Source organism: Streptomyces sp. ISL-100 (assembly GCF_018614615.1).
Lineage (GTDB): Bacteria > Actinomycetota > Actinomycetes > Streptomycetales > Streptomycetaceae > Streptomyces.
Genome location: NZ_JAGGOK010000036.1, coordinates 1 through 57,671, shown reverse-complemented (window position 1 = coordinate 57,671; position 57,671 = coordinate 1). Strand labels below are relative to the sequence as shown.

The window sequence follows — 57,671 nt, the reverse complement described above, 5'->3', positions numbered from 1 at the left end:
TTCGACTCGGCCAGGGCGGAGCGCCGGGCGGCCTCGGCGCGCCACTGCTCGTACTCCCTGGCCCAGCGGGCCCGGGCGGCGGCCTTCGCGGTGAGGAATCCGGCGTAGCCGTTGCCGTAGCGGCGTACTGTCCGCAGATCTTGGTCGACCTCCAGCACGGTGGTCGTCACACGGTCGAGGAACACCCGGTCGTGGGTGACCGCGACGACCGTGCCGCGGTGCGCGCGCAGGTGCTCCTCCAGCCAGCCGACGGCCTCGTCGTCGAGGTCGTTGGTGGGTTCGTCGAGCAGCAGGACCTCCGGCGCGGCGGCCAGCGTCGCGGCGAGCGCGAGCCGGGAGCGCTGCCCGCCGGAGAGCGTGCCGAGGGGGCGGTCGCGCTCGACGTTGGGTGCGCTCGCCGAGCCTGCGCAGGGTGATGTCGACGCGGCGGTCGGCGTCGTGGCCGCCGCGCGCCTCGAACTCGGCCACGAGGGCGGCGTACACCGAAAGCCCCGCCGGACCCGCGTCGCCGAGGGCCGCTTCGGCCTGCCGCATGCGCCGCTCCAGCGCCCGCAGTTCCGCGAGGGCGAGATCGACCGCGTCACCGACCAGGGCGGTGGGCGGCAGGTCCAGGGTCTGCGCGAGGTGGCCGATGCCGCCGGGGGCGGTGACGGTGACGGCGCCGTTGTCCGGGCGCCGGGTGCCGGCGAGGAGGCCCAGGAGGGTGGATTTGCCAGACCCGTTGTCGCCGACGACGCCGGCTTTCTCGCCGGGCCGGACGGTGAGGGAGACGCGGTCGAAGACGACGTGGTCGTCGTACCGCACGGTGACGTCGGACAGGGCGAGTTGGGTACCGGATCGGAGCAAGAGCAGCCTTCTTCTGTCGATTACGAGACGAGACGTTGCGTCTTGCGGTGAGGGTAGTCGCTGCCTCTCCGCATACGCAAGACGTTTCGTCTCGCCATCCCGCCGGCCCAGGCCCGTGGGCGTACGGGCCGGACCCGGCCAATGATCGAGGGGTGGTCGAGGCGACCAACCAGGCCGGTCAGAAGGAAGGACGCGCCCCATGTCAGACGCGCCACCCCCACCGCCCGGCGACCTCCCCCCGCCCGGTTGGGCCGCCTCCCAGCCGCCGCCCGGGAAGAAGCGCCGGGTCTGGCCCTGGGTCCTCCTCGGCCTGCTGCTCCTCTTCGCCGGCGGCTGCATCGCCGTCATCGCCACCATCGCCACGATGGTCGACGACGACGACGCGGACCGGACCGTGACGGTGAAGTACGGCGTGACCGGTGACGCCAAGGACGTCACCATCGCCTACACGACCTGGAGGGACGGGAAGGCCTCGTCCAACACCGTGTCCGACGCCCCGCTCCCGTGGCGCAAGGAAGTCGACACCACCGGCTTCGCGAAGGGCGGCTCCCTCACCGTCACCACCGGGGCCTCCGGCGGCACCGCCACCTGCTCCGTCACGGTGGACAGCGGCGAGCCGCAGACCGCTACCGCCTCCGGCAGGTTCGCCACCGCTACGTGTGACGACTTCTGAGAGACGGTGGGCGGGCCACGGCGAGTGGGTCAGCCGCCTACTGGGGCGGAATTCAGTAGTCCGGAAACCGGCCGGGCAGGGGTACGGCAGGTGCGGCAGGGGTACCTTTTCGGCCATGAACCCTCCCGCCGCGCTCGACACCGACCAGGCCCACGCCCGGCTGGCCGACCTGACCGTCATCGACGTACGCGCACCGGGCGAGTACGCCTCCGGGCACCTCCCCGGCGCCCACAACGTCCCCCTCGACCGGTTGCACCACGCGCTGCCCGCGATCGAGGAAGCCGCGGGGCAGGGCGAGATTCTGGTGGTCTGCGCGTCCGGCACGCGCTCCGAGAACGCGTGCCGGACGCTGGCCGGCCTCGGCGTCACCGCTGCCACCCTCACCGGCGGAACCAGCGGCTGGGCGGCGCGCGGTCACGAACTGCACTGCCCGGAGGGAGCCGCTCGCAGTGCGTGGGCCATGGAGCGGCAGGTCCGGCTCGCCGCCGGCGCCCTGGTCATGACGGGCCTCGCCCTCGGCCTGCTGCACCCGGCCTGGCAGCTGCTCTCCGCCGGGGTCGCGGGAGGCCTGGTCTTCTCCGCGCTCACCAACACCTGCGGCATGGCCGTGGTCCTGGGCAAGCTTCCGTACAACCGGCCCCGCACCGCCGCCCCGGACCTCGACGCGACGCTCGCCGCCCTCAGGCAGCGCCGGGGGTGACGCTTCGGGCCGGGCGCCCACGGCGTGATGCCCGCGTACGGGTCGCGCCCGGCGCGGATCTCCTCCACCAGCCCGGCCAGATGCCTCTGGGCCGCCATGAACAGTCCCGGTCCGAAGGTCACCCCCGTACGCCACATTGACCGGAGCGCCGATGTCGTGCACCAGCGCGCGCAATCCGCGAGCAGCTCCTCGTCCGTACGGTCAGAGGCGGCGTCCCAGGCGTTGGGCAGTACGGCCGGCTTGCCCGGGACGTGCAGCGCGCGGAGCTCGACGGCCCGGCGGGCGGCGCTCATGAACGCACCTGCGGGGTGTGGGTTCCGGGGGTCGAACGGGCGGTGACGGTCAGCCGGTTGAAAGTGTTGATCACGGCGATGAACCAGGTCAGGGCGGTCTCGGCATGATTGTCAGACCCTCGTGGAACGATTGTCCAAGTCGGCTGTAAACAGGGCGGTTTGCGGGTGGTGGGGGCGACATGGTCTCGTACGACGAGCGCGGCGCACACGACGTGTGCGACGCGTGTGGTGTCCCGCGCGGCAGGTGGCGGGCAGTTCTGGGGATGACGCTGTGCGGTCCGTGCGAGCGGACCGGAGGCAGCAGCCCCGGCCGTGAACCGGTGCTGCTCGCCGAGGTGCTGGCCACGACGGCCGTCGAGCTGACCCTGGCGGCCCGCCGTTCGGCCTCCGTACCCGACCCGCGGACGGCCGCGACCACGGCATGCAAACGGTGCGGCGCCCCGGCCACGTGGCACCGCACCGTACGCGGCCGCTGGATCCTGATCGAGCCGGGCGACCGGCCGCTCGGCGCCGTCCCCGCGGGCAAGCGCTGGCGCATCGCGGGCGACGGCACGGCGGTCAACCTGGGATCGTCGTCCCCGTCCGACACCTGCCGCATCAGCCACTTCGACCTCTGCCCGGCGCGGGCGCGGTGTCCGGCACCGGCTGGGAGCGGAGCGTACGGCTGAACGCAAAGGACCAGCTCCGCCGGGGGAAGTACGGAGCTGGTCGTCTTTGGGGTGGGCGTACGGTGTCAGGCCGTCACCTTCGCGTACGCGGCGAACAGCAGCGGCAGGCCGGGGCCCTCCAGCACTGTCGGCCGTCCCGGTCCGTCGAGCACGATGAAGCGCAGCAGCCTGCCGCGCGACTTCTTGTCGACCCTCATGGTCCGAAGGAGCGCGGGCCACTGCCCGTCGCGATAGGTCAGCGGCAGCCCGACCGATTCCAGGACCGAGCGGTGCCGGTCGGCGGTGGCGTCGTCCAGCCGCCCGCTCAGCCGGCCCAGTTCGGCGGCGAACACCATGCCGACGGACACCGCGGCTCCGTGCCTCCAGGTGTAGCGCTCGTTCTTCTCGATGGCATGGGCGAGCGTGTGGCCGTAGTTGAGGATCTCCCGGGAGCCGGTTTCCTTCAGATCGGTGGAAACGACCTCCGCCTTGACCCGGATCGAGCGCTCGATCAGCTCCGCGGTGTGCGGACCGGCCGCAGAGCGCGCCCCGGCCGGACAGGCTTCGATGCGGTCCAGGATCACCGGATCCGCGATGAAGCCCGCCTTGATGATCTCGGCCAGGCCGCTCACGTAGTCGTCGGCGGGCAGCGAGTCCAGCGCGCTGAGGTCGCACAGCACGCCGGCGGGCGGGTGGAAGGCGCCGACGAGGTTCTTGCCCTCCTCGGTGTTGATGCCCGTCTTGCCGCCCACCGCCGCGTCGACCATCGCCAGCACGGTCGTCGGCACCGCGATCCACCGCACCCCGCGCAACCACGTGGCAGCGACGAATCCGGCGACGTCCGTCGTGGCGCCGCCGCCGACCCCGACGATGACATCGCTGCGGGTGAAGCCGCTCTGCCCCAGCACCTTCCAGCAGTACGCCGCGACCTCGGCGCTCTTGGCCGCCTCGGCGTCGGGCACCTGGATGGCGATGGCCTCGTAACCCTGTGCGGCCAGATCCTCCCGGATCTGCTCAGCGGTCCGGGCGAGCGCCCCCGGGTGGATTACCGCCACCCGGGCGGCCGACGGCCCGGTCAGTCCCGCTATTTCACCGAGCAGCTGGCGCCCGATCAGCACCTCATAGGGATCGGTGCCGGGCGAACCGCCGACCTGGATGCGTGCGGTCACAAGACCGGCGACTGCCATGGGACTTCCTTCTCCGGCCTTCTCGGGCTTCTCGGGTCTTCTCGGTGTGGGTGGTGGCGTGCCGCGGGTCAGGCCTGCTGCTTGCGCGGCAGCCGCAGCGCCGCCAGCGAGCTGACCAGGGCCCCGGCCGTGACGAGCAGTGCGGTCACGAAGATGGCGTGCGCCGAGGAGTCGGCTCCCTGGCCGTCGGCCGAGCCGAGATACACGCTGCCGTACGCCGCGACGCCGAGGACCTGCGCGATCTGGGCCGCGGTGGTCATCACGCCACTCGCGTCCGCCGCGTCGGCCGGCTTGACCTGGGCCAGCGCCACGGTGAGCAGCGGGCTGGTGATGTAGCCCATGCCGATGCCGACGGCCAGCTGAAGGGCCGGCAGTGCGAGGCCGCCGTGTCCGCCCGAACGCATGTCGAATCCGATGGCGAGGTACCCGGCCGCGGAGACCACGCACGCGGTGGCGATCATGGGCCGGTGCAGCCGCTCGGGCACCTTCTGCCAGGTGAGGCTGCCGGTCGCGACGCCGATGGCGAGCGGAGCGAACGTCAGACCGGTGCGGGTCGCGGACTCGCCGAGTCCCGACTGCATGTGCTGCGAGAAGGCGAAGAGGAATCCGGCGTACCCGGCCATCGCGAAGAAGTTCGCGGACGCTCCCGAGACCAGACCGGGCGTCTTCAGCACCCGGCCCGGCACCAGCGGCGCTCCGCCGCGGCGCGCGACCGCACGCTCGACGAGGGTGAACACCACGAGCATGGGGACCGAGGCGGCCAGGGAGATCTTCATCCACAGCGGCCAGTCCTGCTCATGACCCATCACGAGCGGCACGACCAGCAGCAGCAGCGCCGCGGTCAGCGTGAGCAGACCGGGGATGTCCAGGCCCTTGGGCTTCGCGGGCCTGCCCTCCGGCAGCAGCCGCAGCCCGGCGATCACCAGCACCACACCCACCGGCACATTGATCAGGAACACCGGACGCCAGCCGGTGCCGAAGAGGTCCGCGCTGACCAGGAGGCCGCCGACGACCTGACCGATCACGACGCCGAGTCCGATGACAGCGGCGTACAGGCTCAGTGCCCGGGCCCGCGCCGCTCCTTCGAACCTCAGCTGAATCAGGCTGTAGATCTGCGGCATCATCATCGCCGCGCCGACGCCCTGCACCACGCGTGCGCCGATCAGTGTCGCCGAGCCGGGTGCCAGGCCGCAGGCGAGTGAGGCCGCGGTGAAGGTGATGAGCCCGAACAGGAACATGGCCCGGAAGCCGTTGCGCGCGCCGAGACGGGCGCCGGTCACCAGCAGCGTCGCGTACGCGATCGTGTAGCCGGAGACGATGAGCTGCAGCGCCGAGCCCGTGGTGCCGAGGTCGGTGCGGATGGTCGGCGTCGCGACATTGACGATGGTCGAGTCGAGCAGGGCCATGAAGACCGCGCCCAGCATGACGACGAGCATGAGGTTGTTCTTGCGATTGCGTACGGCCGGGTCCTCGGCCGGCGCCTCGGTCTCCCGGGGTGGGGCCGTAACAGCCCGGCTCTGTGTGGTCTCACTCATGACGGCGATGATCCTGGTAGTCAGATTCCGCTGCCAGATATCCAGTTGTCCCGGTACTGGGGGTATCTGGCTGCGCTGTGCGGCCGTCCCGCACACTGGGGTGGTGACGCCCGACGATCCCCACTCCGCGTACGGCCCCACCAGCGGTTCCGCAGCCGGCGAGGCCGTGCGGCGCTCCGAACTGGGCGCGTTTCTCAGGCTCCGCCGGGAGCGCATCACCCCGGAGGAGGCGGGGATCTCGCCCGGCACCAGGCGGCGTACGCCGGGGCTGCGCCGCGAGGAGGTGGCCCAGCTCTCCGGCATCGGAGTCGCCTGGTACACGTGGCTGGAACAGGGCCGGCGCATCAACCCCAGCGTCCAGGTGCTCGACGCGATCGCCCGGACGCTGCGGCTCGACCGGACCGAGCGGGATCATCTCTACCGGCTCGCGGACATCCCCAGCGTGCCCCTCGACGCTTCAGCGGGTCAGCCGCAGCCGCCGGAGCAGCAGACCATCCTCGATGCCCTGACCCCGCTTCCGGCGAGCATCGTGACGGCCCGCTACGACGTGCTCGCCTTCAACGACGCGTACGCGGCGCTCGATCCCGGGCTGGCACTGCTGCCGCCGGCGGACCGTAATGTGCTGTGGCATCTGTTCACCGCCGAGGAGCATCTTCAGCCGCTCGTCGAGTGGGAGCGCGAGATCTCCTTCATGGTCGCCCAGTTGCGGGCGGAGTCGGGCCGCCGCCTGGGGGACCCGCACTGGACCGGGTTCATCCGGCAGCTCACCGAGGCGAGTGGGCGCTTCGCCGAGATATGGGCCCGGCACGAGGTCGCCTCGTCCGTCACCCGGCGCAAGTCGTTCTGGACCGTCGACGGTGACGAGATCAGCGTGATCGCGACCGGTTTCGCGCTGGCCTCCGCCCCCGACACCAAGATGTGGATCTACACACCGGACGACCCGGAGACGGAGCGGCTGCTCGGCCGGCTCGTCGGCCGCCTTCGGGAGCTGGGCCCCGCCGAACTGCTGCGGCAGGGCGCCCGCACCGGCCACGGCCTGCGGTCCGCTCACTGACCCGTGGCTGCTCCGCCGCTGCGGCTGGGCTCGGACGTCTCGCGGCGGCCGGGGAATCCGGCCCCGGTGAGCATCAGCAGCGGGGCCGACTTGACGGCCGTCTCCTCGAACTCGGCCTCCGGATCCGACAGCGCGACGATCGCCCCGCCGACCCCGTAGCGGACGCGGCCCGGGGTGAGCACCGCCGTACGGATGGCGACGCTCAGGTCCGCGGCGCCGGACAGTGAGAAGTACCCGATGGCACCGGAGTAGACCCCGCGAGGTCCGGCCTCCAGACGGTCGATGATCTGCATGGTGCGGATCTTCGGGGCGCCTGTCATCGAGCCCGCGGGGAACGCGGCCCGCACACAGTCCACAGCGCCGCTGTCCGGGCGCAGCCTGGCCCGTACCGTACTCACCAGCTGATGCACGGTCGCGTACGTTTCGACGTCGAAGAGGTTGGTGACCTCCACCGATCCCAGCTCGGCATGCCGGCCGAGGTCGTTGCGCACCAGGTCGACGATCATCAGGTTCTCCGCCCGGTCCTTCTCGTCCGAGCGCAGGTCCGCGACGGTTGCCGCGTCCTGCTCCGCGCTCGCGCCGCGCGGCCGGGTGCCCTTGATCGGCTTGGAGGAGGCGGTGCCGTCCGCGGCGATGCGCAGGAAGCGCTCGGGCGAGGTGCTGAGTACGGACTGCTGCCCGAAGCGCAGCAGCGCGGCATACGGAGCCGGGCTGAAGCGGCGCAGTGCGCGGTACGCCTGCCAGGGGTCCAGGTCCACTTCGGCCTCGGCGAGGTTGGTGAGGCAGACCTCGTACGTCTCACCCGCCGTGATCTCCTGCCGGCAGGTGTCGATCAGCCGCAGGTACGCGTCGCGGTCGTGCCGCAGCCGGATCTCGGCGAGTGCGGCGGGCGCGTCCGGCACCCCGGCGGGCTCGCCCGCGATCGACTCCAGCGTCCGGGCGGCGGTACGCAGCCAGGCACGGGCCGCCGTCTCGTCACCGTCCTCGGCCAGCGCCAGCAGATACGTGGTGCCCGTGGCGTGGTCCAGGACCACCGCGCGATCGGCGAACACCATGGTGGCGTCGGCGTCCTGGGCCTGATGGGCCGCGTCGCCGCCGCACTGCGCCTTCAGTTCGTAGCCGAGGTAGCCGACCCAGCCGAGGGTGAAGTCGAAGGGGACGAGGGGGAGTTCGGTGCGCATTCCTTCGAGGTCGCGGCCGAGCCAGTCGAGGAAGCCGCCCGTGATGATCTCGGAGCCGGTGGCCGAGTGCACGGTGACGGTGTGGCTCCACACATCGGCCTTGGCCACCCGCGCGAGCGGGCCCGCCGCGTCACCCATGACGGAGAACCGGCCGGAGTCGGCGTCGGTCCTGCTGCTGTCCAGCCAGAAGGCGTTCTCACTCGCGCCGAACAGCCGGTGGAAGGCGGCCTCGTCGGCCCAGCCGGTCGGCGTGCGTTCCACCACGACGCGCAGCCGGCGCACCTCGTCGCTCGCGGGCAACTCCGGGTGGGCGCCGGGCGTCTTCGCAGGGGCGGCAGGTATCGGCGTACGAGAGGGTACTGAGCCTCGGTCCGCGTGCCACTGGCGGCTCAAGTCCATGAAGTTGGCGAGGAGTTCATGTCCGTACTGCGTGAGTATCGACTCGGGGTGGAACTGGAGTCCCCACATCGGCCGGTGCCGGTGCCTCAGCCCCATCAGGACACCGTCCGGCGTCCAGGCGGTGCCCTCCAGCTCGTCGGGCAGGTCCGTCACCGTCAGCGAGTGGTAGCGCACCACTTCGAAGGGCGAGGGGATGCCGCGGAACAGACCGGTTCCGTCGTGGAGTACGGGCGAGGTCCGGCCGTGCCGCGGCTCCGGAGCCCGGGCGATCGTGCCGCCGTGCAGCAGCGCCACCCCCTGATGCCCGAGACAGACGCCGAGCAGAGGGATGCCGCCGTTCTTGACGATGTCCCCGCAGATGCCGAAGTCGGCCGCGCGGGCCGGGGTTCCGGGCCCGGGAGACAGCACCACATTGTCGAATTCCGCGAGCCGGGCCGGATCCCATGCGGGGTCGTCGTTACGGATGACCACGGTCTCGGCCCCGCTCACCTCGGCGAGGTAGTGGTACAGGTTGAATGTGAAAGAGTCGTAGTTGTCTATCAGAAGAGTTCGCACGGGTTCTTTCGCAGTTCAGTGGACGGTGATCTCGAAGAGAATGTGCTCGACGGTCTCCTCGCCCTCACGGACCGGGCGGCTGCGCAGCACCCGCAGGTCGCGTCCGCACTCCTCGGCGATCGCGTGCAGCGACGCGAGGTCACCGCGGTCGCTGAAGTGCAGCAGGATCGCGCCCCCGTCGGCCACGTACGAGGGGGCGTCGGCGAGAAAGCGGCGGTGGGCCCGGTAGCCGGGGTCCACGTAGGCGCGTTCGTGCACCGTCTTGTAGTGGTAGGCGGGCGGAGCCAGTACGAAGTTCGAGTGCCAGTAGACGGTGTCGAACCGCTCACCGCCGCTCTCCCCTGCCGCGAGCTCGTCGAACAGGTCGCTGTGCACCGCCCGCAGACGGTCGCTCACCCCGTGCCGCGCCGCGTTCATCGCGGTGTTCCGTACGGCCGCTTCGCTGATGTCGAGGGCGGTCACACGGTCGCAGCCCGTGAGCGCGGCGGTCACCGCGATGATGCCGGTGCCGCACCCGATCTCCAGGAACGAGCCGCGGCGGGGCACCGTGGGCGTTTCGGTGAGGCCGAGCAGTTCCATGGCCACCCCGGTCGACGCCGAGAACGTCGGTGCGAACACCTCGTCCAGCAGATCCCACTCGCGGCCCGCCATGGTGAAGGTCCGTGGCCGGTCCTTGCGCGTGAGTGCTGCCCGGCTCCGCTCGAGCGACCGTTTGTAGTCGTTGATTCCGGTGAGTCCGGTCATCTGGCCCCCGTTTCACGCTGATGGGCGCCGTTCATCACGACGCCCTCCTGAAATCGTTGTCCGAGCCGGTCGGCACTCGGAAGGTGGCCGGACAACAACACACCGCCCGCAAGTGATGGCGAGGCCACACTCACCCCGTAAACACGCAGGTCAGCAACTTGACCCATCTTATGAAGAAACATACGTTCCCACGAAGGTGGGCGAGCCGGCCGAGAGCACGGGGGAAGCATCATGGCGAAGGACGAGGCGTTGACCGACGCCCCGGCGGTGGCAGTTCTGGAGCTGCTCGCACAGGAGTCACCGCCGGGTCACTTCCAGGAGTTGTTGCAGCGTGGCCGGCGGCAGAAACTGCCCCCGGAGCAGCTCGCCGAGCTGGAGCGGGCGACCCAGTTGGCGATGGGCATCCACGCCTCGGCCAACCAGCGCCGCCAGCGGGAGGCGGTCATGGCCGCCCTGGTCGACACGGTCCACGACATGACCGCGCCGTACGACCCCGACACCCTGCTGAAGGTCATCACCAGCCGGGCCCGCAGGCTGCTCGGCTTCGACATGGCGTACATCAGTCTGCGCAAGTCCGAGGGCGGCTCGTACATCCACAGCTCGGACGGTGACACGACCGCGCTCAACGTCGGGCTCGTGGTGCAGGAGAGCCATGGCCTGGGCGAGATGGCGCAGGACAAGGGCGCGCCGTTCTGGACCTCGGACTACCTCAACGACGACCGGATACCGCACCGGGAGGAGGTCGACGAGGTCGTACGCGCCGAGGGTCTGCACGCCATCATGGCGGTGCCCATCTTCCAGGGCAGCGCGCCCACCGGGGCGCTGTACGGCGCGGACCGTGTCGTACGCCACTTCACGCCCGACGAGATCAGCGTGATGCGTTCCCTGGCGGATTTCGCGTCGGTCGCCCTGGAGAAGGCCAGGCTCCTGGACCGTACGCAGACAGAGATCGCCGAACTGGAGTCGGAGGGGTTCAAGGCGCGGGGCAGCATCGCGCGCATGGCGTATCTCAACGAAGTCCAGTCCCGGCTGATCGCCCAGGTGCTCGACGGCGGGGATCTCCAGGACATCGTGCGGACGGCGGCCGACGCGCTGGGCGCGACGCTCGCGGTGGGCGACCCGCAGGGGCAGATCCTGGCGTCCACCGGCTCCGACGCCCAGGGGGAGGGGTTCGCGGAGGCCGAGGACTTCAAGGAGGCGCTGACGGGCCGGGCCGCGCTGGAGGCGCGTGCCGCCGGCTCTCCGAGCGCCCTCTCCGAGAACCTGTGGGCGACGCCTGTCGCGGCCGGGGCCGAGGATCTCGGAGTCGTACTGCTCAAGGCCGCGCAGCCGCCGGCCCCCGAGGCCGAGCGGTTCTTCGGCTTCGTCGGGCAGATCGTCGCGCTGCTGCTGGTGATCCAGCGCAGTACGGCCGTGGCCGCGGGTCCGGTGCGTGACGAGCTCTTCGACGACCTGCTCGCCGCACCGCTGCGGGCACCACGCCAACTCACCCACCGGGCATGGCAGTCGGGCATCGATCCGGACGGCTCGTACGTCGTCGTGCTGGCCCGTCCCGAGGGCGGGGAGCACGGCAAGGCGGTGGTCTGGGCCTCCTCCTACGCCTACCGGCACTCCGGGCTCAAGACGGTCCAGGGCGGGTGCATCGTGCTGTTGCTGCCGGGCTCGGACGCCTCGGCCGCCGCCCGGGCCGTCTCCGACGAACTGTCGCCGTTGCTGGGGCGGCCCGTCACGGTCGGCGCGTCGGGTCCCGCCGACGGGCTCGCCGCCGTCGCCAAGGTGTACCAGGAGTCGCTGCGCTGCCTCGACGCCCTGATCGCCCTGGACGGTGTCGGCAGCGCCGCGTCGATGAGCGATCTCGGCTTCCTCGGGCTGCTGCTCTCCAACGACCACGACGTCGACGGATTCGTCTCCTCGGCCATCGGTCCGGTGCTCGACCACGACGCCCGGCGCACCACCGCCCTCGTCCCGACCATCGAGGCCTACTTCACCTCCGGCAACAGCCCGACCCGCGCGGCCGAGGACCTGCACGTCCACCCCAACACGGTCGCGCGCCGGCTCGACCGGATCACCGACCTGCTCGGCCCCGGCTGGCAGAAGCCCGCACGGGCGCTCGAAGTGCAGCTCGCACTGCGGCTGTTGCGCGCCCGGGACGTCCTGCGGCGACAGCGCGAGTCGGACCCTCAGGCCGGGATCCCGGGAACGTAGCGCTCGCCGCCGCGGCGGCTCGCCGTCAGCACCTCCACGGCGTGTGCCGCGGACGCCAGCGTGGTGTGGCAGTGCCAGCCCCGCAGGGACCGCCCCACGAAGTCCCGCAGCCCGGCGCGGTCGCCGAAGCCCGACAGGTCCCGCCCCACCCGGTCGGAGAGCTTCGTCAGACGCAGCAGCGCCGACGCGGGCGCCCCGGCCATGTTCGTGACCCACATCCGGGTGGGGGGACGCCGGGGGTTTTCCCACTCCCCGAGGAGTACGAGCCCACGCCCCGGGCCCTCCTCGGTGCTCGGCAGCCCCACGCGCACCTTCACGGCCGGCACCTGCCGTACGCCGGAGGGCGCCGCCGGGTCGAGCCATCCGGTGGGCCTGCGCAGCCCCTTGACGGCGTCGAGGATCCGCTGGGCCGGGTGCGCGCCCTGACCGTATCCGGGCATGGCCGCTTCGCGGACCGTGAGCCGAGCGGTGCCGTGCAGGCGTACGAGCACGGGCACACCGGCGTCGCTGAAGCGCCGGATCGTGGCCTCCGGGTCCCTGGTGGGCGTGTCGAGTACGACGGGACGGCGGGAAGCGTCGTAGAGACGGGCGAAGTCCAGGGCCGCCGAGGCGGCGCACTCCTCCTGCGTCTCGCCCTGTGCCTCTTCCAGCAGCAGCCGCCAGTTCACCGGTGCACTGGCCTGCTCGGAGGCGGACCACACGCCGAACGCCTGCTGCCCGTCGAAGGTCTGGTCCCGGTGTACGTCGAAGCCGCGGCCCACGCCCACCGAGTGCCGGCCGGACTTCGGTATCGACATCTGCCGCACCACCCAGGCCAGCGGGCCGATGGCCTGGTCGAGCCAGTCGGCCAGTGCCTCGCGCACCGGCATCCAGTCCCAGGTGGAGCTGCAGATGAAGTGGTGCAGGCTCTGTTCCAGTGTCGGGTCGCCGAGGCAGACCGCGACGTTCCGGATGGACCTGCGGCCCTGCGCGGCCAGCAGACCGCGCAGATACTGCTCGCCCTTGCGTCGCTGGTCCCGGCGGGGGAGTGAGGCGAACAGGGCCGTGCTCAGATCCCGGAGCACGAGTTCGCGCTCGGATCTCACCGCCAATGCCCCGAGCCGCTCAGGCCCCGGGCGGTGGTCCCGCGCCCCACGTACCTCTCGCGTATCCCCTACGTCCCAGCTGTCTCGTACAGCCATGATCCTGTCAGCCTGAACGCTCACAGAAACCCCCTCCATGCACTGCCCAGGCAACTCTCTTGAGCGCCTTCAAAAGCCTGGCCGCGCGCGGGGTCGGGGACGAGGTGCAGGCGCCACTCACTTGCGCGGGACTGTGGTTGTCCCGTCACAAGAGGGCTGTTCGGGGGCCGGTGGCGGGGCCCCGACACCGGGTGCGGCTCCGCCACGGCGGTGGCGGGACCACACCCGGACGGACCGCTAGCCGGTGATCGGGCGCGGGTCGAAGGCCACCCGCTGGCGGGCGATCTTGCCGTCCACGACATGGCTCCAGGTGGCCACCTGGACGGGCCCGGCGACGCTGGTGTGCATCTCGAACCAGGTGAGCACGTCGGGTCCGTCGCTGAAGACCTTCTTGACGACGATGTCGGTGTTGATCTCCGAGGCCACTTCGATCTTCGCGCGGAACTCGTCGGCGCTGGTCGCGCTGCCGTACGGGCCGATGAAGTCCACGGTCTCGGCGAGCACCGAGCGCAGGGTGTCGAAGTCCTTGGCCTTCCACGCCGCGTAGTACGTCGAGGTCACGTCCGTGGGCTCGGGTGTGACTGGCTTGACTGTCATGTCGGTGCTCCCTTGCGGATCGGCGGGTGCAGCGAGGCACGCGCGTTGAGGTCCGCCACGTCGTCACCGGTGGCGTTCCGGTACGTGGTGGCGATCTTGGTGTAAACGCCCTGGGTGAGCGCGGCACTTGAGCCGGTCGCGCTCCTGGGCTTCGACCGGTCCATCTGCCGGTTCGCGAGGACGACCGCGCTGGTGGCCGCCCGGCGCTTGTCCTCGTACGAACCGAGGGCGGCGACCGGGTCCTCGTGCGTCGCGAGTTCGTACGCGAGGACCCGCGCGTCGACGATGGCCTGCGAGGCGCCGTTCGCACCGACCGGGTACATCGGGTGAGCGGCGTCGCCCAGGAGCGTCAGCCGGCCGTCGCCCCAGCTCGGCAGCGGGTCGCGGTCGACCATCGGGTACTCCAGGATGTCCCGGGCGCCGGTCAGCATCCCGGGCACGTCGAGCCAGTCGATCTCCCAGTCGGCGAAGTGGGGCAGTACGTCCTCGATCCGGCCGGCCCGGTTCCAGCCCGCGGCGCCGCCGAGCGGCTGGGGCTCGGCGACCGAGACCATGCAGACCCAGTTGGTCAGCGACCGTCCTCGGCCGGCCGCCTTGGGGCTGATCGGGTAGGCGATCACCCGGGCGCCCCGGCCGGCATCGGCGTGGATCATCGTGCGGCCGGTCAGGAACGCGTCGGTCTCGGTGACCCCGCGCCACATCATGGTTCCGGACCAGTGCAACGGTCCCTCGTCCGGGTGAAGCCCCGCGCGTACCGCCGAGTGCAGGCCGTCCGCACCGACGAGCAGATCCCCGGCGATGTCCACCGCCTCACCGGTCTCCCGGACGGTGGCGCGCACCCGTACCCCGTCGGCGGTGTGGCGTACACCCTCGAAGGCCGTCCCGGTGCGGACCGCGTCCGGGCCGAGCCGCTCGCGTACCGCGCCAAGGAGCATCATCTGGAGCTCACCGCGGTGGAGCGAGTACTGCGGCCAGCGGTAGCCGCGGGCGATGCCGCGCTCCTCGTGATGCCGGCGGTCGCCGGTCCGGTCGACCCACACCATGTCGGCGGTGGGTACGCCGATGGCGGCGAGCTCGTCGGCGAAGCCCAGTTCAGTGAGCTCGCGGACCGCGTGCGGCTGGAGGTTGATCCCCACACCGAGCGGCCGGATCTCGCGGGTCCGCTCCAGCACCGTCGCGCGGATGCCCGCTTCGTGGAGGGCCAGGGCGGTGGTGAGACCACCTATCCCGCCCCCGCTGACCACCACATGCATGCGCGCGGCCCCCCTCACGGCTGGAGCCGGCTCGTGCTCCAGCTCTGATCGTCGAGCCGGTCGTAGCGGAGCCTGCGGTGCAGCCGGTCGGAGCCGGCCGCCCAGAACTCCACGGCGGAGGGCATCAGCACATAGCCGACGAAGCGCTCCGGGCGCGGCAGCGGCGTACCAGTCGCCTCAAGGCGGGCGGCCTCCGCCCGCAGCGCCGCCACGTCGTCCAGCGGCTCGCTCTGGTGGGCGGCCGTCGACATGGCGTGCATGGGAACCGGGCGCCCGAACCACAGGGCGTCGGACTCGGCGTCGCCGAGCTGCTCGACCGCGCCGCATACGCTGATCTGCTGGGCGGTCTCACGCCAGTAGAGCAGGCCCGAGGCCCAGCCGGTCTCGGCTATCTCGCGGCCCTTCTGGCTGCTGGTGTGGCTCATGAAGACCAGGCCACGGTCGCTCACGCTGCTGAGGGCGATGATGCGGGTGGAGGCGCGGCCGCGGGCGTCGGCGGTGGCCAGCGAAAGGGCCCGCGGCTCGCGGACACCGCGCTCGACGGCCTGGTCGAGCCAGGTCCGCAGGAGAGCGATCGGATCGGCTGCGGGGGCGTCGTACTCGGGGAAGTCGAGGTCGGTCTCGCCACTGAGAGACTCGAACTGGCTGCTCTTGCCCATGGTGCTGGGGCTGGTGGTCGTGGTGCTCACAGGAGCCTCTCTAGACGTAGATGGTGCCGCGGGCGACGACCGCGCCGTGGCCGCCGACGTGCGCCGAACCGACGGTCTCGCCCTCGCCCTCGGCGATCGCGCGCATCAGCGAGGGGCGGCCCATCTCGACCCCCTGGAGAATCTCCAGGTCCTGCCCGTACTCGGCGAGGCCGTGCCGGGCCAGGTGGATCGCGAGGGGGCCCGCGGCCGAACCGGTCGCCGCGTCCTCGACCACGCCGTATGCCGGCGAGAACATCCGGGTACGCCAGTGCGTGCCCGACCCGGCGAAGCAGTTGGCGGCCATGTCCGGAAACGCGGACAGGGCCCGGTGATCCGGGTGCAGGGCGGAAAGCGCCTCGACACTCGGCAGGCCGACGAAGACATGGCGGGGGCCGTTGCGGTATTCCACGACCGGGGTGACGGGATCATCGACGCCGAGCGCGGCGAGCAGCGGCGCGCTGTGCTCGTACGGCTCCCAGGTGGGCAGGGGCTGTCGCATCCGTACGGCTGTGGCGCCTTCCTCGTCAGCCAGCTCGAAGGGTATGACGCCCATGGCGGTCTCAAGACGCAGCCGGTCGCGCTTCATGGTCAGCCCGAGTGCGACCGCCGTGCCCAGCATCGGATGGCCGGCGAACGGCAGTTCGTTGACGGGAGTGAAGATCCGGATGCGCGCGTCGCCGCCCTGCTCTGCCGGGAGCACGAAGGTGCACTCGGAGAGGTTCATCTCGCGGGCGATCTGCTGCATCCGCTCGCCCGTGAGGTCGGCGGTGTCGAAGAAGACGGCCACCGGATTGCCTTCCAGCGGCTTACGGGCGAAGGCGTCCACAACCATGTAGTCGTGCATGAGTTCTCCTGAAGACGTCACTGTGCGAGTGCCGGACCGAGGCGGTGCAGCAGCGGGAGGGAGTGAATGCCCTCGACGGTGGCCTCGATGTCGAACCGCGTCCGGTGCGTGGGCGGACAGCCGATCAGCTCGGCGGCGCGATTGGGCGGCAGCGGCCGGTCGGTGGGCCGGTCGGCCTCCCACAACATGACAGCGCCCCAGCGGTTGTTCTCCCGGTCGGCCATCCAGAACTTCAGGCGCAGCCCGGGCACGTCCGCCCAGGGGTCCACGGCGCCGTCGCGCAGATGCTCACGCAGCGATTCGATCGTCTGCGGTGATTCATCCAGATCCCACCAGGCGATGTCGGCCCTCATATCAGGTCGGAATTCCTTCGCGCTTCACCGAAGGTACGGCAATTCCCAGCGCGCGCAGCTGCTGATTGGGGTTCATGAACTCCCGCTCCTGCTTTATCTTCCCGTTCTCGAACTCGAAGGAATGGATGAAGTGGTTCTTGTAATAGCCCTCGGGATAGCCGGGGAAGAGGATCTTTCCTTCGCCGTCGCACTCCACCCAGAAACGGTTCGGGTCCTGCGTCTCGAAGATCTCGATGTTCGTCCAGACCCAGTCCGGGAAGCACTTCAGCGACCACACCGCGTGCTCGCCGAGCGTGTCCCGGCCGCGGATGACGATCGGCTCGCCGGTGTCGGTGGTCCACAGTCCGCCGCTGCCGTCCTCGGTGAACAGCAGATGGCGCTTGAGACGGTCCTCACCACGGGTGTTCATGTACTGCTCGACGATCGCCCGGTTGTCGCGCCGCAGCTGCGCATCGTCGGCGAACGCCTGGGGGCGCGCGGTCTCGGACATTACTGACCTCCACACATCGGGGGACTGACTGATCCGCGGCGCGTCTCGGGGGCCGCACTGCTGGACTCTCTTCGGGCCGCCCGCCTTTCGCAACGCCGTAAGCGGTACTCCGTCAAGTCGGGACAACAATCCCCCGCTATTTGACGGAGTCCGCAGGTGAGGCTTCTTGTCCCTTCAACGATCCGTAAGAGTCGGTGCGCAGCCGTCGTCTGTCCGTCCTCGGACGGGCCGGCCTCACTTCACGGCATCAATCCGCCCTGGGAGGTATCAGGTGAACAATGTCCACGAATTCCTCCGTTCGTTGCCCGCGGTTCAGCAGCCGGACTGGGAAGGTCACGAGGAGCTTCCGCGCGTAAGGGAAGAACTCGCGTCCGCGCCCGCGCTCGTCGACGCAGCCGGCACCGACGCGCTCGCCGCGCGTCTCGCCGAGGCCGCCGCCGGCCGGGTCCAGATCATCCAGTCCGGCGATTGCGCCGAGGACTGGGCCGAATGCGACCAGGGCGACGTCGCCCGCAAGGCCGGCCTGCTCGAGGTGCTGGCGGGGGTCATGAAGATGACCTCCCACAAGCCGGTCCTGCGGGTCGGCCGCATGGCAGGCCAGTACAGCAAGCCGAGATCCAGCCCCACCGAGACCGTCGGCGGCGTGGAACTCCCCGTCTACCGGGGCCACATGGTCAACGCCCCCGAGCCCGATCCCGAGCTGCGCAGGCCCGACCCCACCCGGATGCTGACGGGCTACCGCGCGTCCCGCGATGTCCTGGATCTCCTCGGCTGGGGCGGCGAGGGCCGGCGCTCCCGGCCGGAGACCCCGGTGTGGACCAGCCACGAGGCGCTGCTGCTGGACTACGAACTGCCGATGCTGCGCACCCTGCCGGACGGCCGGCTGCTGCTCACCTCCACCCACTGGCCGTGGATCGGCGAGCGCACCCGCCAGGTGGACGGCGCCCATGTCGCGCTGCTCGCCGCCGTCGCCAACCCGGTGGCCTGCAAGGTCGGCCCGAAGATGACGGAGCGACAGCTGCTGGCGCTGTGCGAGAAGCTCGATCCGGGGCGTACGCCCGGCCGTCTCACCCTGATCGCACGCATGGGCGCCGACACCGTGGGCGAGCGCCTTCCCTCGCTGGTCGAGGCGGTTCGCGCCGCCGGCCACCCGGTCATCTGGCTGACCGACCCGATGCACGGCAACACCGTCAGCGGCCCCGAAGGGCTCAAGACGCGGCTGGTGAAGGCCGTCGTACGGGAGGTCGTGGAGTTCCACCACGCGGTCAACGCGGGGGGAGGCGTTGCCGGCGGCATCCACCTGGAGACCACTCCCGACGAGGTCACCGAGTGCGTCACCGACCAGGACCGGATGCATCAGGTCGGCGACAAGTACACGAGCTTCTGCGACCCGCGGCTGAACCCGCGCCAGGCCATATCGGTCGCCTCGGCCTGGCTCGGCTGAGCGGCCGCATCCGTACCCGCACAGCCATCTCGTACGGCACCCAGCGAAAGGACAGCACCATGGGGGGAATTCCGCCCATCGACCCGTATCCGATGCCTTCCGAGGGCGACCTTCCGGCCAACACCGCGCGGTGGACGGCCGACCCGGACAGGGCGGTGCTCCTCGTCCACGACATGCAGCGCTACTTCCTGCGGCCGTTCCCGCAGGACCAGTCCCCCGGCAGCGAGCTGGTGCGCAACGCCGCGCTGCTGCGCGAGCGGTGCGCCGCACTCGGCATCCCGATCGCCTACACCGCGCAGCCCGGCGGCATGACCGACGAGGAACGCGGTCTGCTCAAGGACTTCTGGGGCCCGGGCATGAAGGTTTCGGCACAGGACCGCAAGGTGGTCGACGAGCTCGAACCCGGGCCCGCCGACTAGGTGTTCACCAAGTGGCGCTACAGCGCCTTCTTCAAGTCGGACCTGCTGGAACGGATGCGTTTCCACGGGCGTGACCAGCTGATCGTCTGCGGTGTGTACGCCCACGTGGGTGTCCTGATGTCGGCGGTCGAGGCCTTCACCAACGACATACAGCCGTTCCTGGTCGCGGACGCGGTCGCCGACTTCTCGGAGCAGTACCACCGCTTGGCGCTCGACTACGCGGCACAGCGCTGCGCGGTGGTGACCACCGCCAAGTCGCTGCTGAGCGACCTGACGCCGGCGAACCCGGCGAACCCGGCGAACCCGGCGAGCGGGGCCGGCCGATGACCGAGGACCTGCTGGGCCGGGTGCTCGCATCGCCGTCAGCGGCGTACGCCCTGCTGTACCGGCCCGAGACCGCCGGCCAGGACGTGCTCGAGGTCCTGCTCGGCGAGGTCTCCACGGTGGACGCGCTCGCTGACATTCCCGTTGCCGACGCGGCCGCCGAAGGCGCCGCCGCACGCCACGAAGTCCTCGCCGTGATCCCGTACCGCCAGATCTCCGAGCGGGGCTTCGTCAGCGCCGACGACGGCGAACCGCTGATCACCATGAGCGTCGCCGAGCAGTGCGCCCTGCCGCTCGCCGACGCCCTGCGGCGGCTGCCCGACGAGCCGATCACCCTGTCCGGCGGTCACTTCGACATGGACGACGACCGCTACGCCGCCATCGTGCGGGACGTCATCGAGCGCGAGATCGGCAACGGCGAAGGCGCGAACTTCGTCATCAAGCGCTCGTTCGTCGCGGACATCACCGACTACACACCCCGCAGCGCCCTGTCGTTCTTCCGCCGCCTGCTGGAGCGGGAGTCGGGCGCGTACTGGACCTTCCTGGTCCGCGCGGGCGGCCGCACCTTCGTCGGCGCCAGCCCCGAGCGCCACGTCAGCCTGCACGGCGGCACCGCTGTGATGAACCCGATCAGCGGCACCTACCGCTACCCGGCCGCCGGACCCGATCTGCCGGGCGTGATGGCCTTCCTCGCCGACCGCAAGGAGGCCGACGAGCTCTACATGGTCGTGGACGAAGAGCTCAAGATGATGGCCCGGATCTGCGAGAAGGGCGGGCGCGTCGTCGGCCCGTACCTCAAGGAGATGGCCCGTCTCGCCCACACCGAGTACTTCATCGAGGGCGAGACAACGCATGACGTACGGGACATCCTGCGCGAGACGATGTTCGCGCCCACCGTCACAGGCAGCCCGCTGGAGAGCGCCTGCAAGGTGATCAACCGGTACGAGCCGAACGGCCGCGGCTACTACAGCGGCGTCATGGCCCTCATCGGCCGGGACGAGAACGGCGGCCGCACCATGGACTCCGCCATCCTCATCCGGACCACCGACATCAGCGACGCCGGCCAGCTACGCATCGGCGTCGGCGCGACCCTCGTCCGTCACTCCGACCCGGCGAGCGAGGTCGCCGAGACCCGGGCGAAGGCGGCCGGGCTGCTGTCCGCGCTGGAGGCGGGGGGCACGAACCGGTTCGCCGCGCACGCCCAGGTCCGCGAGGCGCTGGAGCGGCGCAACGACAGCATCGCCGGCTTCTGGCTGCGGGAGACCGGTGAGCGGTCCGACACCGTCGCCGAACTCGCCGGGCGCAGCGTCCTGATCGTCGACGCCGAGGACACCTTCACCTCGATGATCGGCCACCAACTGGCCGCCATGGGGCTGAGGGTCACGGTTTGCCGCTTCGACGAGCGGTACGACTTCGACGACCACGACCTGGTCGTCATGGGCCCGGGACCCGGTGACCCCCGCGACACCGGCCACGCCAAGATCGCGCATCTGCGCTCGGCGGTCTCCCAGCTCCTCGCCGAAGAGCGGCCCTTCCTCGCCGTGTGTCTGAGCCATCAGGTCCTGTCCACGCTGCTCGGCCTCGAAGTGGCCCGCCGGGACGTGCCCAACCAGGGCGTGGCGAAGGAGATCGACCTGTTCGGCGCGCGCGAGCGGGTCGGCTTCTACAACACGTTCGCCGCCCGCAGCCAGGAGGACAAGTTCGGTCACCCGGACCTGGGAGTCGTCGAGGTCAGCCGGGACGCGCGGACCGGCGAGGTGCACGCGCTGCGCGGCCGCGGTTTCGCGTCGATGCAGTTCCACGCCGAGTCGGTGCTCACCGAGGGCGGCGTACGGATCGTCGGCGATCTGCTGACCGGGGTGGTGCGCTCGTGCGAGCGGCAGCCGTCCTGATCGGCGTCCCGGGCTCCGGCAAGACCACCGTCGGCGCGTTGCTCGCGCAGCACCTGGGGGTGGCCTTCAGGGACACCGACCACGACATCGCGGCCGCCTGCGACATGCCCGTGCCCGACTTCGTACGGCACCACGGCGAGGCCCGGTTCAGAGAGCTGGAGCGGGAGGCGGTACGGGCCGCGCTCGACGAGCACGACGGGGTGCTCGCGCTGGGCGGCGGCGCCGTCCTCGACCCGGCGACCCAGCGTCGCCTCGCCGGCCACCGAGTCGTCCACCTCCAAGTGGCGCTCCACACGGCGCTGGCAAGGATCCCAAGCGCCGAGGGCAGGCCCCTGCTGGCCGGGGACGTGGAGAGCCGGCTCAGGGAGGTCTTCCGGGTGCGCGGTCCGGTGTACCGGCGGCTCGCCCGGCTGCATGTCGACGCCGACACCGACTCGGCGGACGACACCGCGCAGCGGCTCGTACAAGCGCTGAAGGCGCCTGCATGAGCGGGCCGCACGACCCTCCCACCCTCGCATCTCTCGTACGAAGGAGCCCTGACCGTCCGGTGGACAGCCAGCCGAGCCCCAGCACCACCGCCTTCGAGTGGACCGATCTCGACCGGCGCTCCGTGGACGTCGCACGCGCCCTCGCGGTCGACGCGGTGGAGCGCGCGGGCCACGGCCACCCCGGCACCGCCATGAGCCTGGCCCCCGCGGCGTACCTGCTCTTCCAGCGCCTCCTGCGGCACGATCCCGCGGACCCCCGCTGGGCAGGGCGTGACCGCTTCGTGCTGTCCTGCGGTCACGCCGGCCTGACCCTCTACACCCAGCTCTACCTCTCGGGCTACGGTCTGGAGCTCGACGACCTCAAGGCGCTGCGCACCGGGGGCAGTCTCACACCGGCCCACCCCGAGTACGGGCACACCCCGGGCGTCGAGACCACCACCGGACCGCTCGGCCAAGGGCTCGGCAACGCCGTCGGCATGGCGATGGCCGCCCGCCGCGAGCGCGGGCTGTTCGACCCGGATGCCGCGCCGGGCACGTCCGTCTTCGACCACACCGTCTGGGTGTTCGCGTCCGACGGCGACCTGGAGGAGGGCATCAGCCACGAGGTCAGCTCCCTCGCGGGCCACCAGCGTCTGGGCAACCTCGTCGTGCTGTACGACGACAACCGGATCTCGATCGAGGACGACACGTCCATCGCCGTCTCCGAGGACGTCCTCGCACGGTACGCGGCGTACGGCTGGCACGTGCAGCGCGTTGACTGGACCCGGAGCGGCGCGTACGAGGAGGACGTGCCGGCGCTGCACGCCGCGCTGAGCGCCGCCCGTGCGGAGACGGGCCGTCCGTCGATCGTGGCGCTGCGCACCATCATCGGCTGGCCGGCCCCCACCCAGCAGAACACCGGAAAGATCCACGGCTCCGCGCTGGGCGCGCGAGAGGCGGCGGCCGCCAAGGCGGCGATGGGGCTCGACCTGGACGCCTCCTTCCAGGTACCCGCCGAGGTGCTCGCGCACGCGCGACTGGTCGCCGAGCGCGGCCGGGCGGCGCACGAGGAGTGGGACAAGCGGTACCAGGACTGGCGCGGCGAACTGCCCGAGCAGGCCGCGCTCTTCGACCGGATCGACGCACGCCGACTGCCCGAGGGGTGGACGGCCGCGGTGCCCGGCTTCCCTGCGGGCGGCGAGATGGCGACCCGCAAGGCGTCAGGCGAGGTGCTGTCCGCGCTGGCCGGCGTACTGCCCGAACTGTGGGGCGGCTCGGCCGACCTCGCGGAGTCCAACAACACGACGATGAAGGGCGAACCGTCCTTCGTGCCCGAGGAGTTCGCCACCGGCGCGTTCCCCGGCCACCGCTACGGCCGCACACTCCACTTCGGCATTCGCGAGCACGGCATGGGCGCGGTGCTCAACGGCATCGCGCTGCACGGCGGCACCCGCCCCTACGGCGGCACCTTCCTCGTCTTCTCCGACTACATGCGGCCCGCCGTGCGGCTGGCCGCGATGATGAAGCTGCCCGTCACCTTCGTCTGGACGCACGACTCGATCGGCCTCGGCGAGGACGGGCCGACCCACCAGCCCATCGAGCACCTGTGGTCGCTGCGCGCCATCCCCGGCCTCGATGTGGTCCGTCCCGCCGACGCCAACGAGACCGCCCGCGCCTGGCAGGCGATCCTGGCCCGGGGCGACCGGCCCGCCGGGCTCTGTCTGACCCGGCAGAACGTCCCCGTGCTCCCCGACCCGGGCCCCGACCCGGGCCCCGACGCCGTCACCCGCGGCGGCTACGTGCTCGCGGAGGCGTCGGGCGGCGAGCCGCAAGCGATCGTGCTGGCCACCGGCAGCGAGGTCCACATCGCGCTGGAGGCCCGCCGCATCCTGGAGCAGGACGGGACGCCGACCCGCGTCGTTTCGCTGCCCTGCCTGGAGTGGTTCGCCGAGCAGAGCCAGGAGTACCGCGACGCCGTGCTGCCACCGAGGGTGCGCGCCAGGGTCTCGGTGGAGGCGGGCTCCACAGTGGGCTGGCACGCGCTGACCGGCGATGCCGGAGAGGCCGTCGGCCTGGACCGGTTCGGCGCGTCCGCGCCCTTTTGCACGCTGTACGAGCAGTACGGCCTGACCGGACAGCGGGTGGCGGCGGCGGTACGGGCGAGTGTGGCCGCGGCAGAGCGGGGGTACGCCCGATGAGCGCCCCGCTCACGGCCCGGATCCCGGGCTCCAAGAGCATCACGAACCGGGCCCTGCTGCTGGCCGCGGCGGCGCCGGGCACCAGCAGGCTCCGGGCCCCGCTGGTCAGCGACGACACGGTGGCTTTCCGGGACGCGCTGAAGGCTCTGGGCGTACGGGTGACGCAGTCCGCCTCCTCATGGGACATCACCGGAGCCGGCCGCGGCCCGACGGCCGGAGCGCGCGTCTGGTGCGCCGACGCCGGGACGGCGGCCCGTTTCCTGCCCCCCTTCGTAGCGACGGGCCGGGGCACGTACGTCTTCGACGGCTCGGCGCAACTGCGGGCCCGCCCACTGCGCCCGCTGGCCGACGCGCTGACGGACCTCGGGGCGAAGGTGAGCGCCGAAGGGGTCGGCGGGCTGCCGCTGCGGGTGGACGCCGACGGCCTGCGCGGCGGTGAACTGGTTGTGGACGGCGGCCTGAGCAGCCAGTTCCTCAGCGGCCTGCTGATGACGGCGCCCCTGCTGGCCGAACCGCTGACCGTGACCGTACGAGACCTGGTCAGCCGGCCGTACATCGACATGACCATCGCGCTGATGCGCCGCTTCGGGGCGCGCGCCGACGAACAGGCGCCCGGCGTCATCACGATCGCGGTTGGCGGCTACACGGCCACCGACCTTGCGATCGAGCCGGACGCCTCCACGGCCTCGTACTTCTTCGCGGCAGCGGCCGTCACCGGACGCACGGTCACCGTGCCGGGGCTCGGCCGCGACAGCCTCCAGGGAGACCTCGGCTTCGTCGAGACGCTCCGCAGGGCGGGCGCGCGGGTGGAGATCGGCGCGGACTTCACGACGGTCACCGGAACGGGCCTCCTTCGCGGCGGCTTCGACGTCGACATGGGCACGATCTCGGACACGTTCATGACGCTGGCCGCGATCGCGCCGCTCGCCGACGCGCCGATCACTATCCGGGGTATCGGGCACGCACGGCTGAAGGAGTCGGACCGTATCGCCGCTGTCGCAGGAAACCTGGCCGCGTGCGGGGTGGCGACCCGGACGGGCCGGGACTGGATGACGGTGCACCCTGGGCCGGTCCGGCCGGCGCGGATCGCCTGCCACCGGGACCACCGGATCGCGATGGCGTTCTCGGTGCTGGGGCTGCGGGCCCCGGGCCTCGACCTCGACGATCCGGCGTGCGTGGGCAAGACATTCCCCGGATTCCACACCGAGTTGACCCGGCTCTTCCCCAAGGAGGTCCTCACGTGAGCGCCGGCCGGATTCTGGTCGTCGGCGCGGGCATCGGCGGCCTGGCGACGGCGCTGAGTGTCGCCGCCAGGGGGCATCGGGTGACCGTGCTGGAGCGCCGGGACGAAATCGCAGAACCCGGCGCGGGCACGCAATTGTCACCCAACGCCTTCCACGCGCTCGAACAGATCGGAGTGGACCGCGCGGTGCGCGAACGGTCCGTCTTCGTCGACGAGCTGCGTCTCATGAACGCCACGACAGGTGAGCGGATCGCCGGGATGCCCCTGACCGGCCGCTACCGGGAGCGTTTCGGGAACGGGTACGCGGTCCTGCACCGCGGCGAGCTGCACTCCGTACTGCTTGACGCCTGCCGCGCGGCCGACGGGATCAAGCTGGTTCCCGGCCAGTCGGTCACCTGGTACGACCAGACTCCGGATCGTGTCACCGCGGTCACCGACACGGGGCGGCGCTTCACGGGCTCCGCACTGATCGCCGCCGACGGCATCCGGTCAGCCGTACGACGCCAACTCGTCGGCGACGGCGGCCCCCAGGCGTCCGGCCACACCATCTACCACTCGGTCGTCCCCCTCGCGGACATCGCGGAGGATCGCCTTCCGCCCGATCTGTCGCCCGGCAGCGTTACGGCCTGGGTGGGCGCCGACCGGCACATGGTCCACTTCATCCACCGGGCGGCCGACGGCACCCGGTATCTGAACCTGGGCGCCACCCGGGACCACGGCACGCAGGAGGCCCTGGTCGGACTGCCGCTGGAGAAGTCCCATGTCCTGGCCCAGTTCCCCGAGTCGGCCGACTCCGTACGAAGACTGCTGGAGCTGGGCCAGGAGTGGCGCACGTGGGTTCTCAACGACCGCGACCCCGTCGCGGGCTGGACCGACGGCCGGGTCGCGCTGCTCGGCAACGCCGCGCACCCGATGCTCCCGTACGCGGTCCAAGGCGTGTCCATGACCCTGGAGGACGCCGCCGCACTCGGTGAACTGCTCGACTGCGACGGGCGGGACGTGGCCCAGCGCCTCGAAAAATACAACGCCGTGCGGCGGGCCCGCACGGCCAGGACCCAGCTGGTGGCACGCGAGCTGGGCACGCGGCTCCTGCACCCGGCGGGCGAGGCGGCCGCGGCACGCGACACGATGCTGGCGGCGCTGACGGCGGAAGAGCTGCACGACAGAGTCGCCTGGCTGCACGGAAAACGCGACTTCACCAACTCCACCGAGGGAGCAGAAAATTGAGCAGGCTGCGCTGGCTGACGGCGGGGGAGTCGCACGGGCCCGCCCTGGTGGCGACGCTGGAGGGCCTGGTGGCCGGTGTGCCGGTCACCACGGCGATGGTGGCGGACCAGCTGGCCCGGCGGCGGCTGGGCCACGGGCGCGGCGCGCGGATGAAGTTCGAGCGGGACGAGGTCACGTTCCTGGGCGGCGTGCGGCACGGCCGCACGATGGGTTCGCCTGTCGCCATCATGGTCGGCAACACCGAGTGGCCGAAGTGGGAACAGGTCATGGCGGCCGACCCGGTGGACCCGGCCGAGCTCGCGAAGGTGGCCCGTAACGCGCCGCTGACCCGGCCCCGCCCCGGTCACGCCGACCTGGCGGGAATGCAGAAGTACGCCCTGGACGAGGCCCGTCCGGTCCTTGAGCGGGCGAGCGCCCGTGAGACGGCGGCCCGCGTGGCGCTGGGTGCGGTGGCGCGCTCGTACCTCAAGGAGACGACCGGCATCGAGATCGTCTCGCATGTCGTCGAGCTCGGCGCCGCCAAGGCCCCTTACGGCGTCCGCCCCACCCCCGCCGACGAGGCGAGGCTGGACGAGGACCCGGTGCGCTGCCTGGACGCGGACGCGTCGAAGGCGATGGTCGCGGAGATCGACCAGGCGCACAGGGACGGCGACACACTGGGCGGCGTGGTGGAGGTCCTGGCCTACGGTGTGCCGGTCGGCCTTGGCTCGCACGTCCACTGGGACCGCCGCCTCGATGCCCGGCTCGCGGCCGCACTCATGAGCATCCAGGCCATCAAGGGCGTCGAGGTCGGCGACGGCTTCGAGCTCGCCCGCGTGCCCGGCTCGCAGGCACACGACGAGATCGTGCCGACCGAGGAGGGCATCAGGCGTTCGTCCGGCCGCTCAGGCGGCACCGAGGGCGGCATGTCCACCGGTGAGATTCTGCGCGTACGGGCCGCGATGAAGCCGATCGCGACGGTGCCACGCGCCCTGGCGACGGTCGACGTCAGCACGGGAGAGGTGGCTCAGGCACACCACCAGCGCTCCGACGTGTGCGCGGTCCCGGCCGCCGGGATCGTCGCCGAGGCGATGACCGCCCTCGTCCTCGCGGACGCCGTCGCGGAGAAGTTCGCCGGCGACAGCGTGCCCGAGACCCGCCGCAACGTCCACTCCTACCTGGCCAACCTCCACATCCGCTGAACGCACCACAGTCCCCCCAGCCCCCACGCAACGCAGAAGGCCCCGGCCGGTTTCCCGGTCGGGGCCTTCGTCTGCCCTTGCGGGCGAGTGCGGAGGATACGAGATTCGAACTCGTGAGGGGTTGCCCCCAACACGCTTTCCAAATGTTCGTACGCCCGTCCGGCTGGGCCCGTACCCGTTCTGACCTGCGTCGGAGTGCTTTCGTGGCCTCGGTCCGAACGCCCCCGGACGGAGGCGAATGCAACTAGAACTGCAACCACAGGCCCTACTTGCCGCCCTCTGGGCCGTACCACTGGAGGGGCTGCCCGGTCACAGCGGCGATGCATTCGAAGTCATGGTCGCGGTGCAGGAGAGTGAGGCCCTGCAGCTCCGCTGTTGCAGCCACCACGAGATCCACCGCGCCTGCACTGCGGTGCTTGCCCTGCTTGGTGAGGGCCTCCTGAACCTGCCAGGCACGGTCGTAGGCGCGGTCATCGACAGGGACCCAGCCGAAGATCAGCCGGATGTCCTCGATGCCGCGCGCCCGGTCGGTGGCAGACCGGGCGCTGTAGAAGAATTCCAGCTCCGTGATGGGGCAGGTGGCGATGAGTCCGGCGGCTGCCGCCTGGTCCCAGCCGTACTGTTCCGCGTCTCCCCGCAGGAAGCGTGCGAGGGCGCTGGTGTCGATCAGGAACTGCGCCGCGTTCACCGCCGGTAGTTCCTCTTGTCCTCGAACAGCTCCAGGTCGAAGGCACCCTGATCGGCGGCGGCCCGGAGTCGGGTGAGGGCCAGCGCGCGGCGCCGGTTCTCCAGCACTTCGCGCAGCGCTGTGTTGACCGTTTCCTTCTTGGTGCTCGTCCCCAGGGCTTTCGCCACATCGGCGACCAATTCGTCGTCCAGGTCGATGACGGTCCGGCTCATGTGCACCTCCTGATATCAACTGTGGAGGCAAGTATATCTCACCCCGTGTATCGGTGGCGGGTGATCTCGTCCTACGAGGGCATGACGCTGTGGATGCGGGAGAGAGTGAAGACGCGCTCGTCTTCTCGCAGGTGGCACCAGGCTTCGAGGTAGGGCGGGTCGAGTTCGAGGCGGCTGAGGGTACGTACCGTGCGGTTGCCGGAGGTGGCGACGTATTCGACGGCGATGGGCGTTCCGGTGTCGACGGCATGGGCGAGCTGGCGGACATCGGTGTAGGACAGCCGCTTCGCGTACCCGGCGACGATCTCCTCGGTGTCGGTGCCAAAGGGGACCCCGCTGCCGAACGGGTCGGGGTCCGGGGAGGTCGATGGGGCAGTGAGCAGACGGGCGGCCAGGGCGTCCGGGTCGACGGTGGCCGGTGTCGTCGCGGTGTGGCGGATCGCGTTGCGGCGATCGGCGCTCGCGCCGGCCCTTCGCGGGGTCGGTACGGGGGCGGCGGCCCTCTGCGGTCGGGTCTTCTCGATGCGTACGGTTCCGTCGGCGGCTTCGGCGACGGGGGCGTAGCCCTCGGCGCGGAGCGCGGCGAGGGTCGCGTCGAGCGGGCTGCGGCTGACCAGCACCGTGGGGGCGAGCTGCCGCAGGCCGAGTTTGGCGAGCTTGCGGTGGGCGGCGAGCTCGGCGAGGAGCGCCGGCTCCTCACCGTGGATCACACAGGCGGCGGGGGCGATGCGCACGCGGCCGTGACCGCGGGCGGTGTCGGCGATGAGATAGGACAGGGGCTGGGGCAGCGGCCCGGCGGCGATGGCGGCCAGGTCGGCTGTGAGGCCGTCCGGCGAGTGCCCCGCATCGAGGGCCCGGCGGACGCTGCCGGTACTGAACCGCCACACCGAGGCCGTGCCGCTGGTCTCGCGGTCGGCGACGGAATCCAGCAGCACGGCGAGTGCCGCCGATGGCGTGCCGGTGGCGACAGCGGTGAGGTCGGCGCCGATCCGTGCTGTTCGGGTAGCGGCGGGCAGCAGCCGTCGGCACGCGGCGGCCGGTCCTGCCACGTCCCCTTCAAGCAGGGCGGTACCGAGGGGAGACAGTGCGCCGCGAGCGAGTACGCCGAGCAGCTCGGCCTCGCGGATCAGGGTGGCGAACAGAGTCCCGTCCTGGGGCGACGAGTCGGCGAGCGGCCGGTACCAGGCAACCAGCGGCCCCAGGGCCGAGGCGATGGCCACGCCGCGCCCCGCCGGAAGCTGTGCCGCCGCGTGGAGCAGCCCGTGCCGGGCCTGCAGACAGCCGCCACAGGGAGGTGCTCCCGCGAGGGCGGGGAGCGCCTTGTTGTCCTCGTCACGCGCCTGGGTGGGCGTGAGTGCCAGGTTGTGCCATGCCTGGAGCAGTACGGCGAGCCGTTCGGCGGGCTCCTGCTCCGCCCAGGCGTCGTATGCCCCGGTGGGTGCCACGCGGTCGCCGTCCCGACCCAGCAGTCCGGCGGCGTACGCGGTCTCCAGGGTGATGCGCACTACGGCGTCGTCGGCTTGGGCGGCCTTGCCGATCCGGGCCAGTTCACGTGCGCCGATCCCCCCGGACTTGAGCCTGGCCGGCGGAGACGCGGAACAGGCCGAGAGGACGGAGGCGGCCTGGGCGGCGAGCGCCGTGGCCGCGGCTGCGGCCTCCCGCTCCACCTCGGCGGAGCCCACGGACACCACCTGTGCGGAAGGCGGAACGGGATCGAACGGGGCGTGCCAGTTCGGCCCGCGCAGCGCCAGCGCGACTTCGACGGGCATGCGTGCGGGGCCGTACCGGTGACGGTCCACGATCAGGAGTCCCCGGTCGAGTGCCCATCGCGCGCCGGGTTCGAGGTCGGGGCCAGGTGACCCGAACATGATGAACTGCCGCTGCCCTGTGGCGGAGTCCGCTCGGCGGGCGAGCAGCTTCCGTGTGATCGAGGGCGCCCGTGCCACCACTTCGGCGACGGCTCCCGGGTCGCTGTGGTGTTCCACCAGGGCCGCCAGTCGCTGCTGCTTGGTGCCCGGCGGCTTGATGCCGAGGGCCGCCAGCATGGCGCGCAGCTCCTCGGAGGTCGCGCCTGTCAGCAGCTTCTCCAGGGGGTGGTCCAGCCCCAGGGGTGCGTCCCACGCCTGCCGCAGGGATGAGGCCATGCGGAGCGCCCCGGCGCCGTCCGGCCAGACCAATGCGTGATCGGCCAGCTCCTCCAGGATGGAATCCAGCGCGCGAGCGACTTCGCCGTCCGTCGCTCCCAGCAGCCTCGCCGGGGCATCGCGCGACGCCGTTCCTCCCAGTGCCGCGAGCGCCTCGGCCACCTGCAGGGACGGCAGCGTAAGCCGCGGCAGGGTAAGAGCCACCGACCCCGGCCGCTGGAGGCGGTCCGCCAACTCCCCCACCGTGCGCGGCTCCGGAGATGAGGCCGCATCCTGCCGCCTGGCCAGTAGGCACGCCAGGCGCGGAGCGTCGAGGCTGCCCAGCCAGGCCGCCAGCGTTGATCGGGACTTCATGGCGCACCTCGTCAGAGCAGGCGGGAACAGCACCGAAGCCGCTCCGGTGCTGAACTCAAGCATGCCGACTTCGCCGAGGTCGCGGGTGCGGAACAGGGGGGTTCCTCCCTGGAGGGCGGCATCTCGCATCCGGTGTCGCACGCAGATGTGCTGAAATGTTCCGATTGAGGCGATATAAACGCAACCCAAAATGCAACCACGGCATGCCGAAGCGCCGGACCGCTAGCAGCGGTCCGGCGCTTCGCTTCGCCTGGTCAGGCGACTGCGGAGGATACGAGATTCGAACTCGTGAGGGGTTGCCCCCAACACGCTTTCCAAATGTTCGTCTGGGGGTTCGGGGGTGTGCGGGAACGTTCTGACCTGCGGTGCAGCTGGGGTAAGTAGTGCTTCTGAACGGTGCCGCACGCCGGTGAATGCAACCAGAACTGCAACCACGGGATCAGCGTGTTCTGCTTGGTCATCGCCTCCATCCGACTCCGGCTGGCCCTTGCCCCCATGCCAAGGAACTGGCTGACGCTGTCCGACCCGACCAGCACGAGCACCCCCGCACACCGTCATGCCAGACCCCTGACCAGCCACTTCAAGATGACGCAGGTCCGGTGTTCCTGCGCCAGGTTGTCCGCGGCGATACGAAGGTACGGCCCTGGGTGGCGGAGTCGATGCCGGAGGTCGGACTGACCAAGACGGGGGCGGTGGGAGGAGCTGAAGTCTGAGAATCCCTGACAGCATGCGCATGGCTCCGTACGCTCGGTACTCGGTGAGAATCAGGGGGATACGTGGACGCTGAAGTTGCTCGTCTGGTGGACAGTGGCGTGACGACGTTGGGCGGGCTGCTGGCGACGGACGCGTACGAGCGCGTCGTGCGCCCGAGGCTTGCGGGACTGCTCGGGCGTGGGCGGCTATCTGGGCAGTTGCCCGGCATTGAGAGCTTCGACCGCCTCCGCAATGACCTCGCGGACGCGGTCGTGAATGGGGACGCGAGGGCGCAGCGCGCGCTCGCACGTGAGTTGGGGGGCTACGTGCGGAGCATGATCGATGCCGATCCTGTGGCTGTCGCGGAGCTGCTCGCTTCCGTGCGCGAAGAGCCAGAGGCAGAGCCTGAAGGCGGCACGGCCACCGTCTCCCTGGTCAACAACACGATCACCGGACCCGTGCTGGGATCGGGCGTACAGTACAACTCGTTCTAGAGGTAGGCGTGTTGAACGATCGGCGTGAGTCCAACAGTGTGTGCGACAGCACCATCAACGGGCCTGTTCAGGTCGCGGGGCAACAGATCAACAACTTCATCGGGCAGGTGCCGCAGCCCTCAGCGCAAGACTTGCTCCGCAACCGACAGCGAATCACGCGGGCCACGTACTGGCAGATGAAGCGCGAACTCCTTCTCTGGGTCTGGAATGCATGCCTCGCCGTCGGAGTTGCCGGCACCATGGCAAGCGTCCTGGCCGTTCGCGGGGGTGGCCTCACAGGCGACTTGCTTCGGGAGAATCTGCTTCGGCTCGTCGTGGCGGCGGTGATCGGGTGGTCCGGAGATGCCTTGTTCTTCTGGGCCAGGCGCCGTTTGGAGTCGCAGGACAACCCCTTGCTCACCCGTGGCGGCCCGGTCCTCCTGTACGACGTCCTGCCGAGGGTCATGGTTGTGATCTGCGGAGGCATTCTGTTCGTCATGCTCCCTCGCATCTCTCCGTGATCTTTCGACGGGAGACAGGGACCTGCACCGCGGTACACCCCGGTGCACAGCTGTCGCTGAGCACCGTACGAGGGGGTGGGGTCTGCGTCGCCAACCGCTCAGCTCGAAGCCCTGGTCACGACCGCTGAGTGGAACCAGTCCACCGTCGCGGCGACCCCCTCCCGAAGCGGGACGGGCGTCACCTCCGGGAACAGCGCCCTCAAGCGGGTGCCCTGCCCGCATGCTCACACGATCAGATCGGGCTCTGTCAGCCCTGCCCGGAGCGCGCGCCACTATCGGCGTGGGCGGGTGATGAGCCAGGTGCCACCGACGACGAGCAGAGCGAAGACTACGTGGCCTGCACCCCAGGCGCCGATGAGGGCGAGCCGGTCGCGTAGGGAGAAGGAGCCGGTGAGGGTCACTTGAAGGCTGCCGACGGCGAAGGCGATGGCGGAGGTGAAGACCGCGACAAGTTCGACGGAGCGGACGTGGTTAGCGCGTGCGCTCTCTTGGCCCTCGCGCATTGCCTTCTCCTGCTCTTCGCCACGGCGACGCAGTTCGCCTTCAAGCTGCTCCCAGCGCAGCCTGTGCCGGTCCTCCTGGTCGGCCAGGCGCTGCGCGTGCTCGGCATCGAGCTCGGCGCGCATGCGGCCTTCGAGGATCGCGTCGCGCTTGGCGAGGTACTGCTCCTGAAGAAGCTTGTGACTGCCGCGGCTCCCCAGGGCGGGAAGGTGCCGCAGGGCGGTATTGATGCTGGCCAAGGCGGCATCGTGGTCGCGGACCATGTGCTGCCCGGAGCCTAGGCGGAAGTGGAAGATGTGGTCGAACGGGTGGTCGCGCACGGCTTCGGCGGCACGGTCGCGCAGCAGTTCCCCGTGACCGTCGAAGGGCGATGCGGCCTGGATGCCGTTGAGGCAGATGTCCACTACGTGGCGGGTGCGCTCGGGGGAGGACCAGGCTTGGTCAAGGAGTCCGATCGCATGCTCTGCGGTGATGGCCCGGCTGCCGAAGGCGGCGAAGGAACGCAGAGCGGTGAACAGGGGCGCCTGTCGGTGTACGCCGGCCGCGAGAGCGAGGAGTGAGGCGTCCAGGAACTGGTGCAGCTCGTCGAACCAGAAGTTCGAGCGCAGCTTGCCTGCGTGGTACAGGGTCGCGAAGTACGCGGTGTCACCGGCAGCCGTATCGTGGCCGACGATATCCTCCACCGCCTGGGACAGCTCCAGGGTGGACTCGACGCTGTCCTTGGTGATGAACGCGTAGCCCAGGCTCCACTTCTCCAGCACCTCGGTGCGGTGGTCACGGGAGACGTGGCCGACGAGCCAGGTGGAGCAAGCGGCGGCGGTGCGGATGCTTGGACGATCAAGGAAGCGCAGCCGCCAATAGCGGTCGGCGCAGATCAAGTGGGGATCGGCGGCAAAGTCGGCCGATGCCACAGTGAACGGGGGCTCCACATCGCCCTCGAGCAGCGCAGTCGCGACCTCCTCACAGACCCGGTCCAGCTCGCGCGAGTCAGAGGCCGACACCTGCTCCAGCCGTTCGATGTGCGACGCCGCTTCCACGATGATCCCCCAAGGCTTGGTCGTCCCACATGTGCCTACCACGTCGCCCCTCACTGCGTGGCCATATCATTCGATCATGCAGGTAGATGTGGTGACGGCGGTGCATGGTCCCTACGCCGTTTTCCTGCCCTTCGCCTGGGAGTCTCTGCGGCAGCAGAGTCACTCTGCGTGGACCTGGCTGGTGCAGATTGACGGCCCGCCCCAGGCGGTTATCAACGTCTTGCGTGCATGCGGCGCCGCTGACGACGAGCGAGTGCTCATCTCGGCGCACGGCACTACAGAGGGTCCAGCCGTCACGCGGAACGTTGCTCTCGGCCGGGCGACAGCGCCACTCGTGCAGAACGTCGACGCGGACGACGAACTCGAGCCGGGCGCCCTATCTTTCCTGCTTGACGCTCTCACCGGCCATCCAAGCGCGGGCTTTGCGGTCGGCCATGCCAGGGACCTCCTGCCGGACGGATACCTGCAAGACCATGTCCTGCCGGTACGTGCCGGTGTGCTGCACCGTGGCGTACTGCTCGATCGATGGATCGCCGACACTCCCCGCCACCGACTCCCCGTGCATCCTGCTGGGGTGATGTGGAGGCGCTCGCTCCTGCTCGCCCTCGGCGGTTGGTCCGCACTCCGCGGTATGGAGGACACCGGCCTCCTGATGTCCGCCTCCGCATCGACGGACGGCGTACTCATTGACGCGCCGACACTGCGCTACCGAAGACACGGCGCTCAGCGTTCCAAGCAAACCTCAAAATTCACGGGGGGGGGGGAGCAGATAGACCTCGTTCGCGAGCGCGCCGCACTGCTGCGTACGCTCCCGTCTTGGAACGCCTAGCACCGGTGCAGACTCCGGTAGTTGGAGAGCCAGGCAGGATTCGGCTCATGCCTCGGCCCGAGCTCAGGCGGCGACCGGACAGCCGCAGCTAGTGTCAGTGCGGTGCCATACGCTCACGGCATGACCCCCGAACTGAGCCAGCAGCTCGTCGACTACGAGAGAGCTGTGATTACTACTGGCGATATGTACCGCGGCATGTCTCCGGACGAACGCGCCATGCGCAGGATTGCTGCCGAGCAGCTCGCCGAGCACGCTCCGAGCAGCCGAACCGATCCGAACTGCAAGGGCTGCGACGGAGGCTTGTGGCCGTGCGAGACGGCTCGGGGAGCCATGGTCCTAGCCGGGCCCCACTACAACTAGAAGTGCCGTGTGGCCGGAGAATGACACGGCGGCCACTCGAGCCTTCGAAGGCAGCTCGCGACGCGAGCTCAGGGTGAGTCGAGCTTCACGCTTAGGCAGTCGTTGGAGTCCACCGCGATCCCAGTGGGAGTGGTGACGATGACGCCGTGTTCAGGGCCAGCCATGGCCCTGGCGGCGGCACATTGCTCGCCGGCGTCACCGCTCGTGAACTTGATCAGGAGCGAATCTCTCCGGTCGGCGGGGTTCTCCTCCTCGGGGTCACCGGGCTGGATGGAGGCCCATTCCACGTCCTGGAGCCGTTTCACCCATGAGGGCACTCCTGCGCCGTAGCTGGGAGCCACCGCAGGAGCGGGGTTGCCAGGGCCAGTCGTAGCTGCGATGGGCGGGGCTGCCTGTGGGCTGCTCACGGCTGCTGCAGGGGCTGATGTCTCCTGTGGAGCATTGGCTGCCCGTTTGTCGCCGCCGCTGCTGCCAAGTGCGTAGATTGCTGCCATGGCGAGTGCGGCGGCACCGGCGCCGATGAGCCACTTGGTTTGAGAGGGCATCGGCTCTGCTTCAGGGATCAAGGTGGTCAGTCTGTCTGCGGGGACGGACAGCTCGCTCCCCGTGCTCAGCATCTGTATTTCGATGTCGCCTTCGGCTGTATGCCCGGTGACGTTGGCGCGGTTCCCGACGTACAGGACGATCGAGCCGATCGGGAAGCGCTGGGGCGGAGGCGTCAAGGCAGGGGCCCTTTCGGTGGGAAAGAGGGGTGCGGCCGGTCCCACAGGAGGGCCGCCGGACGGGACCTACATCTGTGAAGCCCTGGCTTCTGATTCGACGGCCCTGCTCGCCTGTATACTCATCGCACGAAAGCGCATAAACCCTTGAGGTTGCGCAATATTTTTCGGTGACCATAGCGGTGGGGAAACGCCCGGCAACATTCCGAACCCGGAAGCTAAGCCTGCCAGCGCCGATGGTACTGCGAGGGGGACCTCGTGGGAGAGTAGGTCGTCGTCGATATCTTTTTGAGGGCCGCCCCGCTTTGCGGGGCGGCCCTCGGCGTTTCACTAGTCCTGGTCGTACGGTCCTAGGAAGCGCTCGCCGTTGAAGTGCACCATGTGCGTGCTGTCTTCTGCGACCCAGACTTCCGTCTCCCAGGCGATGTCGGCTGCGAACTGACGGAACTTTTTCTTTGTCTGGAATGCGGTGACGAAAACCAGGCCCGGGCGAGCACCCTTGAACAGTTCCTTGAGCTCGTCGACCCGCTTGCCGTTCACCGGCCCAGTCGAGGTCACTGCCTCCACCAGCACCAGCCAGTCCTTCGCTGTGTAGTGGATCACCACGTCCGGCATCTTGCCGTGGGGGTCCACCACGACGCCAAGCTCCGCCAGGTACTCCGGCTTCTCCACGATCCACTTGGATCCGGTGTCGCCCAGGTATACGACAGTGCCGCCGGGGGTAAATTGCGGTGCGAAGGACTCGACGATATCTCTGATGAGATCGCTATGATCGCCGGAACTTAGTGACGTAATGGTCCCATCGGGAAGCACGACAGGGACGCGATGGGCCTCCCGTTCGGCAGCGTACTTTTCGCGCAGTTTCCCCCACTCTTTATGGAACTCTTCCAGCGCGGTCTCCCATGCGGGTGTCCCAAAAGAGACAAGCGCCTTAATGGCCAGAGGGTTCGGGTGATAGCGGTTGTTCTGGTCGTTCGTGGCTCTGCCCGGTGCGTCGGAATTCCAAAATAGGACTCCGGCAGAGACAAGCGGTTGCACGGATTTCTTGCGGACAGACTCTCGGCTGTTCGGCGCGTACCTTATCGGGTCCTTCGTCCCCTTCGTGATGTCCGGATAGTGCTCGGCCATCCAATCCATGCATTCGGTGATCCCGAGGGTATTTACCTTGACCTCCGACCAGCCCTGTGTCGGGCGGAGGTCGAACATCGAGAGCAGGACGAGAGCGGTTCGGGTGTTCTGCTGGTTTAGAGGCATCCCTATAGCCGCGAGAATTTCCCTCGCTTCTTCAAGCTTTTTCTCCTGGTGTTCTTTTGTCACTCGCTCGCCCTCCCCAGGCAATGGCGGTGCAATGAGACAGGGTCACACTACAGGGCACCTCTTGTAGGGGCTTCCAGTGACCGCCAGCCGAAGCGCAGGGGCCGTCATGATTCGGCCAACATGCACAGATTGAGTCATTCTATGTACCCCGCTAATCGACGTCAGCCCTCAAGGAGCTGGTGGGGCTCCACCTGTTGCAAATGGCGCTCGACCAAGTCGTCGATCTTCTCCTGGTCGGGCAACGCGCCCTGCGGCCAGTCGCAGCCGAAGGCGCTCAGCTGAGACTTGCTGGGGTAGCGAAGATTTCTCAGATCGGTGGCATTGACCTGCGTGTGGCCGCTGAACCGTCTGATGAAGCGGTCCAGGAGGGTGGAGTTCAGCCAAAGGCAGAGGCCGCGTGCAACCTCCTTTGTGATTCCTTCGCCGCCGTCATGGAAGACGTTTACGTGGTTCTCGAAGCCGATTCGCTCGCACGGAGTCTCATCCGGGTCGAATACGGAAGCAACAACCCGACGCCTCTCTTCCTTGGAAGAGAGGCGTTTTACGACGACATAGTAACCGACAGGAAAAGTCATCTTCTCGGTGTCGGCGTTAAGCATAATGGCGTTATTCTTTTTTGCCCCGGGAGCGGGCCAAAAAATTCCGCCTTCCCGCATGTGGAGGGGGTAGATCAGGGGCACTGCCCCCTCGGCTGGGTCGGGGCGCAGGTGTTCCTTGCTACGGAAGTCGACCACGCGCCCAGTGGAGACCTGGCAGCTGATCTCAGGAAGGGTGGCCGGCAGGTTTGCGTGTGCAGCGGCAAGCTCGACGTCTTCCTCGTCGGCGCTGATGTGAATGAAGTACTCGGGATCCGCCGGATGCACCATTTCCTCGTAGCGAACCGTGCGGCTGCGAATCTCACTCGAATAACTCTGGCTAGTCGAGACTGTCACTGGGCCGCGGTCCCGGGAATCGGTGCGGGTCGCCGAGAAGATCACGTTCTCCTGGAGTACGTCCGTGTCGGCGAACACCTTGTTCCGTGCTTCGAATACGTGCACATGGTCAATGTGCACGTGATCAAGGAAGTACCTGCGGAATGGTCGGAAGTATGGGCCGTTGGCGAAGCTACGAGGGGTGATCGCTACTAGCTGTCCACCAGGGGCGAGCAGGTGAACGCCGAGTGCCATGAACGCCGAGTAGAGATTCGATGTCTCGGTGCATGCCGCCGTTACTGCCCTGCGTTCGCGAGAGTTCGCCGCGAGCTTCTTGTACGGGGGATTCATGATCACTAGGTCGAACGGGCCTCGGGCCTCGCCGAACAAGCCCTCATCCTCAGTCGCCCATGCAATGAAGTCGTCTCGTACGAGGTTCACCTCGACGTGGCTGTCGACTGCGCGCGCCGTATTGACGCAGTCCTCGAGCGTGGCGGCCAAAGTGCCGTGCAGTTGAGGATCAACCTCACAGGCCGTGACGCTGATACGCGTTCCAGGCCGATCGCGAAGGATCCGCATGACCAGGGATGCTGTGAGGGAGCCGGCGCCTGCTCCGGGATCCAGAATGCGGATCGTATCCGCCGCTTCCAGCCTGGCCAGCGAGGCAATGAATTCCGCAGCAGGGGCAGGGGTGAAGTACTGGCCCAGCTTCGCGCGCTGCTTGCGGTCAAGCGCCGAAGACGACTCCTGCCTTCGCGCTTCCGTGCGCAGCACAAGATCCGCTGCCGCTGCTGGTGCTTCTGTTGCCATGGGCACAGCCTAGCCATCGGGTTTCGCTGCCCGACCAGCCTGTGGACAACTACGGCAAGGCCATCAGCCCCGTTCGTCAGCGCAGGAACCTGCTGCGGCCGCGGTGGCGACCTCCGCGTCGGCGGGTGTGCTCGTCGTTTGCGACGGGCTGTGCTTGTACCCCAAATTTCTCGGGTTCGTCGGCAAGGAGAACTGACTGCCACACACGCTCGTGCAGTTCGGCGATGCAGGAACTGCACGCGAACATGGGCGCTTGTATGCCCGCGACGCTTGCTGGCCCGATCCATAAGACGCGTGTCCAGCGCTGGCCGCAGTACAGCCAGCAGTAGCCGTCGACCCAAGGGTTCCGGTCATCGGTCTGGGCCGGCGCGGGCAGACCTCCGCGGGTGAACTCAGCGATCCCAGGAATCACCATTCGATCGAACACTGAGAGTCTCTCCAGTTCGATTGCCACCGGCCGAGGGTGGTCGGGTCGTCAGGGCACGCCAGCACCTATCTGCGCCCGTGCGGTCTCTGCGCAGGGTGCGGCCTCGTGGTCGATAGTTACTGGCGGATGTATGTGAGACCGGGGGCCCGGTCGAGGTCGAGAGTGAAGCGGTCCACCTTGTCTATGGCGCCGGTCAAGGTGAGCGTGTAGCCGTTGCCGGTATAGGCCGTCGGGCTGACTTTTGTGAGCTGGTCCCTGGTGCCTCTGCGCCACAGATGAAGGGCGCTCGCGCTGCGGGTGAGCCGCAGGCTTCCGGGAGCTTGATCGCATGTGTAGGTGCCGAGCTCGACGTGCTGGCTCTCGGCGCTGGGCGGGCCCTGGGGGCGGACGGCAGCCTTGGGCTCTCGTTGTGTGGCGGCTATCTGAGGGAGGAGGTCCCCCGGGTCCAGGTCCGAGTGCTCCCGTAGTAGCCGCAGGAGCGCGGCACTGATCTGGTCGGCTGCGACGTCGGAGTCGTTGGACAGACAGATCACTCGCAGTCCCGTGGTGTCCAGGTGCGTCGCGGCGGAGAAGCCCTGCTCGTGGCCGTAGTGGAAGACGGCGGTTCCTCCGGGGCGAGCGTCGGCGTAGAGCCCCGGTCCGTAGAGGTAGGGCTGGTGGTCGCTGGGCCGGTAGTCGAGGTTGCGTTGCCCGGGGAGCTGATGTGCGTGCTGCCACTCCTGGTGGAGATGCACGAGCCACCGGTCGAGGTCGTTGACGGTGGTCCACAGGGTTCCAGGTCCGGGCAAGGTGACTGGTGTTTCGGTGTGCTGCCAGCCGTGAGGGGTGGCCTGGTAGGCAGCTGCGGCTCCGGGGATGACGTGGCGGGGGTCAGCCTTGAAACGGGTGTTTGCCATGCCGAGCGGGTCGAACAGGTAGCGCCGGGCGAGGTCGGCCAGTGTGGTGCGGTGGATCTTTTCGAGGATCTCGGCGAGGAGGAGGTAGTTGGTGTTGCTGTAGAGGAAGTGGCCCTCGGGTACGGCGCGCTGGTGTTGGCGGTAGGCGAGGGTTCGCAGGTCGTCCGCGGTGTAGTGGTCGAGGTCGCGGAAGCCGGTGAGCGAGAGCAGGGACTCGGCGTCGCGGATGCCCGATTGGTGGGTTACCAGGTCCGCGATCGTGACGTCGCTGATCTTCAGCCTGGGCAACAGGTCCGCGGCCTTCTGACTGAGGCGAAGCAATTCGTCTCGTGCGGCGAGCAGGACCAGGTGGGCGGTGATCTGCTTGGCGACGGAGCCGGTATTGAAGGTGGTGTTCGGTCCGATGGGCAGCCCGTGTTCGAGGCTGGCCAGGCCGGTCTGCAGGTGGACCGGGTCTTCGCCGGGCCTGCCGACCAGCAGGGACAGGCCCGGGGCCCCGTGGCGGTTCGTGCTCACAGGGCGAGCGCTTGCTGGTGAACGGCGGCCAGGCGGAGACGGAGGCTCTCGTCGCTGATCAGCTCCAGGACGCGGCTGTGGTCGGCGGCGGTGCCGACGAGGAGGCTTCGCTGCTGATCGAGGTAGGCGGCGAGGAAGCGGTGCAGGTCTCCGGTGGTGCCCTTCAGCGCTTGGGCGGTGTAGAGCATGGTGAGGGCGAAAGCCCAGCAGGCGTGGAGGAAGCCGAACGCGGGCCTGATCGTCCTTTTCCATGGTGAGTGGAAGCGCGCCCGGTCGTCGATCTTGCAGCCGGTGGCGGTGAGGGCGTCGTTGAGCCAGTTGTGGCCGCCCTCGTGGACAAGGTCGCGGGCCAGGACAACTGGGTCCCCGACGTGGTCCATGAAGACGGTGCCGGGCAGGCGCGTGATGGTCCAGCTGTCGAGGGTGTCGCCGAGGCTCTTGGTACGCAGCAGGCACAAGACGACGGCGTGGGCGGCGAGTAGGTCACCGAAGCCCGCGTCCGTGGCGGCGGTGTACGCGACGGCCGCGAGGCTGCGCAGGTTCGGCGGGGCAGGTTCGGTGCTGGGGCCGAGCAGGTAATAGGGGGTCTCGGAGATCGGGGAGCGGGGCAGGTCGGTGAGGTCCGGGCTGATGACGACGCGCACTCCGACAGCGGTGGGGGTGGCGTTCGCGGTGGCGTCCGCGTCGGGGTGTTCGGTGTACCAGTCGAAGGTGGTGGTGTTGTCGGAGCGAGCGGCGGCTTCGGCTCCTTCGAGGGCGTGATGGGCCAGGCAATAGCCAATGGCGCGGTTCATGCCGGAATGAGGCGGCTGTGTGCCGGGGCACATGACCGTGTGGATGCGACGGGTGCGCTCGTGGTGCAGGCGGGTGATCGGCGGGAAGTCGAAGAGAGCGCCGAGGGTGTCCACAAAAGGCTCCTGTTCGGTGGTCGAGCCTGGGGCCGAGTCGCAGGCGCTGCGGTCCGGCCCCAGGTGTTTTCACCGGCGGCGATCAGAGCGCCGGGCGGCTATGGGTGTTCAGGCGACGGTGGTGGTGTCCGCCTCGGCGGCCGGCCAGCCCTCGGCCGAGACGCTGGAGGTGTGGGCGGTGGAACGGACGGTGTCGTCCTCGCCGCGCAGGTCCTCGACATCGGCGAGGAAGTCGGCGATGCGGTCGTTGCTCATGGTTGTTCCGCCTTCGGTCTCGTTGTCTTCGGCTTGTTCTCTGGGCTCTGGTGCTCGGCTTAGGGACAGGGCGGGGATCTCGCCCTGGGCATGTGCGGCCTCCCTGGGTCAGTCAGCGCTGAGGGGCGCTGGCGGCGGTGCGGAGCCCGTCCCGCAGGTTGTCCATACGGGGGCGGTCGGCAGCCTGGTTGGAGAGCGCGGCGGCGACGAGTGCGCGCAATGGGTCGGGGATAGCAGTGAGGCTTGCGTGACCGCCGAGGCGCGGGATGTCCGCGCACAGGTAGCGATAGATCAGAACGCCGAGACTGAAGACGTCGGCGGCCGGTGTGGCTTCGTGGTAACCGGTCAAGTACTCGGGCGGCCAGTGGACCTCGGGTCCGCGGTGGTCGGGCCCTCGCGGGGTCGTGATGCGACGGGCGGCCCCCAGGTCGGTGATCAGGCCCCGGCCCTGGTCGATGAGGATGTTCTCCTGGTAGACGTCGCGGTGGACGATGCCCCGTTGGTGAAGGCTTCCTAACCCGTCTGCGACGTCGGCGAGCATGTTGAGGCCCTTGCTGGTGTCCTTCGAGGAGGCCATGAAGGCCCGAAAGTTCCCGTCGTCGCAGTGCGGCATGGTGTACCAGTCGAACCGCTCCGCGCTGCCCTGTTCCAGCAGGGGGACGACATGGTCGGCTCCGCCGGCGGCGGCGGTGAGCTCCGCTTCGTGGCGGAAGTCTTCGCGGGCCAGGGCCCGTTCCGCTTCGGTCATCTGCGCGTACCAGTAGAAGCCGTACGCGGCGGGCCGCTCGGTGGGCTCCAGCTCGCTCAGGACGTGGTTGCTGCCGAAGCCGGCCTTGAGGACGACTTCATCTTGACCGGGGCGGCTGGCTTTGACGAGGGTGCTGGCGCGGGTGAACGCGAGGAGGCCGCTGACGTGCCAGCCGTCCGCGTGGAGCTGGTCGAGGACCCAGGCTGCAGGATGCATCGGGTGCAGGCTCATCGGTTCGCTCCCGTGGTCGGGGATGAGGGGCGGTTGGCCGCACGGAGATGGTCCATGCAGGCGGCGGACAGGGCGTCGAGGTCGGTGGGTGTCGTACAGGGGTGGCGCAGCACTGGGAGGCCGGTGCTCTTAGCCCAGCCGTTGCCGGCCTCCTGGCAGAGGTCGGCCAGCCGGGCAGCAGCCTCGGGGTGCTCGGTGAAGCGGCGGGCGGTTGTCCGTCTGGTGATGCGGGCATGGCAGATGCCGGGCTCGGTGGTCAGCAGGACGGTTAGCTGGGGGCGGGCCCGCTCGTCTTCGGCAAGGCGTTCGACGTACTCGTCGACGGGCCGTTGGTGGAGCAGAGAGAGCAAGCAGGCGGTGGAGAGGGTGAGCCGGTCGGCGAGGACTGGGCCATGGGCGAGGGCGGGGGAGAGGTTAAAGCGGTAGTGAAGGGTCAGGTCCTGGCAGGCGGCACCGATGGCCTCGTCGGGGTCGCCCCCATGCCCGGCCCGCAGGCGGACCAGGGTGCGGGTGGCCGGGTGGGAGAGCCAGGAGAACTGGCCGATGTGGCTGAGGGGGATGCCTTCGGTGTGGGCGTCTGCCAGGAGCCGGTCTCGGAGGGTGCTCTTTCCAGCGCCGGCTATGCCTTCCAGGGCCAGGAGCATGCGCTACTCCGCCGTGGTGGGTTCGGCGACCAGCCAGCTGATGAACTTGGCCACCCTGCCCGCGGCGACGGGGAGGGTGCCGTGGGCGAGCTGGGAGCCGTACAGCAGGGCGGTCCCGGGAGCTGGGGTGACGCTCCAGCGGGTGCGGGGCATCTGCTGGAACCAGGTGGCGGAGTTGTCGGCTCCGTCGTGGGCCAACCACATGCTTTCCGCGTAGCCGTTGGCGGTGGCATTTGGCGCATGGCCGTTCCACAGGCGGTCGCTGGAGGCGGTCTCGACGTAGAAGCCGCCTCCGGCGTCGGCCTGGGTGATCACGACGCTGATGCCGGCGATCTGGCGGGGCCAGGCGAGTGGGTCGGGGGCAATGCCGTCGAGGTGGCTGGTGATGTGTTGGCCTACCCCGTATTCCACGTACGTCCAGGGGCGGCACAGGGTGATGGAGGGCATGACACGGGACAGGGCCGGGCGGGCGCGTTCGAAGGCGTCGCCCAGGAGCTTTTCGGCGGCCTCGGGGAGGGAGGGGATCTCGATGCGTCCGGCGGGCTCGTAGATGGCCATGGCCTGCTCGGTGCTGTGGCCGGGGATCTCGTGGATGGAGGTGCGGCGATCATCGCCGAAGCGCTCGGCCTCCTCGGCGAGAAGGAACTCGTCCATGAGAGAGGCAAGTTGAGAGCGCTCGTCGGTGCTGAGGAAATTCTCAATGCTGCCGACGCCGACGGTCTCGGCTATGTGGATCACTTCGTGGTCCCCCTTTGCTGGAGCACGCGGTGGATGTCGTTCAGGTCCGTGCAGTGGTTGAGCCAGCTGACGACCGGGCTGCTGGTCGCGGCCAGCGGGTTCTGCCACAGCGCGAGGAGTTCTCCGGTTAGCGGCAGTTCGGCGCTGTCGGGCAGCGGGCTGGCGTCAGCCGCCTGGGCCCTGGACAGGGCGGGGCAGCGGATGTCGTACTGCCGGGCGAAGACGCGGGCGAGGCGTGTGGCGGCCGTGGTGCGGCTTGCATGCCTGAGCCGGTCGGTGGGCGGGGGCCGGTGGTAGGCGCGGTGCTCGGTGATCGTCCACGCATGGGAGATGGCTGCGCCCGAGTCGGCGACCCGACAGGTCGCGCAGCAGTGGCGGTCGGACTTGGGGCAGGGCAGCAGGTGTCCGCCGAGGGTGCGGGCGATTTCGTCGAGGACTGTCCACGCGGTGCCATGCAGCATCGTGCCGACGTCCGGCTGTCCGGGCCCTGTGGTGTTCTCGTGGTTGCAGCATGGCTTGCCCGTGCCGGGCTGGTCGTCCGAGGCGAGGGCGGGTTCGATGAACAGCGCATGGAAATAGACAATGCGTCCCAGTAACTGGTGGACGGTCACCTCGTCACCGGGCTTCACAGCAGTACCGTTTCTGCCTCTGTGGCCGGTGCGGGCAGCGGGCAGGCGCACGTGGTGCCCGTGTCCGGGTGCTCAACGGTGAGGGCTGCGGTGAAGGTGGCGGCGGCCGTGGCCAGGTTGGCGAAGTAGGTGTCCCACCCGTGGCCAGGGCTGGGGTCCAGGGTCAGGTCGAGGACTGGGGTCGTGGTGCCCGAGTTCTCGCAGATGAGTTCCGAGCGGCCAACGCTGGCTTGGATGCCTGCGGGTAGGGCAGGGCTCGCGGCGGTGGCAGCCCGGCACAGAGCTGCGGCCGTGCGGGCGTACTCTTCCCGCTCGCGGACGAGTATGCCGACTCGTAGACCAGCAGGGGGGAGGTCCAGGCCGGTGTACGGGTGGCCCTGGCAGCTGTCGTAGGTGATCAGACCCCAGGCGCGGGTGATGGTGTCCACCAGCGGCCAGACGCCCGGCTCGATGGCTGCCCGCCACATGGGGTGGGCGGGGTCGAGATCGTCGGCCTCGTGGACGCCGGCGAGGCCGACGGTGTTGATGTTGCCGTGCTCGCTGGTGTGCAGCCTCACTTCCCCGCGGGCGGCGGCCGGGTTGCCCCAGCGGGTGAGGAAGGCGTTCACGTCGCGCATGCTGTTGGGGGTCCGCGGGCGCCAGCGCAGGCTCTGGCACCAGGCACCGGCGGGGTGCGCGGGCTGGGCGAGGAGAGCCGCGATGCCGTCGATCATCCGCATCCGGTAGTCGCAGTACGCGTCCTGATCGTCGGCTGGGTCCATGCGCCAGCGGGTGGCAATGCAGCCACCGCCGCACGTGTCGCGATAGCCGCAGGTCGTGCACTTGTCCATCAGCGCCTTGCCCTGGTTCAGCAGGAGGGAGCCCTGCTGGGCGGCGATCACCTCGCGCTGGTCGTTGGCTGTTTCGAGCTGGGTCAGGCGGGCCTGGGGCCAGGGCAGTTCGTCGCAACTGCCGAGGCGGCCATCGGGGTAGAGGGTGAAGACGTGGTCGCACTTGAGATCGGAAAAGTGGCAGAAGCTCGTCTGCAGGCCCTGTAACCGCCGGATCGTGGAGACGGCTGGTTCGAGTTTGATGCGGGCGAAGTGTCCGGCGGTGATCCAGTGGGCGGTGGCGGCGAGGACGAACTGTGCGTACTCGTCGGGGTGGACCGCCCAGGCGGGGCCGTCGGTGCCGTTCACGGCGGTCTGCTGGAGTAAGCGGCTGGCTGTCTTGCGTCGTCCTGGCAGGGCGGTGGAGCGGCGGATCGTGGAGTCGAAGCAGGGAACGAAGCTGATCGCGTTGACGGAACCGAAGCCGGCGAGATGGTCCAGGACCTCCTTGGCGCGGCCCAGCACCGCCGGGGTCACCGCGGCGATTACGCCAACGCTGCGGCCCCGTTCGGCCAGGAGACTCAGGGACGCGGCGGCGCGCGGGTAGACGGGTTTTCCGTCGTAGCCGACCCGCCAGGCGTTGCCCTGGGCGTCTCCATCAAGGGAGATGCCAATGTGGAGGTCCGGGCAGAGGTCGTCGAACATGTCGAGCCAGTCCGCGTCGAGCAGGACACCGTTGGTCTGCAGGGTGACGCGGACGACCTGGGGCAGGTCGGCCAGCTCCGTGAGGATCTCGGCGATGTGGTCGCGGCCTGCGGTCAGCGGCTCGCCGCCGTGGAGTTCGACGGCGAGCGGCCGGCCCCTGAAGAGGTTTGCCAGGCGCCTGATCTGGTCGGCACCCACCCGCGCCCCTCCGGGGGCCTCTTTGCGCTTCTCGTAGCAGTAGAGGCAGTCGATGTCGCACGTCTCGCCGCGTGTCTTGACGATGACCGACACCGCGGTGCCGGTGTCGTCGACGTCCAGGCCCCGGTAGAGCCCCTCGATCGGATGGCGCTGTTCTGTGCTGAGGTACATCGGCTGCCTCTCCTATGCTGCCGTGACCGGACGGGTGGCTAGTCGGACAGGCATCCCAGCAGGGCGCCCTGTCCAGACTGGAGAATGTGCGCGGCCTCCAGCGGGATCCAGAAGCACTCGAAATGAGTGGGCTCCTGCTCGCCGTCGTGGTCCTCCTGGCTCATCCACCGCTCGGGGGTCGGCTCGGTGAGTTCCAGGTGGAAGACGTGCCGGTGCTGGATCTCGAACCGGTACGGGCTGATGTCGTACTCGGTCTCGCCGAGCTTGCGCGCGATCTTGAAGTCCGACAGGCCCGTTTCCTCACGGGCCTCGCGCAGAGCGGCGGCCTCCGGCGTCTCGCCGGGTCGGATGCTGCCCGCCGGCACCTGGATGCCGACCTCCTCGTAGGTGTAGTCGGTGTGGCGGAACACCAGCAGCCGACCGTCGCGTACGACGTAGACGAGCACCTTTTCCTTCGTGACCTTCTCAGGCACAACAACCTCCACTTGGTCGGGAATGGGCAGAGCCGAGGCCCTGGCCCCGTTCGGACATGTCCCGAGGCCGACCCCTGCTGGGGCGGGCAGTCAGAGAAGCGCACGAGTCTAGAAGACTCCTGAAGATCTTGCTCGGACCGCCCGACTCACCCCGGATTGCCGGTAAATGTCAATCGGGCTGAACCGGTGCAAGCCGGGCGCGATTTCAAGATCTTCATCGGCCTTCTAGGCCCCCAACTGCCTGTCAAATCGGCCCCATTCAGTCGATGAGCTGGCTCGTTGGCGTCCCTGGCGCCGCCAGGCCCTCCACTCGGCCACTGTCGGGCGCCCTTCCGTCGCCTGCGTGTGCGAGGAGGACTGCTGCACCGACGGTGGACGAGACTCCGCGCCGCCTTGACGTCCGGTCTCCTCGGTGAGCAGGAGGCCCGTTGTAGCTCTCGGCCGCTGACCCGGTCCGCCGTCTGAGCCACAGCCCCGCTGGGCCACGTCGAACTCGGCCCAGCAGCGTTTGCCAGTCGGGGTGAGATCGGTTCCATGGCGGTCGGCGAGTACAGACACGAGGTGCAGCCCCCGCCCGGACTCGGCATTCACATCCACGGGGCCCGTCTCCGGGAAAGCCTGCGAGGTGTCGTGCACTTCGACGACCAGCGCAGCACCCGTTCGGTGGACCCCGACCATGACGGGGCCCGACGTGGCATGCAGCACGGCGTTGGTGACCAGTTCAGCGGCGACCAGCTCGATTCCGTCCAGTTCGTCCTCGCCGAGCTGTATGTCCCAGGCGCGAACGGAGGCTACGACGCGGTGTCGTGCCTGCTGGGCGGCGGCTGCCGTTTGGGCGACGGGGAATGCGAGCTGGTGGTGCGCTGCCATGAGCGGGCCTCCTGAGCTGCCTGGCTTTGCGTACCCACGGCGGGGAACGTGATCTCGAAGGGTGTGCGTGTTGCCGTGGCGAAGACCGCAGTGTGCTCCACCGTTCGTGCCTGAACGAGCCCCTAAGCGATGACTAACGCGGTCCCTTCATGCCTAACCGATGTCTATTGGCCGTGCGTCCGCGTATTCTTCCCAACGGGTCTGCACCTGAGCGCAGTTGCTGTCTAGCGTGGTGGCCAGAGGAAGGCGCCGGCGCGAGGGAGCGGCTGTGGAGCAATCGGGACCGACCCTCTTCCAGACCCTGATCAACCAGCGGGGCTGGCAGGACTACCAGGTCTTCAAGACGCGATACGAACAAGCGGCCAAGCAGTTAGCGGAGTTGGAAGGCCCTCGCTCGATCTCGACCGCGACGATCGAGAAGCGGCAGTTCTTCCGATACGCGCACGGAGAGGTGCGCACCCCGCAGACGGTCGCTCGTCGCGTCCTGGAGTTCATGTTCCCGGGCATCCCGGCCGCCCGTCTGCTCGGGCCTGCGTCGTCCGGACCAGGGCCTTCGCCGCTTCGTCCAGCGGCTGACGGGGGCCAAGCAGGGGATCCGTCCGAGTACGGCCTTGAAGACGTGGTCATGGCGGCGGCCAACGAGTCGGCGCAGTTCGCGGCCAAGGCAGAGAGCAGCAATGTGGGACCGCACACGCTGGAGCAGCTGGAAGCTGACATCCGCCGCATCGTCGTTTCGTACCCCAACCGGCCCGTCGGGCCCCTCTTCCGCGAAGTACGCACCCTGCGTGACCACGCCTTCGCACTCCTCGAAGGGCGTCAGCCACCGCAGTACACCTGTGACCTCTACGTGGGCGCCGGCGTCCTGTGCGGCGTACTGGCGAACGCCAGCTTCGACCTGGGCCGCTACGACGCAGCCGAGACGCAGGCCCGCACGGCTTTCCTGTTCGGGGAACTGGCCGGGCATAACGGCCTGCGCTCCTGGGTGCGCGGGCTTCAGGCCCTGATCTCGTACTGGGACGGCCGCCCGTCCGACGCCGTCCGCCTGGCCGAAGCCGGAAGCGTCTTCACACCGGAGTCCGGCACGGCTCAGATCCGCCTGGAGAGCATCAAGGCACGCGCGTACGGCCAGCTGAACAGGGGCAGCGACGCCCTGGCCGCCCTCAGCGCCGCTGACCGTCTGCGTGAACGTCTCGCGGAAGGTGACGAACTGCCCGGCGGGATGATGGCCTTCCCCGTCGAGAAGCAGCTCTTCTACGCCAGCAGTACCCACCTCTGGCTGGCCGGTACCCAGCATCTCAGCGACGCCGAGGCTCGCGCCGACGAAGCGGTGGAGATGTTCCAGGCCGCACCGCCGGGACAGGAACGGCTGGGGGAGATGTCCCTGGCCCGCATGGACCTGGCCATGGCCCGGCTGGGCCGAGGTGATATCGAGGGCGCCGCGACTCAGATCCACCCCGTCCTCGGCGTTAATGCGCGACGCCGCACTGAGAGCGTCGATCGCCGGATCGGTCACTTCAGTCGTCAGCTCGCGCTGCACCCAGGAGCGGGGTCGCCTTCCGCGATCGGACTTCGAGAGTCGATCATTGCTCATCAGGAACGCTCGCCCGCCCAGCTCCCTCCCGGAGGCAGCCAGTGACCACCGTTACCCTCTTGCACCCCGGCTCCATGGGTGCCGCCGTCGCTGCCCAAGCGGTCGAGGCAGGCCACGAGGTGCTTTGGGTGCCGGATGACCGAAGCGAGGCGACGCGGCGCCGGGCGATGGAAGCCGGCGCTACCGCATGCGACTCTCTCGGCGAGGCGCTGGAGAGAAGCGACGTCGTCCTTTCGGTCTGCCCGCCGCAGGCCGCGGAGGACGTGGCGGCGAGCGTCGCCGACCGTGCCTTCAGCGGGGTGTACGTCGATGCCAACGCGATCAACCCGCAGCGGATGCAGCACATCGCAGAGCGGATTCGGCCCGGGCGCACCGTCCTCGACGGAGCGATCTTCGGTCCGCCACCCGGCGGTCAGCGGAGCGCGCGCCTCTACCTCGCCGGAGACAGCCACTCCGCCGACTTGGTGGACACCCTGTTCAAGGACACCTGCCTGCACATCCGCCGTGCGAGCGGCAACATTGGATCCGCCTCCGCCTTGAAAATGGCCTTCGCCAGCTACCAAAAGGCCGCCCGAACGCTCGCCGGAGTCGCTCACGCACTCGCTGACGCGCATGGCGTCGGCGACCAGCTCACGGCGGAGGCCGAGATCATGGCGTCCAACATCCTGTCCGACCCCGCCTACCTGCCCAGCGTGGCGGCACGGGCCTGGCGCTGGGCCCCCGAGATGCAGGACATCGCCGAGACGTTGCGTGCGGCCGGGCTCCCCGCGGACATGGCCGAGGCTGCGGTCGCGGTCATGTCCCGCTGGGAGGGGGACAAGGACCGGTCCGACCTCGAGGTCGCAGACGTCCTAGCCCACCTGCGGAGGCAGGACGCCTGAGCGGCGGGCAGCATCGGTTCTTCTCACCGTTGCTACGGGCAGCTCGCTGAAGGATCTGCCCGGTACACGGCTGTGGGTGACCGGCCGGCTCAGGGCCGCCGAGGAGCGCAGAATGCGCTTATGAAACCGGGGCATGACTGCGACCGATGCCGTGAGACGGGTGAGTGCTGAGTCCCGGTTTCTCCGTTGACCGGCAATCGGCCCCGATCTTGCGACACCTGTCCGTGCCGCGCTGGCTCAGCCGGAATTTCACTGGCGGCTTTTCAGGTGGTTGTTGAGGTCCTGGAGATGTTGCCAGGCGGTGGGATCGGTGCCGTTGCCGAGGGTGTAGTGCAGAGCGGAGCGCGTTGCGGGGCCGAGGCGCGTCGGGCGCGGGCGCTGGAAGGCTTCGGCGTGGGTGCGGCCGACGGTGTGTACGGCGTCGGGGCCGAGGGTGAAGGAGAGCGGGACCGGGGGCGGCTCGTGGTGGGGCGGGGTGGTCAGGTCGGCGCGGCCGGGGCGCAGGTGCGTGAGCATTGAGGTGAGGTTGTGCCGGGCGGCGAGGGTCTCGGCCAGTACGGGAAGGGTGTCGAGGGGCGGGGTCCGGTTTGGGGTGTGGCCGACGGCGAGGGTGATGTGTTCCTCAACTCCGGCCGTAGTGCGGATGATGCGGCAGGTGGCGATCGCCGGGCTGTCGGGGGTTCCGACGGCGACCAGCCAGGTGGGGGCGGCCTTCTTGGCACGGGTGCGGGCCAGTTCGGTGAGCTGTCTCGGTGACCAGGGCTGGTTGACGGGCTCTGCGGTTGACCATCCGGCGGGTGGGGTGCCGGTGAGGGCCTGCCAGGCGGCTTCCAGAGCGCTGCCGAGGAGGAGGTCTTCGGCCGCGGGGTGGGTGGTGCGGATGGAGAGGTGAAGCTGCTGTTCGTCTTGCCCGCCGGTGCCGGTGCCGGAGCGGAACGCGTCCGCGATCGGAGTGCGGCCGTCCAACGTGAGGGCCTGGGTGAAGCGGCCTTCGTGCCAGTGGAGTACGGCACCGGTGAGACCGTCGTAGTAGCCGCAGTCGGGGTCCCGGACGATCCAGCGGGCCGGGACCTTGGTCAGCAGGGTGCGGACGGGCAGGGTCAGCCGCGTGCCGGGCGGGGTGACGATCTGTACTTCGCGTCCCGACGGGATGCAGGTTTGTATCAAGTCGGTTAGCCAGGTGGTTGCGGCGACAACAGGACGGTCCTGGAGGATCACGGCGGCCTGGGGCGTGAGGACGTCGACGGCAAGCGGGCTGTCGACGGGGCTGCCATTGTCCTCGGAGGACACGGCGACGACGTCGGTGTGCGCTGCGTCGGCCGGCCAGGTGGACCCGCCCAGCAACGCGGTCAGCCGCCCGGCTACCGATCCGGCCAGCCGCTCGGCTTCCGCGACCGCCGTGGTCGCCCTCACCTCGGTCCACCACACCGGCGCCTCGGCTCCCGCCCCCGCACCGAGCAACCGGCGCACCTCACCGGGCACTTGCACGAACAGCGGAACCTCGACCGTCACGACGGAGCGCCCGTCCTGCGTACGCAAATGGACGACAGCCCCTTCGGCGCTGCTGCTCACCCGAAGATCGGGACCACCGGCGTACAGCCCGGCAAGCACACTGCGGGCATCCGGCATCTCCGGGGTGAGGGCAATGACGTCCTGTGTCACGAAAATCCTTCAGCGGTGGTCGACTGCCGTCAGCGTCAGAGGGAGGTCGGCTTTGGTCGAATCAGAGCCTGCCTGTGAGATCGGGCCCCAAGCCATCGTCATACGCATCCGGCGTGGCCAGCCCTTCAGGCGTGGCGGCGCCGAAGTAGGTGGGCTCACCCGGTTCGGGGGTCATGCCGAGCAGACTGCCGAGCTCCTTCAAGGCTGCCGCGAGCCGTGGTGCGTTGTAGCGGTAGACCTCAGGATGCGGACGGCCCGAAAAGTCGTACCAGGCCCAAATGTCGTGATGCACGGACAGTTCCGCCGAGAGGCCGACAGGAGCTGGAGATACGGACAAATTAATCAGCTGCACCTCTTTTTGGGGCTGTCCTGTCGCGTCAAGCCATGTCCCTGCGCCAATGACGTGAAGGCCACCGATTTCCGCGGTGGGAAACCCGACGGGGCGACTGCCGAGCAGTCGTTCCGGAAGGCTCGGGTCTCCAAGAGATTTAGTGAGCTCAAGACTGCTCGTGATGCCGGTTGTGCCGACGCCCAATACGTGCCAGCGGTACTCAAGCTTGGCGGGAGTGAGCAGCTCAAGCCGAACAAGCACCTCAGTCATCCGTGCCGCCGTAGAAAACGCTGAATCCAGACCCGGTGCGGCAACCTCGGAGAGGTCCCAGGACCACGAACCGCATTCCCGCGGCGCGCGCATCAATTTCGACATGGTGTTCCTTACGGGAATGTGGGTCCGTTCGGCGTGCGCAGCTGGATGACAGCCCCGTCGTCGCTGCTGCTTACCCGAAGATCGGGACCACCGGCGTACAGCCCGGCAAGCACACTGCGGGCATCCGGCATCTCCGGGGCGAGGGCGATGACGTCCTGCTCTTCGCGCTCACTGCTTTGGCCATCCGGCGGGTCGTCACTCGCGTCCCGAGAGTTCCTGCAGATCCTCCAGTGAGGAGGCTTCTCGCAGTGAGGCGGACACGATGGTCCCGGTCTGTGAGTCGCCGGGCCATGGTGACAGGTCACGCAACGCCTGGGACGGAGAAAGCCCGCGCTTCTTTGCCTCGCTGAGGCGTGCCAGCCATGAGCATCCGGCGTCGAGCGCCTCATCGCCAGCAGGGGTACGCGGCTCGTACCCTGCGGCGTCGTCGCCGTCAGCTGCCCACAGGTAACCGACAACGCGACCGCCGACAGCCACTTCAAAAAACTCGACGGGTGAGTTGGTCTCCGTTCTGAATGACACCGCGCTCGGTGGAAGCTTCGCCTGAATCTGCTCAGTTCGGCGCGGGACCTCGAACATGTGCCAGGAGTCCAGCAGGTCCGGGTCTTCGTCCGGAAGGTCTTCGAAACCGTCTTCGGTTGGGATTCCGTACGAAGTGGGGTCCGAGGGAATGGTCTCAGCCTCTGTCAGCTGCTCGATGGCAGCGAGAGCGGACTTAAGGCGTGGAGCGTTCTCCTCCTGCACCTCGGGCTGCTTGTGACCGCGAAGGTCGTGGGACATCCAGGCATCTGAGAACGTGTGAAGTGTCAGAGTTCCCGCACCGCTCGCCCACGCGTCAACGGAGATCGTGAAGAGCTTTTCGACGTGACGCGGCTGGCCGGCTCGGAGGCAGGCGCCAGGCGTTGAGAGGTCGATCGTCACCACGCCACCACGATCCCAGTCGATGGTCGGCAGGTTGCTGAAGAATTGATCCCCGGAGAGAGCGCTCTGTAGGTCTACGCGCACTCTCTTCAGGCCGAGCAGGACGGTGTCATCATCCTTGGCTCGGACGGTGAGGTCGGCGCGCGCGTTGCCTTCGGCGAGACCGCGCGCGCGCAGGACCATCCAGGCGTTGAGAACCCCTTGTGTGCACCGTGTCGCAAGGTCATCGTCGGAGATCTGCGTTTTGGTCTCCCAGGACCAGCTTCCGACAGGGGTCGTCGTAATCACAGAACACCTCGTGGGTCGACCTTGGAGCCCGGCGGGATAATGATCGTACCGTCGTCGAGCCGGAGTACGAACAGGATGCCACGCCCCTTCTCACTCTTGAACGGGTGCTCGCCTCGGTGTACTTGTAGGAGTTCTTCCGGAATCCCTCGGGCTTCCCACTCGGCGACTGATCCCTGGCCGTCGATGAGCATGACTTTATGGTCGGCCACAGACTTTGACAATTGCCCCAGGTTGTCCGGCTTGGCGATCGAGTCGAATGGGTTCTTGGGATTGTTGAGCCGCTTCATCTGGTAGCCGAAGCTGTTTCCTGTGTCGTCTGTCACCCGCACATCGATGTCCGCCTTGATCGCAGGATTCTTGACTTCGAACTCGATGTGGCGCAGGCCGCTTCTGTAGAACTGGTCGCCAAGCCGGAGCTGGTCCACGGCCCGAGGAAATTGGTCCGGGCGACCGGAACCCAACATGGAGACGGTGTCCCTAAATCCGGGGGACTGTGACAGATGGCCGGAACTGATGATGTCAGCGATTTCACGCCCCGAAGGGGACTCCCCCAGCCTTTCCACGATCTTCTCGACCACTTTGGGCTTCATAGTGTTCTTGGGAATGCTGCGGATTCCCTCACGTAGCAGGTGCTCGGCATCGCCCCCTCGCTCCATGGGGCCTGAGGGCGTAGGGCCAGGGTCCTCACCGCCGCCGTGGCCGTCATTGGCATGCCCGGTGCCATCGCCGCCATCCGCAGGGGGTGTGGCGTCTGAGTGCCCCGAAGAGCCGGAATCCGGGGTCTCGGCTCCGTGCCCGCCACCGGAAGGTGACCCTGCTCCGGTTTCGTGACGTCCGTGCTGGTCACCTACGCCCGCGTGACCGCTGTGGGTCGCGGGACTGTCGTGAGAACCAGCCCCGCTGGACACATCGTGGCTAGCGTTGGGTGGCAGGTTGTCGCCCGTATGCCCGGTGGCTTCGGGTGCGCGCGCGCCCGCGCCGACCAGTTCGTGCCGACGGGGAACCTCACTCGAAGGCGTGCGGGTGCCGGCGGCCGGTTCGTGGGGGGCTGGCGTGGTGTCGGGCACGCCCTTCCTGCCGGGCGTGAACTGGCCGTCTTCGACGCGGAGCTGGGAGCCGTCAGGGAACTCGATGACACTGTGCGCCCTGCCCGCGGTTGCGGTGGCATCGGTGGCGGCGCGGACCCCTGCAGTGAGGTCGGCGACCCTCGGCAGGGTGCGAACGGCGACGCCGACCGTCTTGGCTGCCGCGCCGATCGGGTCCAGGACCTCGCCCACCTTGGCCAGGGTGCCGGCCACGCGGGAAGCCGCGCCCGCCTTGCCGGCCGCCGAGCCGACCTTCGAGGCCGCACCCAATGGTCCGGCGCCCAGGGTGAGGCCGTTGAAGATGATCGTGCCCACTGCCTTGCCGGAGTTGGTGCCCCAGTCGTCCCAGGCGACGAACGACTTGCCGAACTCCTTGGCGTGCGGCTTGCTGTCGTCCATGAGCTTTTTCATGAACGGCGAGAGGTCCTTGCGATCGCCGTGCGGGTCGAGGAGATAGCCCTCAGCGCCGACGATCACCCGGAACAGTCCCTCGCGGGCGGCGCCTCCCTCCTCGCCGGTACTGAAGAGATCGATCAGTCCCTCGACCGAGCCGGCAGCGTTGTCCCACACGCTGATCCCTACCTGCTCCAGGTGGTAATCGATCCCGAACGGCAGCATCTCGCGGTGCTCCGGACTGCCCCACGGAAGGGAATCGGCCTGGGCCAGCTGCTCGGCGCTGAAGCCGTAAGGGTTCTTCTGCTTGGGGCTGCCGTCGTTGATATGCCACTGGGTGCCGTCCACCAACGCGGTGATCTTGTCGGCGCAGGTCACCTCGGCCTGCTGGAACGCGGCGGTCGCCGTGTTCACCCCGTCCCAGATCGCCTGGTGCTCGGCGACCTTGTCCTCGTCCTTCCGCCAGTTCTCGAACGGGCCCTCGTCGTCCTTGACCGACTCCACGAACGCCGCCGCCCGCCAGCGCAGCTTCTCCAGCTGCTTGATGAGCCCGGCGACTTCGACCGCGTACGTCTCGAGCGCCCCGGCCACCGTCTCCAGTCGGCCGGCGAAGGTGCCGGAGGTGTCCTGCACCGCCTGCGTGGTGGCAAGCAGCTGCCCCGCCTCAGGCGCCTTGTACGAGGCGTTCAGGTGCTGGAAGCGGGTGTGGACATCGCTGCCGCGCTCGCTGATCGCATTCGCAGCCCGCCGCAGAGCGGTGACCTGCCGCTGCAGCTCGACTAGGTCACCGGTGAAGGTGGGTATCTTCTCCGGACTGATCACCTCTCGCCCGCCCGCCTGCGGGCCGCCTCCAGAAACGCCGTCACGTCAGGCGCCAGCGTCGCCTGCCGCTGGGCGTTCCACGCCTGCTCCAGACTCCCGGCGAGGTACGCATTGGTCGCCTCGATGGCGCCGTTCGCCGAGTTCCTGGCACGCAGCGGCAAGAACGCCACGTCAGTCTCCGTCCCCTCGACGAACTGCCCCAACGCCACCGCTACCAGCCCGGTCGCCCGGCCACCGCCTCCGGCACTCTCTCCACCGAACGCCAGCGTGCCCGCCGACTCCATCGCCCCCTGAACGCTTGCCCCGTACAGCCGGATCCCGGCACTCATACCGTCCGCAGCCTCTCTCACCTGAGAGACCACTGACTGCACCCCCGCAGGCGCGATGTCCCACCCCGTCACAGCAACCCCCGTGCATCTCTTGGCAGATACGTACCTGCAGCTGGGCTCAGCATCGCTCAGACCACTGACAACAGGACCTTCATGAGTATCAGCCCGCTGGTTGCAGCAGCAATGCTCTTCCGGCCAAAGTACGTGTCGACCTGGCACAACGACGCCTTCGCTGTGCATGCTCCTACCGTCGCCCCGTGAGCCGGCGATCGGACGAAGCGGCTGGACGTCCCACAGCCCTGTGGGAACCAGCAGATGCTCGACCACTCCTCGATCACCATCACGGCGGACACGTACACGACCCTGAACCGTTCCGGGTTTGATC

Annotated in this window: 52 protein-coding genes, 1 rRNA gene and 2 pseudogenes (1 of these 55 running past the window's edge); 20 read left to right on the top strand and 35 right to left on the bottom strand. The window is 69.1% G+C overall.

Features of this window, described 5'->3' with window-relative positions; translation table 11 throughout:
- A pseudogene (gene abc-f / locus J7E89_RS16025) lies at positions 1-846 on the bottom strand (ribosomal protection-like ABC-F family protein); it reaches 778 nt to the left of the window's first position.
- Positions 847-1,045: 199 nt separating this feature from the next.
- Between abc-f and J7E89_RS16020 the strand changes: the two are divergent.
- The 3 genes from J7E89_RS16020 (at position 1,046) to J7E89_RS16010 (ending at position 3,180) form a co-directional block, all read left to right on the top strand.
- Entirely contained in the window at positions 1,046-1,519 is a 474-nt protein-coding gene (locus J7E89_RS16020) for an MmpS family transport accessory protein (protein ID WP_214974110.1), read from the top strand.
- Between the two features lie 115 nt (positions 1,520-1,634).
- Positions 1,635-2,219, top strand: coding sequence for a rhodanese-like domain-containing protein (locus tag J7E89_RS16015; protein ID WP_214974108.1), 585 nt, complete (start codon positions 1,635-1,637; stop codon positions 2,217-2,219).
- Between the two features lie 472 nt (positions 2,220-2,691).
- Positions 2,692-3,180, top strand: coding sequence for a DUF6083 domain-containing protein (locus J7E89_RS16010; protein ID WP_214974106.1), 489 nt, complete (start codon positions 2,692-2,694; stop codon positions 3,178-3,180).
- Positions 3,181-3,245: 65 nt separating this feature from the next.
- Here J7E89_RS16010 and aroB read toward each other — a convergent pair whose 3' ends face one another.
- Positions 3,246-4,346 (bottom strand): 3-dehydroquinate synthase, encoded by a 1,101-nt coding sequence (gene aroB / locus J7E89_RS16005; protein ID WP_214974105.1) that lies wholly within the window; start codon positions 4,344-4,346, stop codon positions 3,246-3,248.
- A gap of 68 nt (positions 4,347-4,414) precedes the next feature.
- On the bottom strand, positions 4,415-5,881 hold the full coding sequence (locus tag J7E89_RS16000) for an MFS transporter (RefSeq protein WP_214974103.1): 1,467 nt from the start codon (positions 5,879-5,881) through the stop codon (positions 4,415-4,417).
- A 103-nt stretch (positions 5,882-5,984) separates the two neighbouring features.
- On the opposite strand from J7E89_RS16000, the gene J7E89_RS15995 reads away from it, so the two are divergent.
- Positions 5,985-6,935, top strand: a complete 951-nt coding sequence (locus J7E89_RS15995) for a helix-turn-helix transcriptional regulator (protein WP_214974101.1) — start codon at positions 5,985-5,987, stop codon at positions 6,933-6,935.
- On the opposite strand, the gene pabB is transcribed toward J7E89_RS15995, so the two are convergent.
- A complete protein-coding gene (pabB, locus tag J7E89_RS15990; protein ID WP_214974099.1) occupies positions 6,929-9,070 on the bottom strand; it encodes an aminodeoxychorismate synthase component I in 2,142 nt (713 codons plus the stop codon). The genes J7E89_RS15995 and pabB overlap by 7 nt on opposite strands.
- A gap of 15 nt (positions 9,071-9,085) precedes the next feature.
- Positions 9,086-9,814 carry a 50S ribosomal protein L11 methyltransferase gene (locus J7E89_RS15985; RefSeq protein ID WP_214974097.1) on the bottom strand — a complete coding sequence of 243 codons (729 nt, stop codon included), beginning with the start codon at positions 9,812-9,814 and terminating at the stop codon, positions 9,086-9,088.
- A 231-nt stretch (positions 9,815-10,045) separates the two neighbouring features.
- On the opposite strand from J7E89_RS15985, the gene J7E89_RS15980 reads away from it, so the two are divergent.
- Complete coding sequence (locus J7E89_RS15980) at positions 10,046-12,019, top strand: helix-turn-helix domain-containing protein (protein ID WP_214974094.1); 1,974 nt, start codon at positions 10,046-10,048, stop codon at positions 12,017-12,019.
- On the opposite strand, the gene J7E89_RS15975 is transcribed toward J7E89_RS15980, so the two are convergent.
- From J7E89_RS15975 to J7E89_RS15945, 7 genes are all read right to left on the bottom strand, one after another.
- Positions 11,995-13,104 carry a transposase gene (locus tag J7E89_RS15975; protein WP_308315495.1) on the bottom strand — a complete coding sequence of 370 codons (1,110 nt, stop codon included), beginning with the start codon at positions 13,102-13,104 and terminating at the stop codon, positions 11,995-11,997. The genes J7E89_RS15980 and J7E89_RS15975 overlap by 25 nt on opposite strands.
- A 333-nt stretch (positions 13,105-13,437) precedes the next feature.
- A complete protein-coding gene (locus J7E89_RS15970) occupies positions 13,438-13,797 on the bottom strand; it encodes a nuclear transport factor 2 family protein (RefSeq protein ID WP_214974092.1) in 360 nt (119 codons plus the stop codon).
- A complete protein-coding gene (locus tag J7E89_RS15965) occupies positions 13,794-15,050 on the bottom strand; it encodes a flavin-dependent oxidoreductase (protein ID WP_214974090.1) in 1,257 nt (418 codons plus the stop codon). The genes J7E89_RS15970 and J7E89_RS15965 overlap by 4 nt, the downstream gene beginning before the upstream one ends.
- Before the next feature lie 14 nt (positions 15,051-15,064).
- Positions 15,065-15,739 carry a phenazine biosynthesis FMN-dependent oxidase PhzG gene (gene phzG, locus J7E89_RS15960; protein WP_308315494.1) on the bottom strand — a complete coding sequence of 225 codons (675 nt, stop codon included), beginning with the start codon at positions 15,737-15,739 and terminating at the stop codon, positions 15,065-15,067.
- A 10-nt stretch (positions 15,740-15,749) separates the two neighbouring features.
- Positions 15,750-16,583, bottom strand: a complete 834-nt coding sequence (locus tag J7E89_RS15955) for a PhzF family phenazine biosynthesis protein (RefSeq protein ID WP_214974088.1) — start codon at positions 16,581-16,583, stop codon at positions 15,750-15,752.
- A 17-nt stretch (positions 16,584-16,600) separates the two neighbouring features.
- Positions 16,601-16,936 carry a hypothetical protein gene (locus J7E89_RS15950; RefSeq protein ID WP_214974085.1) on the bottom strand — a complete coding sequence of 112 codons (336 nt, stop codon included), beginning with the start codon at positions 16,934-16,936 and terminating at the stop codon, positions 16,601-16,603.
- Position 16,937: 1 nt separating this feature from the next.
- Complete coding sequence (locus J7E89_RS15945) at positions 16,938-17,426, bottom strand: PhzA/PhzB family protein (RefSeq protein WP_214974083.1); 489 nt, start codon at positions 17,424-17,426, stop codon at positions 16,938-16,940.
- A 271-nt stretch (positions 17,427-17,697) separates the two neighbouring features.
- Between J7E89_RS15945 and J7E89_RS15940 the strand changes: the two genes are divergently transcribed.
- The 8 genes and pseudogenes from J7E89_RS15940 (at position 17,698) to aroC (ending at position 27,821) form a co-directional block, all read left to right on the top strand.
- On the top strand, positions 17,698-18,870 hold the full coding sequence (locus J7E89_RS15940) for a 3-deoxy-7-phosphoheptulonate synthase (protein ID WP_214974081.1): 1,173 nt from the start codon (positions 17,698-17,700) through the stop codon (positions 18,868-18,870).
- A 59-nt stretch (positions 18,871-18,929) separates the two neighbouring features.
- Positions 18,930-19,616 (top strand): annotated as a pseudogene (locus J7E89_RS15935) (isochorismatase family protein).
- Entirely contained in the window at positions 19,613-21,505 is a 1,893-nt protein-coding gene (locus J7E89_RS15930) for an anthranilate synthase family protein (RefSeq protein ID WP_214974080.1), read from the top strand. The pseudogene J7E89_RS15935 and the gene J7E89_RS15930 overlap by 4 nt, the downstream one beginning before the upstream one ends.
- On the top strand, positions 21,484-21,993 hold the full coding sequence (locus tag J7E89_RS15925; RefSeq protein WP_214974079.1) for a shikimate kinase: 510 nt from the start codon (positions 21,484-21,486) through the stop codon (positions 21,991-21,993). Before J7E89_RS15930 ends, J7E89_RS15925 begins: the two co-directional genes overlap by 22 nt.
- Positions 21,990-24,170 (top strand): transketolase, encoded by a 2,181-nt coding sequence (tkt, locus tag J7E89_RS15920; RefSeq protein WP_214974078.1) that lies wholly within the window; start codon positions 21,990-21,992, stop codon positions 24,168-24,170. Before J7E89_RS15925 ends, tkt begins: the two co-directional genes overlap by 4 nt.
- Entirely contained in the window at positions 24,167-25,414 is a 1,248-nt protein-coding gene (aroA, locus tag J7E89_RS15915; RefSeq protein WP_214974077.1) for a 3-phosphoshikimate 1-carboxyvinyltransferase, read from the top strand. The genes tkt and aroA overlap by 4 nt, the downstream gene beginning before the upstream one ends.
- Positions 25,366-26,640, top strand: coding sequence for an FAD-dependent oxidoreductase (locus tag J7E89_RS15910; protein WP_374196828.1), 1,275 nt, complete (start codon positions 25,366-25,368; stop codon positions 26,638-26,640). The genes aroA and J7E89_RS15910 overlap by 49 nt, the downstream gene beginning before the upstream one ends.
- The gene (gene aroC / locus J7E89_RS15905) at positions 26,637-27,821 is read left to right on the top strand and encodes a chorismate synthase (RefSeq protein WP_214974074.1); all 1,185 of its coding nucleotides are present in this window, start codon (positions 26,637-26,639) and stop codon (positions 27,819-27,821) included. Before J7E89_RS15910 ends, aroC begins: the two co-directional genes overlap by 4 nt.
- Positions 27,822-28,086: 265 nt before the next feature.
- On the opposite strand, the gene J7E89_RS15900 is transcribed toward aroC, so the two are convergent.
- From J7E89_RS15900 to J7E89_RS15890, 3 genes are all read right to left on the bottom strand, one after another.
- A complete protein-coding gene (locus J7E89_RS15900) occupies positions 28,087-28,509 on the bottom strand; it encodes a PIN domain nuclease (RefSeq protein WP_214974072.1) in 423 nt (140 codons plus the stop codon).
- Positions 28,506-28,721 (bottom strand): type II toxin-antitoxin system VapB family antitoxin, encoded by a 216-nt coding sequence (locus J7E89_RS15895; protein ID WP_100202944.1) that lies wholly within the window; start codon positions 28,719-28,721, stop codon positions 28,506-28,508. Before J7E89_RS15895 ends, J7E89_RS15900 begins: the two co-directional genes overlap by 4 nt.
- Positions 28,722-28,792: 71 nt before the next feature.
- Positions 28,793-31,219 carry a helicase-associated domain-containing protein gene (locus J7E89_RS15890; protein WP_214974070.1) on the bottom strand — a complete coding sequence of 809 codons (2,427 nt, stop codon included), beginning with the start codon at positions 31,217-31,219 and terminating at the stop codon, positions 28,793-28,795.
- Positions 31,220-31,995: 776 nt separating this feature from the next.
- On the opposite strand from J7E89_RS15890, the gene J7E89_RS15885 reads away from it, so the two are divergent.
- Both J7E89_RS15885 and J7E89_RS15880 read left to right on the top strand, forming a co-directional pair.
- Positions 31,996-32,406, top strand: coding sequence for a hypothetical protein (locus J7E89_RS15885; RefSeq protein WP_214974067.1), 411 nt, complete (start codon positions 31,996-31,998; stop codon positions 32,404-32,406).
- Between the two features lie 11 nt (positions 32,407-32,417).
- A complete protein-coding gene (locus J7E89_RS15880) occupies positions 32,418-32,906 on the top strand; it encodes a hypothetical protein (RefSeq protein ID WP_214974065.1) in 489 nt (162 codons plus the stop codon).
- Between the two features lie 272 nt (positions 32,907-33,178).
- On the opposite strand, the gene J7E89_RS15875 is transcribed toward J7E89_RS15880, so the two are convergent.
- A complete protein-coding gene (locus J7E89_RS15875) occupies positions 33,179-34,444 on the bottom strand; it encodes a hypothetical protein (protein WP_214974063.1) in 1,266 nt (421 codons plus the stop codon).
- Between the two features lie 76 nt (positions 34,445-34,520).
- Between J7E89_RS15875 and J7E89_RS15870 the strand changes: the two genes are divergently transcribed.
- Together J7E89_RS15870 and J7E89_RS15865 are read left to right on the top strand one after the other, a co-directional pair.
- On the top strand, positions 34,521-35,273 hold the full coding sequence (locus J7E89_RS15870; protein WP_214974061.1) for a glycosyltransferase: 753 nt from the start codon (positions 34,521-34,523) through the stop codon (positions 35,271-35,273).
- Between the two features lie 120 nt (positions 35,274-35,393).
- Positions 35,394-35,633 (top strand): hypothetical protein, encoded by a 240-nt coding sequence (locus J7E89_RS15865; RefSeq protein ID WP_214974059.1) that lies wholly within the window; start codon positions 35,394-35,396, stop codon positions 35,631-35,633.
- A gap of 68 nt (positions 35,634-35,701) precedes the next feature.
- Here the strand turns inward: J7E89_RS15865 and J7E89_RS15860 are convergent, their stop codons facing one another.
- On the bottom strand, positions 35,702-35,938 hold the full coding sequence (locus tag J7E89_RS15860; RefSeq protein WP_214974057.1) for a hypothetical protein: 237 nt from the start codon (positions 35,936-35,938) through the stop codon (positions 35,702-35,704).
- Positions 35,939-36,518: 580 nt separating this feature from the next.
- Between J7E89_RS15860 and rrf the strand changes: the two genes are divergently transcribed.
- A 5S ribosomal RNA gene (gene rrf, locus J7E89_RS15855) occupies positions 36,519-36,635 on the top strand.
- A 47-nt stretch (positions 36,636-36,682) separates the two neighbouring features.
- Here the strand turns inward: rrf and J7E89_RS15850 are convergent.
- The 13 genes from J7E89_RS15850 to J7E89_RS15790 form a co-directional block, all read right to left on the bottom strand.
- Positions 36,683-37,669, bottom strand: coding sequence for a BsuBI/PstI family type II restriction endonuclease (locus J7E89_RS15850; RefSeq protein WP_214974055.1), 987 nt, complete (start codon positions 37,667-37,669; stop codon positions 36,683-36,685).
- Positions 37,670-37,830: 161 nt separating this feature from the next.
- Positions 37,831-39,390: an Eco57I restriction-modification methylase domain-containing protein gene (locus tag J7E89_RS15845; RefSeq protein WP_214974053.1), complete on the bottom strand. Its 1,560-nt coding sequence runs from the start codon at positions 39,388-39,390 to the stop codon at positions 37,831-37,833.
- 76 nt (positions 39,391-39,466) lie between these two features.
- Complete coding sequence (locus J7E89_RS15840) at positions 39,467-39,844, bottom strand: hypothetical protein (RefSeq protein WP_308315491.1); 378 nt, start codon at positions 39,842-39,844, stop codon at positions 39,467-39,469.
- A gap of 89 nt (positions 39,845-39,933) precedes the next feature.
- Positions 39,934-41,229 carry a serine hydrolase gene (locus tag J7E89_RS15835; protein WP_214974051.1) on the bottom strand — a complete coding sequence of 432 codons (1,296 nt, stop codon included), beginning with the start codon at positions 41,227-41,229 and terminating at the stop codon, positions 39,934-39,936.
- Entirely contained in the window at positions 41,226-42,137 is a 912-nt protein-coding gene (locus J7E89_RS15830) for an HEXXH motif-containing putative peptide modification protein (protein ID WP_214974050.1), read from the bottom strand. Before J7E89_RS15830 ends, J7E89_RS15835 begins: the two co-directional genes overlap by 4 nt.
- A gap of 108 nt (positions 42,138-42,245) precedes the next feature.
- Complete coding sequence (locus J7E89_RS15825; RefSeq protein ID WP_214974049.1) at positions 42,246-42,392, bottom strand: hypothetical protein; 147 nt, start codon at positions 42,390-42,392, stop codon at positions 42,246-42,248.
- A gap of 112 nt (positions 42,393-42,504) precedes the next feature.
- Positions 42,505-43,356: a protein kinase gene (locus J7E89_RS15820; RefSeq protein ID WP_251060612.1), complete on the bottom strand. Its 852-nt coding sequence runs from the start codon at positions 43,354-43,356 to the stop codon at positions 42,505-42,507.
- An 11-nt stretch (positions 43,357-43,367) separates the two neighbouring features.
- Positions 43,368-44,015: a hypothetical protein gene (locus J7E89_RS15815; protein ID WP_214974048.1), complete on the bottom strand. Its 648-nt coding sequence runs from the start codon at positions 44,013-44,015 to the stop codon at positions 43,368-43,370.
- Between the two features lie 3 nt (positions 44,016-44,018).
- Positions 44,019-44,753: a hypothetical protein gene (locus J7E89_RS15810; RefSeq protein ID WP_214974047.1), complete on the bottom strand. Its 735-nt coding sequence runs from the start codon at positions 44,751-44,753 to the stop codon at positions 44,019-44,021.
- Positions 44,750-45,382: a hypothetical protein gene (locus tag J7E89_RS15805; protein WP_214974046.1), complete on the bottom strand. Its 633-nt coding sequence runs from the start codon at positions 45,380-45,382 to the stop codon at positions 44,750-44,752. Before J7E89_RS15805 ends, J7E89_RS15810 begins: the two co-directional genes overlap by 4 nt.
- Complete coding sequence (locus J7E89_RS15800; RefSeq protein WP_214974044.1) at positions 45,379-47,265, bottom strand: radical SAM/SPASM domain-containing protein; 1,887 nt, start codon at positions 47,263-47,265, stop codon at positions 45,379-45,381. The genes J7E89_RS15805 and J7E89_RS15800 overlap by 4 nt, the downstream gene beginning before the upstream one ends.
- A 38-nt stretch (positions 47,266-47,303) precedes the next feature.
- Positions 47,304-47,738: an NUDIX domain-containing protein gene (locus J7E89_RS15795; protein ID WP_214974042.1), complete on the bottom strand. Its 435-nt coding sequence runs from the start codon at positions 47,736-47,738 to the stop codon at positions 47,304-47,306.
- Between the two features lie 225 nt (positions 47,739-47,963).
- A complete protein-coding gene (locus J7E89_RS15790; RefSeq protein WP_214974040.1) occupies positions 47,964-48,608 on the bottom strand; it encodes an ATP-binding protein in 645 nt (214 codons plus the stop codon).
- A 268-nt stretch (positions 48,609-48,876) separates the two neighbouring features.
- On the opposite strand from J7E89_RS15790, the gene J7E89_RS15785 reads away from it, so the two are divergent.
- Both J7E89_RS15785 and J7E89_RS15780 read left to right on the top strand, forming a co-directional pair.
- Positions 48,877-50,244 (top strand): hypothetical protein, encoded by a 1,368-nt coding sequence (locus tag J7E89_RS15785; protein ID WP_214974038.1) that lies wholly within the window; start codon positions 48,877-48,879, stop codon positions 50,242-50,244.
- Positions 50,241-51,080 carry an NAD(P)-dependent oxidoreductase gene (locus J7E89_RS15780; RefSeq protein WP_214974037.1) on the top strand — a complete coding sequence of 280 codons (840 nt, stop codon included), beginning with the start codon at positions 50,241-50,243 and terminating at the stop codon, positions 51,078-51,080. The genes J7E89_RS15785 and J7E89_RS15780 overlap by 4 nt, the downstream gene beginning before the upstream one ends.
- 249 nt (positions 51,081-51,329) lie before the next feature.
- Here J7E89_RS15780 and J7E89_RS15775 read toward each other — a convergent pair whose 3' ends face one another.
- The 5 genes from J7E89_RS15775 to J7E89_RS40905 all read right to left on the bottom strand — a co-directional run.
- Entirely contained in the window at positions 51,330-52,742 is a 1,413-nt protein-coding gene (locus J7E89_RS15775) for a DUF6177 family protein (RefSeq protein WP_214974036.1), read from the bottom strand.
- A gap of 61 nt (positions 52,743-52,803) precedes the next feature.
- Positions 52,804-53,448, bottom strand: a complete 645-nt coding sequence (locus J7E89_RS15770) for a hypothetical protein (RefSeq protein ID WP_214974035.1) — start codon at positions 53,446-53,448, stop codon at positions 52,804-52,806.
- 195 nt (positions 53,449-53,643) lie between these two features.
- Positions 53,644-54,657: a hypothetical protein gene (locus J7E89_RS15765; RefSeq protein WP_214974033.1), complete on the bottom strand. Its 1,014-nt coding sequence runs from the start codon at positions 54,655-54,657 to the stop codon at positions 53,644-53,646.
- Positions 54,654-56,957 carry a hypothetical protein gene (locus J7E89_RS15760; protein WP_214974031.1) on the bottom strand — a complete coding sequence of 768 codons (2,304 nt, stop codon included), beginning with the start codon at positions 56,955-56,957 and terminating at the stop codon, positions 54,654-54,656. Before J7E89_RS15760 ends, J7E89_RS15765 begins: the two co-directional genes overlap by 4 nt.
- Positions 56,954-57,671 (bottom strand): DUF6507 family protein (locus tag J7E89_RS40905; RefSeq protein ID WP_251060610.1); only part of this gene is annotated, 718 nt, incomplete at its 5' end. The genes J7E89_RS15760 and J7E89_RS40905, both read right to left, overlap by 4 nt.

Bases quoted from the DNA above. Each gene is read 5' to 3' on its own strand.
- J7E89_RS16020 (WP_214974110.1), top strand. From the start codon at position 1,046: ATGTCAGACGCGCCACCCCCACCGCCCGGCGACCTCCCCCCGCCCGGT.
- J7E89_RS16015 (WP_214974108.1), top strand. From the start codon at position 1,635: ATGAACCCTCCCGCCGCGCTCGACACCGACCAGGCCCACGCCCGGCTG.
- J7E89_RS16010 (WP_214974106.1), top strand. From the start codon at position 2,692: ATGGTCTCGTACGACGAGCGCGGCGCACACGACGTGTGCGACGCGTGT.
- aroB (WP_214974105.1), bottom strand. From the start codon at position 4,346: ATGGCAGTCGCCGGTCTTGTGACCGCACGCATCCAGGTCGGCGGTTCG.
- J7E89_RS16000 (WP_214974103.1), bottom strand. From the start codon at position 5,881: ATGAGTGAGACCACACAGAGCCGGGCTGTTACGGCCCCACCCCGGGAG.
- J7E89_RS15985 (WP_214974097.1), bottom strand. From the start codon at position 9,814: ATGACCGGACTCACCGGAATCAACGACTACAAACGGTCGCTCGAGCGG.
- J7E89_RS15980 (WP_214974094.1), top strand. From the start codon at position 10,046: ATGGCGAAGGACGAGGCGTTGACCGACGCCCCGGCGGTGGCAGTTCTG.
- J7E89_RS15970 (WP_214974092.1), bottom strand. From the start codon at position 13,797: ATGACAGTCAAGCCAGTCACACCCGAGCCCACGGACGTGACCTCGACG.
- J7E89_RS15965 (WP_214974090.1), bottom strand. From the start codon at position 15,050: ATGCATGTGGTGGTCAGCGGGGGCGGGATAGGTGGTCTCACCACCGCC.
- J7E89_RS15955 (WP_214974088.1), bottom strand. From the start codon at position 16,583: ATGCACGACTACATGGTTGTGGACGCCTTCGCCCGTAAGCCGCTGGAA.
- J7E89_RS15950 (WP_214974085.1), bottom strand. From the start codon at position 16,936: ATGAGGGCCGACATCGCCTGGTGGGATCTGGATGAATCACCGCAGACG.
- J7E89_RS15945 (WP_214974083.1), bottom strand. From the start codon at position 17,426: ATGTCCGAGACCGCGCGCCCCCAGGCGTTCGCCGACGATGCGCAGCTG.
- J7E89_RS15930 (WP_214974080.1), top strand. From the start codon at position 19,613: ATGACCGAGGACCTGCTGGGCCGGGTGCTCGCATCGCCGTCAGCGGCG.
- tkt (WP_214974078.1), top strand. From the start codon at position 21,990: ATGAGCGGGCCGCACGACCCTCCCACCCTCGCATCTCTCGTACGAAGG.
- aroA (WP_214974077.1), top strand. From the start codon at position 24,167: ATGAGCGCCCCGCTCACGGCCCGGATCCCGGGCTCCAAGAGCATCACG.
- J7E89_RS15895 (WP_100202944.1), bottom strand. From the start codon at position 28,721: ATGAGCCGGACCGTCATCGACCTGGACGACGAATTGGTCGCCGATGTG.
- J7E89_RS15890 (WP_214974070.1), bottom strand. From the start codon at position 31,219: ATGAAGTCCCGATCAACGCTGGCGGCCTGGCTGGGCAGCCTCGACGCT.
- J7E89_RS15870 (WP_214974061.1), top strand. From the start codon at position 34,521: ATGCAGGTAGATGTGGTGACGGCGGTGCATGGTCCCTACGCCGTTTTC.
- J7E89_RS15865 (WP_214974059.1), top strand. From the start codon at position 35,394: ATGACCCCCGAACTGAGCCAGCAGCTCGTCGACTACGAGAGAGCTGTG.
- J7E89_RS15845 (WP_214974053.1), bottom strand. From the start codon at position 39,390: ATGGCAACAGAAGCACCAGCAGCGGCAGCGGATCTTGTGCTGCGCACG.
- J7E89_RS15825 (WP_214974049.1), bottom strand. From the start codon at position 42,392: ATGAGCAACGACCGCATCGCCGACTTCCTCGCCGATGTCGAGGACCTG.
- J7E89_RS15820 (WP_251060612.1), bottom strand. From the start codon at position 43,356: ATGCATCCTGCAGCCTGGGTCCTCGACCAGCTCCACGCGGACGGCTGG.
- J7E89_RS15815 (WP_214974048.1), bottom strand. From the start codon at position 44,015: ATGCTCCTGGCCCTGGAAGGCATAGCCGGCGCTGGAAAGAGCACCCTC.
- J7E89_RS15800 (WP_214974044.1), bottom strand. From the start codon at position 47,265: ATGTACCTCAGCACAGAACAGCGCCATCCGATCGAGGGGCTCTACCGG.
- J7E89_RS15790 (WP_214974040.1), bottom strand. From the start codon at position 48,608: ATGGCAGCGCACCACCAGCTCGCATTCCCCGTCGCCCAAACGGCAGCC.
- J7E89_RS15770 (WP_214974035.1), bottom strand. From the start codon at position 53,448: ATGTCGAAATTGATGCGCGCGCCGCGGGAATGCGGTTCGTGGTCCTGG.